The organism is Pseudonocardia sp. HH130630-07 (genome assembly GCF_001698125.1).
GTDB lineage: Bacteria > Actinomycetota > Actinomycetes > Mycobacteriales > Pseudonocardiaceae > Pseudonocardia.
The window spans coordinates 2,218,462-2,275,336 of the sequence record NZ_CP013854.1 but is presented as its reverse complement, the minus strand read 5'-3'; the positions used below and the strand labels follow the sequence as shown (position 1 = coordinate 2,275,336).

General features: G+C 73.8%; 52 protein-coding genes, 1 tRNA gene and 3 pseudogenes (2 of these 56 running past the window's edge). 30 read left to right on the top strand and 26 right to left on the bottom strand.

Features of this window, described 5'->3' with window-relative positions:
* Positions 1-656, bottom strand: a pseudogene (locus tag AFB00_RS11050) (cytochrome P450) (it extends 503 nt beyond the left edge of the window).
* A gap of 25 nt (positions 657-681) precedes the next feature.
* On the bottom strand, positions 682-1,641 hold the full coding sequence (locus AFB00_RS11045) for a ketopantoate reductase family protein (protein ID WP_068797156.1): 960 nt from the start codon (positions 1,639-1,641) through the stop codon (positions 682-684).
* 204 nt (positions 1,642-1,845) lie between these two features.
* On the opposite strand from AFB00_RS11045, the gene AFB00_RS11040 reads away from it, so the two are divergent.
* The 3 genes from AFB00_RS11040 to AFB00_RS11030 all read left to right on the top strand — a co-directional run bounded on the left by AFB00_RS11040 (position 1,846) and on the right by AFB00_RS11030 (position 4,125).
* Positions 1,846-2,463, top strand: coding sequence for a stage II sporulation protein M (locus AFB00_RS11040; RefSeq protein ID WP_068797155.1), 618 nt, complete (start codon positions 1,846-1,848; stop codon positions 2,461-2,463).
* Positions 2,464-2,571: 108 nt separating this feature from the next.
* Positions 2,572-2,979, top strand: a complete 408-nt coding sequence (locus AFB00_RS11035; protein WP_068797154.1) for a YciI family protein — start codon at positions 2,572-2,574, stop codon at positions 2,977-2,979.
* Positions 2,980-2,988: 9 nt separating this feature from the next.
* Positions 2,989-4,125, top strand: a complete 1,137-nt coding sequence (locus AFB00_RS11030; protein WP_068800207.1) for an RNA polymerase sigma factor — start codon at positions 2,989-2,991, stop codon at positions 4,123-4,125.
* Positions 4,126-4,230: 105 nt separating this feature from the next.
* Here AFB00_RS11030 and AFB00_RS11025 read toward each other — a convergent pair whose 3' ends face one another.
* Complete coding sequence (locus tag AFB00_RS11025; RefSeq protein WP_197519820.1) at positions 4,231-7,047, bottom strand: FAD-binding and (Fe-S)-binding domain-containing protein; 2,817 nt, start codon at positions 7,045-7,047, stop codon at positions 4,231-4,233.
* A gap of 98 nt (positions 7,048-7,145) precedes the next feature.
* On the opposite strand from AFB00_RS11025, the gene AFB00_RS11020 reads away from it, so the two are divergent.
* Positions 7,146-7,832: a GntR family transcriptional regulator gene (locus tag AFB00_RS11020; RefSeq protein ID WP_197519819.1), complete on the top strand. Its 687-nt coding sequence runs from the start codon at positions 7,146-7,148 to the stop codon at positions 7,830-7,832.
* A gap of 1 nt (position 7,833) precedes the next feature.
* On the opposite strand, the gene AFB00_RS11015 is transcribed toward AFB00_RS11020, so the two are convergent.
* Positions 7,834-8,313, bottom strand: coding sequence for an STAS domain-containing protein (locus AFB00_RS11015; protein ID WP_068797152.1), 480 nt, complete (start codon positions 8,311-8,313; stop codon positions 7,834-7,836).
* 129 nt (positions 8,314-8,442) lie between these two features.
* Between AFB00_RS11015 and deoC the strand changes: the two genes are divergently transcribed.
* The 3 genes from deoC to AFB00_RS11000 all read left to right on the top strand — a co-directional run bounded on the left by deoC (position 8,443) and on the right by AFB00_RS11000 (position 11,069).
* Complete coding sequence (deoC, locus tag AFB00_RS11010; RefSeq protein ID WP_068797151.1) at positions 8,443-9,153, top strand: deoxyribose-phosphate aldolase; 711 nt, start codon at positions 8,443-8,445, stop codon at positions 9,151-9,153.
* Between the two features lie 63 nt (positions 9,154-9,216).
* Complete coding sequence (locus tag AFB00_RS11005) at positions 9,217-10,461, top strand: hypothetical protein (RefSeq protein ID WP_068797150.1); 1,245 nt, start codon at positions 9,217-9,219, stop codon at positions 10,459-10,461.
* Positions 10,458-11,069 carry a mycothiol-dependent nitroreductase Rv2466c family protein gene (locus AFB00_RS11000; RefSeq protein WP_068797149.1) on the top strand — a complete coding sequence of 204 codons (612 nt, stop codon included), beginning with the start codon at positions 10,458-10,460 and terminating at the stop codon, positions 11,067-11,069. Before AFB00_RS11005 ends, AFB00_RS11000 begins: the two co-directional genes overlap by 4 nt.
* Before the next feature lie 10 nt (positions 11,070-11,079).
* Here AFB00_RS11000 and AFB00_RS10995 read toward each other — a convergent pair whose 3' ends face one another.
* Positions 11,080-11,703 (bottom strand): TetR/AcrR family transcriptional regulator, encoded by a 624-nt coding sequence (locus AFB00_RS10995; RefSeq protein ID WP_068797148.1) that lies wholly within the window; start codon positions 11,701-11,703, stop codon positions 11,080-11,082.
* Positions 11,704-11,797: 94 nt separating this feature from the next.
* Here AFB00_RS10995 and AFB00_RS10990 point away from each other — a divergent pair, with 94 nt between their 5' ends.
* The 6 genes from AFB00_RS10990 to AFB00_RS10965 all read left to right on the top strand — a co-directional run bounded on the left by AFB00_RS10990 (position 11,798) and on the right by AFB00_RS10965 (position 18,602).
* Complete coding sequence (locus AFB00_RS10990; RefSeq protein WP_083275433.1) at positions 11,798-12,328, top strand: SCP2 sterol-binding domain-containing protein; 531 nt, start codon at positions 11,798-11,800, stop codon at positions 12,326-12,328.
* A 16-nt stretch (positions 12,329-12,344) separates the two neighbouring features.
* Positions 12,345-13,553 (top strand): acyl-CoA dehydrogenase family protein, encoded by a 1,209-nt coding sequence (locus tag AFB00_RS10985; RefSeq protein ID WP_068797147.1) that lies wholly within the window; start codon positions 12,345-12,347, stop codon positions 13,551-13,553.
* Positions 13,554-13,675: 122 nt separating this feature from the next.
* Positions 13,676-16,201 (top strand): rifamycin-inactivating phosphotransferase, encoded by a 2,526-nt coding sequence (gene rph / locus AFB00_RS10980; protein ID WP_156819486.1) that lies wholly within the window; start codon positions 13,676-13,678, stop codon positions 16,199-16,201.
* A gap of 140 nt (positions 16,202-16,341) precedes the next feature.
* Positions 16,342-17,208, top strand: coding sequence for a dihydropteroate synthase (gene folP / locus AFB00_RS10975; RefSeq protein WP_068797145.1), 867 nt, complete (start codon positions 16,342-16,344; stop codon positions 17,206-17,208).
* On the top strand, positions 17,205-17,972 hold the full coding sequence (locus AFB00_RS10970) for a dihydrofolate reductase family protein (protein WP_083275432.1): 768 nt from the start codon (positions 17,205-17,207) through the stop codon (positions 17,970-17,972). The genes folP and AFB00_RS10970 overlap by 4 nt, the downstream gene beginning before the upstream one ends.
* Before the next feature lie 69 nt (positions 17,973-18,041).
* Complete coding sequence (locus tag AFB00_RS10965; protein WP_197519818.1) at positions 18,042-18,602, top strand: GNAT family N-acetyltransferase; 561 nt, start codon at positions 18,042-18,044, stop codon at positions 18,600-18,602.
* A 121-nt stretch (positions 18,603-18,723) separates the two neighbouring features.
* On the opposite strand, the gene AFB00_RS10960 is transcribed toward AFB00_RS10965, so the two are convergent.
* Positions 18,724-19,266: a hypothetical protein gene (locus AFB00_RS10960; RefSeq protein WP_068797143.1), complete on the bottom strand. Its 543-nt coding sequence runs from the start codon at positions 19,264-19,266 to the stop codon at positions 18,724-18,726.
* Between the two features lie 250 nt (positions 19,267-19,516).
* Here AFB00_RS10960 and AFB00_RS10955 point away from each other — a divergent pair, with 250 nt between their 5' ends.
* Positions 19,517-20,665: an alpha/beta hydrolase family protein gene (locus AFB00_RS10955; protein WP_231974320.1), complete on the top strand. Its 1,149-nt coding sequence runs from the start codon at positions 19,517-19,519 to the stop codon at positions 20,663-20,665.
* Positions 20,666-20,678: 13 nt separating this feature from the next.
* Here the strand turns inward: AFB00_RS10955 and AFB00_RS10950 are convergent, their stop codons facing one another.
* Positions 20,679-21,083 carry a hypothetical protein gene (locus tag AFB00_RS10950; protein WP_068797142.1) on the bottom strand — a complete coding sequence of 135 codons (405 nt, stop codon included), beginning with the start codon at positions 21,081-21,083 and terminating at the stop codon, positions 20,679-20,681.
* 43 nt (positions 21,084-21,126) lie between these two features.
* On the opposite strand from AFB00_RS10950, the gene AFB00_RS10945 reads away from it, so the two are divergent.
* Positions 21,127-21,672, top strand: coding sequence for a peptidylprolyl isomerase (locus AFB00_RS10945; protein WP_068797141.1), 546 nt, complete (start codon positions 21,127-21,129; stop codon positions 21,670-21,672).
* 328 nt (positions 21,673-22,000) lie between these two features.
* Entirely contained in the window at positions 22,001-22,720 is a 720-nt protein-coding gene (locus AFB00_RS10940; RefSeq protein WP_068800202.1) for a rhomboid family intramembrane serine protease, read from the top strand.
* A gap of 122 nt (positions 22,721-22,842) precedes the next feature.
* Here AFB00_RS10940 and AFB00_RS10935 read toward each other — a convergent pair whose 3' ends face one another.
* From AFB00_RS10935 to AFB00_RS10890, 10 genes are all read right to left on the bottom strand, one after another.
* A complete protein-coding gene (locus tag AFB00_RS10935) occupies positions 22,843-23,304 on the bottom strand; it encodes a PH domain-containing protein (RefSeq protein ID WP_197519817.1) in 462 nt (153 codons plus the stop codon).
* 59 nt (positions 23,305-23,363) lie between these two features.
* Positions 23,364-23,624: a cell division protein CrgA gene (gene crgA / locus AFB00_RS10930; RefSeq protein WP_068797140.1), complete on the bottom strand. Its 261-nt coding sequence runs from the start codon at positions 23,622-23,624 to the stop codon at positions 23,364-23,366.
* 172 nt (positions 23,625-23,796) lie between these two features.
* Positions 23,797-24,432 carry an aminodeoxychorismate/anthranilate synthase component II gene (locus AFB00_RS10925; RefSeq protein WP_068797139.1) on the bottom strand — a complete coding sequence of 212 codons (636 nt, stop codon included), beginning with the start codon at positions 24,430-24,432 and terminating at the stop codon, positions 23,797-23,799.
* 17 nt (positions 24,433-24,449) lie between these two features.
* Positions 24,450-26,441, bottom strand: a complete 1,992-nt coding sequence (gene pknB / locus AFB00_RS10920) for a Stk1 family PASTA domain-containing Ser/Thr kinase (protein WP_068797138.1) — start codon at positions 26,439-26,441, stop codon at positions 24,450-24,452.
* Positions 26,442-26,544: 103 nt separating this feature from the next.
* The gene (locus AFB00_RS35765) at positions 26,545-28,158 is read right to left on the bottom strand and encodes a serine/threonine-protein kinase (RefSeq protein WP_068797137.1); all 1,614 of its coding nucleotides are present in this window, start codon (positions 28,156-28,158) and stop codon (positions 26,545-26,547) included.
* Positions 28,159-28,243: 85 nt separating this feature from the next.
* A complete protein-coding gene (locus tag AFB00_RS10910) occupies positions 28,244-29,713 on the bottom strand; it encodes a peptidoglycan D,D-transpeptidase FtsI family protein (protein WP_068797136.1) in 1,470 nt (489 codons plus the stop codon).
* Complete coding sequence (locus AFB00_RS10905; protein ID WP_068800200.1) at positions 29,710-31,179, bottom strand: FtsW/RodA/SpoVE family cell cycle protein; 1,470 nt, start codon at positions 31,177-31,179, stop codon at positions 29,710-29,712. Before AFB00_RS10905 ends, AFB00_RS10910 begins: the two co-directional genes overlap by 4 nt.
* The gene (locus AFB00_RS10900; RefSeq protein ID WP_068797135.1) at positions 31,179-32,525 is read right to left on the bottom strand and encodes a PP2C family protein-serine/threonine phosphatase; all 1,347 of its coding nucleotides are present in this window, start codon (positions 32,523-32,525) and stop codon (positions 31,179-31,181) included. The genes AFB00_RS10905 and AFB00_RS10900 overlap by 1 nt, the downstream gene beginning before the upstream one ends.
* A 120-nt stretch (positions 32,526-32,645) precedes the next feature.
* A complete protein-coding gene (locus tag AFB00_RS10895) occupies positions 32,646-33,116 on the bottom strand; it encodes an FHA domain-containing protein FhaB/FipA (protein ID WP_068797134.1) in 471 nt (156 codons plus the stop codon).
* Between the two features lie 111 nt (positions 33,117-33,227).
* Positions 33,228-34,556: a DUF3662 and FHA domain-containing protein gene (locus tag AFB00_RS10890; protein ID WP_068797133.1), complete on the bottom strand. Its 1,329-nt coding sequence runs from the start codon at positions 34,554-34,556 to the stop codon at positions 33,228-33,230.
* Positions 34,557-34,794: 238 nt separating this feature from the next.
* On the opposite strand from AFB00_RS10890, the gene AFB00_RS10885 reads away from it, so the two are divergent.
* Positions 34,795-34,880, top strand: a tRNA-Leu gene (locus AFB00_RS10885).
* Positions 34,881-34,999: 119 nt separating this feature from the next.
* On the opposite strand, the gene AFB00_RS10880 is transcribed toward AFB00_RS10885, so the two are convergent.
* Positions 35,000-35,620 (bottom strand): uridine kinase, encoded by a 621-nt coding sequence (locus AFB00_RS10880; RefSeq protein ID WP_068797132.1) that lies wholly within the window; start codon positions 35,618-35,620, stop codon positions 35,000-35,002.
* A gap of 49 nt (positions 35,621-35,669) precedes the next feature.
* Between AFB00_RS10880 and AFB00_RS10875 the strand changes: the two genes are divergently transcribed.
* The 4 genes and pseudogenes from AFB00_RS10875 to AFB00_RS10865 all read left to right on the top strand — a co-directional run bounded on the left by AFB00_RS10875 (position 35,670) and on the right by AFB00_RS10865 (position 39,123).
* On the top strand, positions 35,670-36,455 hold the full coding sequence (locus AFB00_RS10875; protein WP_068797131.1) for an IclR family transcriptional regulator: 786 nt from the start codon (positions 35,670-35,672) through the stop codon (positions 36,453-36,455).
* A 17-nt stretch (positions 36,456-36,472) separates the two neighbouring features.
* Positions 36,473-37,012: pseudogene (locus AFB00_RS31675) on the top strand (enoyl-CoA hydratase/isomerase family protein); the annotation flags it as partial.
* Positions 37,013-37,276: 264 nt separating this feature from the next.
* The gene (locus tag AFB00_RS10870; protein ID WP_068800199.1) at positions 37,277-38,419 is read left to right on the top strand and encodes a 5-methyltetrahydropteroyltriglutamate--homocysteine S-methyltransferase; all 1,143 of its coding nucleotides are present in this window, start codon (positions 37,277-37,279) and stop codon (positions 38,417-38,419) included.
* Positions 38,419-39,123 (top strand): class I SAM-dependent methyltransferase, encoded by a 705-nt coding sequence (locus tag AFB00_RS10865; protein WP_068797130.1) that lies wholly within the window; start codon positions 38,419-38,421, stop codon positions 39,121-39,123. The genes AFB00_RS10870 and AFB00_RS10865 overlap by 1 nt, the downstream gene beginning before the upstream one ends.
* Before the next feature lie 92 nt (positions 39,124-39,215).
* Here AFB00_RS10865 and AFB00_RS10860 read toward each other — a convergent pair whose 3' ends face one another.
* The 3 genes from AFB00_RS10860 to AFB00_RS10850 are packed head-to-tail and all read right to left on the bottom strand — an operon-like array spanning position 39,216 to position 42,096.
* Positions 39,216-39,953, bottom strand: coding sequence for an iron-sulfur cluster assembly protein (locus AFB00_RS10860; protein WP_068797129.1), 738 nt, complete (start codon positions 39,951-39,953; stop codon positions 39,216-39,218).
* Positions 39,950-41,017 (bottom strand): amidohydrolase family protein, encoded by a 1,068-nt coding sequence (locus AFB00_RS10855; protein ID WP_068797128.1) that lies wholly within the window; start codon positions 41,015-41,017, stop codon positions 39,950-39,952. Before AFB00_RS10855 ends, AFB00_RS10860 begins: the two co-directional genes overlap by 4 nt.
* A gap of 50 nt (positions 41,018-41,067) precedes the next feature.
* Positions 41,068-42,096: an NAD(P)-dependent alcohol dehydrogenase gene (locus tag AFB00_RS10850; protein ID WP_068797127.1), complete on the bottom strand. Its 1,029-nt coding sequence runs from the start codon at positions 42,094-42,096 to the stop codon at positions 41,068-41,070.
* A 168-nt stretch (positions 42,097-42,264) separates the two neighbouring features.
* Between AFB00_RS10850 and AFB00_RS10845 the strand changes: the two genes are divergently transcribed.
* Positions 42,265-42,732 (top strand): DUF4442 domain-containing protein, encoded by a 468-nt coding sequence (locus AFB00_RS10845; protein WP_068797126.1) that lies wholly within the window; start codon positions 42,265-42,267, stop codon positions 42,730-42,732.
* Between the two features lie 42 nt (positions 42,733-42,774).
* Positions 42,775-43,434 (top strand): NAD(P)H-binding protein, encoded by a 660-nt coding sequence (locus AFB00_RS10840; RefSeq protein WP_068797125.1) that lies wholly within the window; start codon positions 42,775-42,777, stop codon positions 43,432-43,434.
* 7 nt (positions 43,435-43,441) lie between these two features.
* On the opposite strand, the gene AFB00_RS10835 is transcribed toward AFB00_RS10840, so the two are convergent.
* Positions 43,442-44,278 carry an SAM-dependent methyltransferase gene (locus AFB00_RS10835; RefSeq protein WP_068797124.1) on the bottom strand — a complete coding sequence of 279 codons (837 nt, stop codon included), beginning with the start codon at positions 44,276-44,278 and terminating at the stop codon, positions 43,442-43,444.
* A 782-nt stretch (positions 44,279-45,060) separates the two neighbouring features.
* On the opposite strand from AFB00_RS10835, the gene AFB00_RS10830 reads away from it, so the two are divergent.
* A complete protein-coding gene (locus tag AFB00_RS10830) occupies positions 45,061-46,467 on the top strand; it encodes a dihydrolipoyl dehydrogenase family protein (RefSeq protein ID WP_197519816.1) in 1,407 nt (468 codons plus the stop codon).
* A 44-nt stretch (positions 46,468-46,511) separates the two neighbouring features.
* Here the strand turns inward: AFB00_RS10830 and AFB00_RS34740 are convergent, their stop codons facing one another.
* Entirely contained in the window at positions 46,512-47,411 is a 900-nt protein-coding gene (locus AFB00_RS34740; protein ID WP_068797123.1) for a DUF6474 family protein, read from the bottom strand.
* A gap of 167 nt (positions 47,412-47,578) precedes the next feature.
* Here AFB00_RS34740 and AFB00_RS10820 point away from each other — a divergent pair, with 167 nt between their 5' ends.
* A complete protein-coding gene (locus AFB00_RS10820) occupies positions 47,579-49,360 on the top strand; it encodes a TM0106 family RecB-like putative nuclease (protein ID WP_083275429.1) in 1,782 nt (593 codons plus the stop codon).
* A 66-nt stretch (positions 49,361-49,426) separates the two neighbouring features.
* Here the strand turns inward: AFB00_RS10820 and AFB00_RS10815 are convergent, their stop codons facing one another.
* The 3 genes and pseudogenes from AFB00_RS10815 to AFB00_RS31665 all read right to left on the bottom strand — a co-directional run bounded on the left by AFB00_RS10815 (position 49,427) and on the right by AFB00_RS31665 (position 53,955).
* Positions 49,427-52,519, bottom strand: coding sequence for an MFS transporter (locus AFB00_RS10815; RefSeq protein WP_068797121.1), 3,093 nt, complete (start codon positions 52,517-52,519; stop codon positions 49,427-49,429).
* Positions 52,520-53,020, bottom strand: coding sequence for a MarR family winged helix-turn-helix transcriptional regulator (locus AFB00_RS10810; protein WP_068797120.1), 501 nt, complete (start codon positions 53,018-53,020; stop codon positions 52,520-52,522).
* Between the two features lie 37 nt (positions 53,021-53,057).
* Positions 53,058-53,955: pseudogene (locus AFB00_RS31665) on the bottom strand (IS5 family transposase).
* Positions 53,956-54,090: 135 nt separating this feature from the next.
* On the opposite strand from AFB00_RS31665, the gene AFB00_RS10795 reads away from it, so the two are divergent.
* The 5 genes from AFB00_RS10795 to AFB00_RS10775 all read left to right on the top strand — a co-directional run.
* A complete protein-coding gene (locus tag AFB00_RS10795) occupies positions 54,091-54,372 on the top strand; it encodes a DUF4326 domain-containing protein (RefSeq protein ID WP_068800197.1) in 282 nt (93 codons plus the stop codon).
* A gap of 88 nt (positions 54,373-54,460) precedes the next feature.
* The gene (locus tag AFB00_RS10790) at positions 54,461-55,000 is read left to right on the top strand and encodes a cupin domain-containing protein (RefSeq protein ID WP_068797119.1); all 540 of its coding nucleotides are present in this window, start codon (positions 54,461-54,463) and stop codon (positions 54,998-55,000) included.
* 87 nt (positions 55,001-55,087) lie between these two features.
* Positions 55,088-55,528 (top strand): hypothetical protein, encoded by a 441-nt coding sequence (locus AFB00_RS10785; RefSeq protein ID WP_068797118.1) that lies wholly within the window; start codon positions 55,088-55,090, stop codon positions 55,526-55,528.
* Positions 55,529-55,536: 8 nt separating this feature from the next.
* Positions 55,537-56,415 carry a DNA-formamidopyrimidine glycosylase family protein gene (locus tag AFB00_RS10780; RefSeq protein ID WP_068797117.1) on the top strand — a complete coding sequence of 293 codons (879 nt, stop codon included), beginning with the start codon at positions 55,537-55,539 and terminating at the stop codon, positions 56,413-56,415.
* Positions 56,416-56,875: the 5' portion of a histidine kinase gene (locus tag AFB00_RS10775; protein WP_231974318.1), read on the top strand. It continues 767 nt past the right edge of the window; the window shows 460 of its 1,227 coding nt (coding positions 1-460); its start codon is at positions 56,416-56,418; its stop codon lies off the right edge, out of view.

Sequence of the window (56,875 nt, the reverse complement as noted above, 5' to 3'; positions counted from 1 at the left end):
GTCGTGCGCAACGCGCCGATCTGGCGCCCGAGCAGATCGTCGGACGGGTCGGTCTCCTTCTCCGCGATCAGCTCGCCCAGGTAGCCACGCAGGGCGAGAACCGCGGCGAGACGTCCCTCAGGGGGTGTGTCCCGGGCGATCAGTGTGGACGACCGTTCCTGGAAGAACGCGTGCGCGGAGTAGGGCACACCGAGCAGTTCGCAGATCACCAGTGACGGGACCGGCAACGACAGCTCCGCGACCAGATCGGCCGGCCGGGGCCCCGCCAGCATCGCGCCGACCCGTTCGTCGACGATCTCCTGGATCCGCGGCCGCAGCGCCTCGGTCCGGCGCAGGGTGAACTCTCCCAGCACCGCCTTGCGGGCCGTCGCGTGCTCGGGCGAGTCCATGTGGAGGAGCGTGGGCTCGTCGTCGGCACGCTTGGCCGCGGCCCCGCCCTCCACCAGCTCCGGGAATCGCGGATGCCTGCGGTCGGAGCTGAACCGCCGGTCGTTGAGGACGGTACGCACGTCGGAGTGGCGGCTGACCACCCAGGCGTACCCGCCGTCCGGGAGCCGGACCCGGCAGACCGGGTCCTCCTCGCGGATCCGCGCGTACGCCGGCGGCGGAGCGAACGGGCAGGTACGGGCCTGGGGGAAGTCCTCGACAGCTGTCATGTCCGTTCCTCTCCTCGGGTGCGGTTCAACGGGTTCGCGTCGGTGCGAAATGCGGCTCGGCCGCGTCGAGCCGGGGTGTCGCGACACCGAGTCGACGGGCCTCGGCGAGCACGTCCCGGCAGACCGCCCGCGGCTCCTCGGCCGCGGGATCGTCGTGCGCCTCGACGTTGCGGCGCGCGAGCGGGACGACGGCCGTCACCAGCGCCAGCGCGGAACCGGTCAGCCACACCGGGGCCCGGAACCGCAGGAGCGTGCGACGGTGCCGGCCGAGGTCGACCCCGCGCCGCTCGACGAGGGGCAGCAGTTCCCGGGCGACCAGCATCGCCTCGCGCAGGGCTCCCGGTGCCCCGACCAGGTCGGCCATCGTGCCCCGGCGCAACGCCTGGGAGAACAGGCCCGCGTCCGAGATGACGTGGAGCCACAGCCACCCGCGGAAGTCGGGCTGCTCGCGGATCGTCAGCCCGGCCTCCCGGAAGGTCCGGCGGACGGCCAGTTCGCGGGCGGTGGCCGGCCCGTCGAGGGTGCCGAAGAGGACCGGGCGCATCAGGGCGGCCCGCAGCACGCCGTCGGAACCGATCCCGCCGCCCGCCTGCGGGAAGCCCCAGGCGACCCGGTCGGCCGGGAGATCGCCGATCGCGACCAGTGGCTCGGCCCAGACGTTGCCGAAGACCAGCACGGTCGCGTCCCCGATCCGCGGAGCCAGGAACGCGGCGGCCCCGGCGAGCTGGTGGTGCCCCACGCTCAGCACGATCAGCTCGAAGTCGTGGTCGGCGTCGAGCTCCTCGCGACAGTGCACCGGCCACCGGCCGACGACGCGCTGTCCCCACGGCCTGCTCCGCAGATCGGTCAGCTCGACGTCGATCGTGCTCCCGTACGCCGCGGCGCGCCCCGGCCGGACGTAGTACTCGACCTCGTGGCCGGCCCGTTCGAGCACGTGGCCGTACACGGAGGCGATCACGCCGCGGCCGAACATCAGGATCTTCACGCTGCACCCCACTCGCATCTGGAGACTGTCTCCACTTCACTTATATGGAGATTGTCTCCAATTGTCAACGAGAGAGACTCCGCCGCACGAGGTCCCGGCGTCCGACTTCGGTCGGGAAAGCCGGTTCGACCGGCCGATCACGACAGCCGGGCGGACTCCCTACCGTCCGGTAGGTACCGCTGATCCGACCACCGGGATGACCCCATGCGACTGCTCCGCCCGACCCTCCAGCTCGTCCGCGCGAACCTCGGCGCCTACCTCGTCATGAACGCGGTCATGTACGGCGTCGCCCTCGTCGGCATGGGGGTGGGCCTGGCGTTCCCGCACCTGACCGCCGCGAACGAGGCCACCCTGAACGCGGACGGCACGACGGACCTGGTGATGTCGCTGCTCAGCAACGTCTGGCTGTTCGCCGCGACGATCTTCGCGGTCAACGTCGGCACGGTCGCGCTGCCGATGATCCTGCTGCCGTCGCTGGTCGTGCCGTTCCTCGGGATCGCGCTCGCCGGCTACAAGGCGTACGGGCTGGGGATCGCACTCGCCCCGGTCAACGACGTGCTGATGACGACCCTGATCCCGCACTCGCTGACGATCCTGATCGAGTTCCAGGCCTACGTCCTGGTCATGTTCGCCGCGTACCTGCTCGGGAGGGCGTGGCTGCGGCCGCAGTCGGTCGGGGCCGACACCCGTCGCCGTGGGTACCTGCGCGGGCTCCGGCAGGTGGGCTGGATCAGCCTGCCCGCGCTGGCCCTGTTCGTGGTCGGCGCGGTCTACGAGGCCTTCGAGCTGATCTACATCGTGCCGCCGATGCTCGTGGGCTGAGAATCCGTCGGAAGAAATATCCGGCGGCCGTGTCGAGAAGCGGCGCGCGGCTCCGTCCCCGGTGTGCGAGCGACCAGAATGGGTCGCACCACAGGCGAGGAGACCACGATGGCCAAGTACCTGCTGCTCAAGCACTACCGCGGCGCCCCGGCAGCGGTGAACGACGTCCCGATGGCCCACTGGGCACCGGACGAGGTCACGGCCCACGTGCAGTACATGGAGGACTTCGCCGAGAAGCTGCGGGGGACCGGCGAGTTCGTCGACGGCCAGGCGCTCTCGCCCGACGGCACGTTCGTCCGCTACGACGGCGAGGGACGCCCGCCGGTCACCGACGGCCCGTTCGCCGAGACCAAGGACCTCATCGCCGGCTGGATGATCATCGACGTGGACGACTACGACCGCGCGGTCGAGCTGGCCGGGGAGCTGTCGGCGGCGCCCGGGGCCGGTGGGAAGCCGATCCACGAGTGGCTGGAGCTGCGGCCGTTCCTGACCGCGCCGCCCGCGGTGACGGACTGACCGTCCGTGATCGACGAGTCATTGCTCCGGGGGCTCGTCCCGGAGGTGCTCGGGATCCTCGGCCGTCGCGGAGCGGGCTTCGCGGCGGCCGAGGACGCGGTCCAGGACGCGGTCGTCGAGGCGGTCCGCACCTGGCCCGACGACCCGCCGCGGGACCCGAAGGGCTGGCTCGTCACGGTCGCCTGGCGCCGGTTCCTCGACGCGAACCGGTCCGAGACGTCCCGGCGCCGGCGCGAGGAGCTGGTCGACGCCGAACCGGAGCCGGGCCCGGCGGCGGGCGAGGACGACACGCTGGAGCTGTTCTTCCTGTGTGCGCACCCGTCGTTGACACCGTCGTCGGCGGTCGCGCTGACGCTCCGCGCGGTCGGCGGCCTGACCACCCGTCAGATCGCCGAGGCGTACCTGGTGCCGGAGCCGACGATGGCGCAGCGGATCAGCCGGGCCAAGCGCACCGTCGCCGACGTGCGGTTCGACCGGCCCGGCGACGTCGCCACCGTGCTGCGGGTGCTGTACCTGGTCTTCAACGAGGGCTACTCGGGTGACGTCGACCTGTCGGCGGAGGCCGTCCGGCTCACCCGCCGGCTCGCCGCCGTCGTCGACCATCCGGAGGTCGGCGGACTGCTCGCGCTGATGCTGCTGCACCACGCGCGCCGACCGGCCCGGCGCACGGCGGACGGCACGCTGGTACCGCTCGCCGAGCAGGACCGGACGCTGTGGGACACCGGTGCGATCGCCGAGGGCGTCACGATCCTGCAGGCGGCGCTGGCCCGGGACCGGCTGGGGGAGTTCCAGGCGCAGGCCGCCGTCGCCGCGCTGCACGCGGACGCCCGTACCGCCGCGGAGACCGACTGGGTGCAGATCGTCGAGTGGTACGACGAGCTGGTCGGCCTGACCGGGAGCCCGGTCGTCCGGCTCAACCGGGCGGTCGCCGTGGGGGAGGCCGACGGGCCGCGGGCCGGCCTGGCCGCGCTGGCCGAGCTGGCCGACACGCTGCCGCGCTACACCGCGGTGGCCGCCTACCTGCACGAACAGGACGGCGATCCGGCGACGGCGGCCCGGCTCTACGCCGAGGCCGCGGCCCGGGCGTCGAACGCCCCGGAGCGGGATCACCTGGTGCGGCAGGCGGCCCGGCTCAACGCCCGGTGACGCAGGACGCGCACCCCGCCCCCGCCCCACTCATGGAGCTTCAGCCTCGTGAGACGAGGCCGAAGCTCCATGAGTACGACAAGGAGGAGGGGAGAGCCGAAGGAGTCAGGTCGCGCTGACGAGGCGGGCCAGTAGCTCCAGGACGTGCTCGTAGGGCTCCCCGGTCGCGCGGGTCATCCCCAGCTCACAGGTCCGGTTGCAGGACACGTGCGCCGCGGACCCCCGTTCGCACACCTCGGCGGCCTCGTCCGCGGTCGCCGACGCGGTCAGTTCCGGGTGCAGCATCCCGCGGTCCCCGGCGAAGGCACAGCAGCCCCAGGCGTCGGGGACGTGCACGTCACCGCCGTCTCCGGTCACCTCGGCGGCCAGCGCGAGCAGGGCCGGGTCGAGCTGCAGCCGGGCCGACGAGCAGGTCGGGTGCACCGACACCGACGGCACCGTCGGATGCTCGCCGAGCCGGGGCAGCACCTCGTCGACGACAAACCGCATCGCGTCCACCACCCGCACGCCCCGCTCGCCGAGCATCGTGTGGAAACCCTCGGTGCACGACGACGCGTCGCTCAGGACCGGCAGCTCGCCGTCCCGGGTGGCGGCCAGCACCGCCGGGACGACCCGGTCCCGCATCGCGTCGTAGCCGCCGGGCACCCCCTTGGACGACCACGGCGTTCCGCAGCACAGCGCATCGATCCCGGACGGGACGAGCAGCGTGATCCCGGCCGCGGCGCACAGCGACTCCACGCTCGCCTGCACCCCCGGGCCGTCGCCGGCCGGGCCGAACAGGGTGTTGACGCAGGCCGGGAGGTACACCGCGGCGGGCGCGGCGTCCGGGCGCGGGCGTTGCCGGCGCGGGCCGCCGCCGGGCAGCTCACCGGACCAGAGCGGGACCCGGTCGGACCCGGCCACCCGCCGGGCCGCGCGGTTGGCCGCCGTCACCCCGGAGCGGGCCGGACCGGGGGCCTTCGCCAGCGCGCTGAGCGCGGCGGAACCGCCCCGGGTGGCGGTGGACCAGTGCCGGGCCGCGGACGTCCAGGCCGTGGCGTCGGCCCGGGACCGGTCCGCGCGGCGCAGCGTCCTCACCAGGTCACCGGTGTTGATCAGGACCGGGCAGGCGGTCTGGCACATGCCGTCGACGGCGCAGGTCTGCACCGACTCGTAGTCCTGCTCGGCGGTCAGCCGCTCGGCGAGGCCGGTGTCCCCGGCCAGCTCGGCCGAGCGGATCGCGCGCCGGGCCGAGATCCGCTGCCGTGGCGTCAGGGTGAGGTCCCGGCTCGGGCAGACCGGCTCGCAGAACCCGCAGGACGTGCACCGGTCGACCTCCGGCTCGACGACCGGGGACAGCTTGATGTGCTCCAGGTGCAGGTTCGGGTCGTCGCTGAGCACGACCCCCGGGTTGAGCACCCCGAGCGGGTCGAACAGCCGCTTGACCTCGCGCATGACGTCGTACAGCTCGTCGCCGTACTGGCGGCGGACGTACGGCGCCATCACCCGGCCGGTCCCGTGCTCCGCCTTCAGCGACCCGCCGTGGCCCAGGACGAGATCGACCATGTCCTCGGTGAAGTCCCGGTACCGGCCGAGCTGCTCGTCGGTCTCGAACCGGTCGGTCAGCATGAAGTGGATGTTGCCGTCCTTCGCGTGCCCGAACACGACGCTGTCGCGGTAGGCGTAGCGGTCGAACAGCACCGCCAGCTCGCGACAGGTCCCGGCCAGCGCCGGGACCGGGACGACGACGTCCTCCAGCAACGCCGTGCTGCCCTGCGGCCGCGCCCCGGCGACCGAGGAGTACAGCCCCTTGCGCAGCTTCCACAGCGGCGCGCGCACCGCGGGATCGGTGCTCAGCCGGGCCGGTTCGGCGGTGGCGAGACCGGCGAGGGTCCGCTCGGCCGCCGCGACCTGCTCGTTCAGCTCGTCGTCGGCCAGCGCCTGGTACTCCACCAGCAGCGCCGCCTGCTCCCGGACCGCGATCCGGGCGACCTCGGGCGGGCAGTCGGCGAAGGACTGGCCGACCCGCAACGACGTCGCGTCCATCAGCTCGAGCGTCGCCGCGCCGGTGGCCACCAGCTCCGGCAGCGCCGCGCTGGCGGCGAACAGGTCGTCGAACACGAGCAGCGCCGAGGAGATCCGGGTGCGCAGCGGGACCGTGCGGAAGGTCGCCGACGCGACGAACGCCAGCGTCCCCTCGCTGCCGACCAGCAGGTGGGTGAGGATCGCGGCCGGGGTGTCGTGGTCGAGGAGGGCGTTGAGCCCGTAGCCCATGGTGTTCTTCATGGCGAACTGCCGCTCGATCGTCGCGACCGACGCCGGATCGGCGAGGACCCGCTCGCGCAGGCCGAGCAGCCCCGCGTACAGCTCAGGTTCGAGCAGGCGCAGCCGCTCGTCGGCGTCGGTGTCGGCGGTGTCGAGCACCGTGCCGGACGGCAGCACCGCGACGACCGACTCCAGCGTCCGGTAGCTGTTCTCGACCGTCCCGCAGGCCATGCCGCTCGCGTTGTTCGCCAGGACTCCGCCGACGGTGCAGGCCGCCTCGCTCGCCGGGTCCGGGCCGAACCGCCGCCCGTACCGGGCCAGCCGGGCGTTGAGACCGCGGACGGTGACGCCCGGCTGCACCCGTACCCGCAGGCCGTCGTCGAGGATCTCGATCTCGCGGAAGTGCCGTCGGGTGTCGACGAGCAGCTGGTCGGTGACCCCCTGGCCGGACAGGCTGGTCCCGCCGGACCGGAACGTGAGCGGCACGCCGCTGCGCCGGGCGAGCGCCAGCAGCCGGCCGACCTCCGACGCACCACCCGGTGCGACGACGGCCTGCGGGACCAGGTGGAAGTGCGACGCGTCCGGGGCCACGGCGTGCCGGGCGAGATCCCCGGCCCGGACCTGGCCGGGGTCGGACACGCAGTCGTGCAGGGCGCCGAGCAGTGCGTGGTGGGGCACCGGTGCCTCCTCGTCGAGCGGTGCCGGACATTGTTCAGCAAGTCGTCTGGGTCGACAAGTGGGCCGGTACGGGTAGGGTCCGTCCCGTGGTGGTGGGGGTGACGGTGCAGTCGGTCGTCGACGCGATCGCCGAGGATCTGCGGCGCAGCGTGCTGACCGGAGAGCTCGGCCCCGGCGCCGCGCTGACCGAGGCCGAGGTCGCCGGGCGGTACGAGGTCGCGCGCGCCACGGCGAAGGCGGCGATCGAGCGCCTGGTCGCCGAGTCGCTGCTGGAGCGCACCACGCACAAGACGGCCCGGGTGGTCCGGCTCGGCCCGGACGACGTCCGCGACATCTACCTGTCCCGCGCGTTCCTGGAGGCCGAGGTCCTGCGCCGGCTGGCGCGCTCCGGCACCCCGGTCCCCGAGGCGGCCCGCGCCGCGAATGCCGAGATCCGCCGCCGCTGGGACGGCTCCAGCTTCGACATCGTCGACCCGGACATGCGGTTCCACACCGCGCTGGTCGACGCCGCCGGCACCGTCCGCACCAGCCGGATGTACCGGTCGCTGGCGTCGGAGGTGACGCTCTGCATGGCCCAGGTGCAGGGGAGGCAGCTGCTCAGCCCGGAACTCGTCGTCGCCGAGCACGAGCGGATCGTGGAACTCGTCGAGGCCGGTGACGGCGACGGCGCCGCGCAGCTGCTGGACGAGCACCTGGCCAGGGCCCGCGAACTCCTCGCCGGGGCGCTGGGCGGGGTGGCCGGCCCGGAGGCGACCCGGCCGAGCTCGGTACCGGTGGGCGGCTGAGTCAGTCCTCGTCGGTGCGGCGGGACCCGTCCAGCCGGACGCCCGGTGCGGGCACCCCGAACAGCACGTCCCGCGACGAGGACGGTTCCCCGGGGACCCGGTCCACGACCTCGACGAGCTCCATCGCGCCGGTGACCTGCAGCGCCCGGCGGGCCGGTCGGCTGTCGCCGCACGCGACGCGCAGTCGCTTGCCCTCGGCCCCGATCACGTCCCGGGCCTCCATCAACGACGTCAGACCCGCCGTCCCGAGGAAACCGACGCGAGAGAGGTCGAGGATCAGGTCGGAACTCTCCTCGGACCAGATCCCCAGCTCGATCCACAGGTCAGCGGAGGTCTCGTCGTCGATCGCGCCGATCGCGTGCAGCACGATGGCCCCCGACGGGTGCCGGGTCCGCTCGAAACGCAGGGCGGGCCCACCCGGATCGCTGCGGAGGGTCTCCGCGGGTTCGGGTACCGGCTGGGACCTCTCGTCGTCCGCCATCGCCGTCCCTCCGGGTCATTCCTGCTCGATCGGACGATCAGCATTGCAGTGTCCGGCGGTCACCGCATTCGGTGACGGCTCACGCCGCGTAGCCTCGGCGTCCCCGTACCCGCCGCAGAGGAGCCCGTCGTGACCACCGCCGCCGAGATCGCCGCGATGATCGACCACGCGATCCTGCGCCCGGAACTGACCAGGGCCGAGGTGGACGAGCAGCTGGACGTCGCCGCCCGGTACCGCGTCTTCAGCGTCTGCGTGCGCCCGAGCGATGTCGCGCACGCGGTCGCCCGGCTGCGGGGGACCGGCGTCGCGGTCGGGACCGTGATCGGGTTCCCGCACGGCACGACCAGCACGCAGGCCAAGGTCGCCGAGTCCGGGCAGGCGCTCGCCGACGGCGCGGCCGAGCTGGACATGGTGCTCAACATCGGGCGGCTGCGCAGCGGTCTGACCGACGACGTCGAGGCCGACGTCCGGGCCGTCGTCGAGGCGGCCGGGGGGAAGGTCGTCAAGGTCATCCTGGAGACGGCGCTGCTGTCCGACGACGAGATCGTCGCCGGGTGCCTGGCCGCCGAGCGGGCCGGCGCGGCGTTCGTGAAGACCTCGACCGGGTTCGCCGGAGGCGGGGCGACGCCCGGGCACATCGCACTGATGCGGGGCACCGTGCACCCGCCGGTGCAGGTCAAGGCCTCCGGCGGGGTCCGGGACCTCGACACCGTGCTCGCCCACCACGCCGCGGGCGTGACCCGGTTCGGCACCAGCGGCAGCGCGACGATCCTGGACGATGCGATGGCCCGCGACGCCGGCGGCCCGGTCGCCGCGCGCACCGACGAGACCTCCTACTGAGCGGCCCGGGCGGATCCGATCTGCGAAGCTGACCGTCCCGCCCGACCTGCCCCGGAGGAACCGATGGCCCAGCCGCCCGTCCCGTCCCCCTGGTCGCCGGCGGGGGTGACCGGGACGCTGATCGGTGCCGCCGTCGGGACGGTCGGCGCGGCCGTGCAGATCGGGCGCCGGCTGCCGGGATGGATCGCCGACGCGCCGCGCGCGGTGGAGTCGGCACCGGGCGTCGCGGCCGAGCTGGCCGCGCTGCCGGGCCGGATCGCCGGGGTCGACGCGACCCTGCGCGGACTCGCCCCGGTGCTCGACGACGTGCTCGGCCGGGTCGTCGCGCTGTGGGACGACCCCGGGACCGTCGAACGGATCGACCGGCTCACCGCCGCGGTGGTGGAGCTGGCCGGGGCCGCCGGGTCGCTGGCGGAGCTCGCCGCGGCCCGCCGGGACCTCGGGACGCTGGCCGGTGCGGTCGAACCGCTGCGCGAGCTGGCCGGGGCCCGGGCCGACCTGCACGAGCTGGCCGCGGTCCGGGGCGACCTGCACGAGCTGGCCCAGGTCCGCGAGGACCTGCACGTACTGGCGGGTGTGAGCGAGGATCTGCACCATCTGGCCGGGGTCCGCGGGGATCTGCACGAGCTGGCCCAGGTGCGCGGGGATCTGCACGAGCTGGCCCGGGTCCGCGAGGATCTGCACGAGCTGGCCGCCGTCCGGGGTGACCTGCACGAGCTCGCACTGGTGCGGGAGGACCTGCACGCACTGGCCGGCGCGGTCGGCGCCCTGCGGGATCTCGCCACGGCCGGCGAGCACCTCGGTGAGCTGGCCGGGGCCGTACCCGTCGTGCGGGAGCTCGCGTCGGCCCGGACGGAGCTGACCCGGCTGGCCGAGGCCGTCGGCCCGCTGACCGAACTGGCCGGCAGCCGCACGGACCTCACGACGCTCGCCGGCGCCGTCGAACCGCTGCGGCAGCTCGCCGACCTGCGCGAGGACCTGTCCGTGCTGGTCGCCGCGGTCCGCACGGACGGCGCGGTGCACCGGCTCGCGGCCGCCGTCACCGACCCCGCGACCGAGGACGGCAGCACCGCGCCCCGGCTCGCGGCGCTGGACGCGAACCTCGCCCAGGCCGCGGACCAGCTCACCAACGTCGCCCCCGACCTGCGGGCGGTCGCCGCCCGGATCGACGCCCTCGACCGGCAGATCGGGGTCCTCGCCGACGCGCTCGCCCCGCTGCAGGGGACGACCGAGCGGATCGGGCGGATCGTCGACCGCCTGCCCGACCGCTCCCGGCGGCTGGTGGCCCGGCCCGCCACCGAGGGATGACGACCGTGCCGCAGGTGGACCTGTTCGTGGACCCGGTCTGCCCGTTCGCCTGGATCGCGTTCCGCTGGCTGACCGAGCAGGTGCAGCCGGCCCGGGACCTGGACCTGCGGGTCCGGCTGATGAGCCTGGCCGTGCTGAACGAGGGCCGTGCGGACCACCGGCCGGAGGGTGAGCGCGGCGAGGAGAGCGCCTGGCGTCCGGTCCGGGTGGGCACCGCGCTGCGCCGGTCCCGGGGCGAGCCCGGGGTGCGGGAGTTCGTGCGGGCCTTCGGCGACCGCTACCACCAGGAACGGGTCCGGCCGCGGGATCCGGCACTGCGCGCCGCGCTGGACGACGTCGGTGCCCCCGAACTGCACGCGTTCGCCGACGACCCGGCCCACGACGACGAGGTCCGGGCCGAGCACGCGGCAGGTCAGGACCCGGTCGGCGACGATGTCGGCACCCCCGTCCTGCACGTCGACGGCACCGCGTTCTTCGGGCCGGTGCTCGGCGCCGTCCCGCGCGGGCAGGAGGCGCTCGACGCGTTCGACGGCGCCGTCCTGCTCGCCCGCAACCCGCGGTTCTTCGAGCTCAAGCGCACCCGGACCGGCGGCATCGACCTCGGCTGAGCGCTCCTGCTCAGCCGGCCGACCGCAGCCGGTCGAGGCCCGGCCAGAGCAGGGCGAGTGCCATCGCGGCGAGCTCGTCGGGGTCCTGCGTCCCGCCGGATGCCGACCAGTCGGCGAGTCCCTCGGCCGCGCCGACCAGCGCAGCGGCCACCGGCGCGGTGACCGAGCGGGCACCGGGGGCACCGGGGGCACCGAACTCGGCGGTCAGCAGCTCGGCGACCCGGTCGACGATGCGGGCGCGCGCGTCCTGCACCTCGTCGGCGACCGTGCCGGTGCGGGCCTGCCGGTAGAGCACCGACCAGCCGTCGCGATGGGTGGTCAGGGTCGCGAAGAACGCGCGCAGGCCGCGTCGCAACCGGTCCTCGGCACCGTCGGTACCGGCCGGGACGTCCGCCGCGGCCCCGGACACCGAGCGCAGCAACCGGTCGGCCTCGCGCCGGATGCAGCGGCGGAGCAGCTCGTCCTTGGAGCCGCCGCCGTGCGTGTAGACCATCGGCTTCGACACCCCGGCCGCCTCGGCCACGGCGTCCATCGACGCGTCGTGGAACCCGGCGCGGGAGAAGACCCGGACCGCGGCGTCGAGCACCTGCTCGGCACGTTGCTCCGGGGGCAGCCGGCGGCGGACGGGGCTCATCTCGACAGCTTACCTACTGCTGCGTAAAGTAACGCCCGACCGATCCGGTACTGCGAGTACCGGGAAAACGAGCAGGACCACAGCGAGGTGGCTCATGGCCGAGATCGTCGACATCAACGAGCTGGGCCGCAGCGTCGACCCGAAGTCCCTGTCCGACGAGCAGCTGATCGGCACCCTCGGCGCCGCGCTGCGCGACGGTGACCCGGCAGGCGTCGATCCGTCGTTGTTCGCCCGCCTGGTGAAGGGGGCGTCGAAGCAGCAGCTGGCGACCGTGATGGCGTCCGACGTCCGCCGGCCGATCCTGGACGCGATCTTCGGCCGGATGAGCGAGTTCTACTCGTCCAAGGGTGCGAGCGGGAACCGGCAGGTCGTGCACTGGCACATCGTCGACGGCGCGGGCACGGACAGCTTCCAGACGGTCCTGCAGGACGGCGTCTGCACCGTCACCACGGGCACCGACGAGGACCCGCGGACCGCGCTGACCATGCCGGGTACGGAGTTCCTCAAGATCGTCACCAACAACGCGAACCCGGTGACCCTGTTCATGACGCGCAAGCTCAAGGTCTCCGGCGACGTCGGGTTCGCGACCGCCCTGCAGAAGATGTTCCAGATCCCGTCGGCCTGACGAGAAGGAGACCGGCATGACGTCCTTCGAACTGTCCGACGAGCACCGTGAGCTGCAGGAATGGGTGCACGGGTTCGCGGCCGACGTGGTGCGCCCGGCCGCCGCCGAGTGGGACGAGCGCGAGGAGACCCCGTGGCCGATCCTGCAGGAGGCCGCGAAGATCGAGCTGTACAACTTCGAGACGCTCGCCTCGTTCTGGGGTGACGAGACCGGCCTGTCGATGCCGCTGGTCAACGAGGAGCTCTTCTGGGGCGACGGCGGCATCGGCATGGCGATCTTCGGGACCACGCTCGCCGTCGCCGGCATCTTCTCCTCCGGCACCCCGGAGCAGATGATCGAGTTCATCCCCCAGTGCTACGGCGACGCGACGGACCCGAAGGTCGGCGCGTTCTGCTCGTCGGAGCCCGAGGCGGGGTCCGACGTCTCGGCGATGCGCACCCGCGCCGTGTACGACGCCGCGCGCGACGAGTGGACGCTGACCGGGCAGAAGGCCTGGGCCACCAACGGCGGCATCGCGAACATCCACGTGGTGCAGGCCGTCGTGGACCCGGAGCTGGGCGGCAAGGGCCAGGCCGCGTTCGTCGTCCCGCCGGGGACGCCCGGGCTGGAGTCCACCCGCAAGATCAAGAAGATGGGCCTGCGGGCGTCGCACACCGCCGACGTCTTCCTCGACGACGTGAAGCTGCCCGGATCCTGCCTGCTCGGCGGCAAGGAGAAGCTCGACGAGCGACTGGCCCGGGCCCGTTCCGGTACGGGCTCGAAGGGCTCGGCGGCGATGCAGACCTTCGAGATGTCCCGACCGACCGTCGGCGCCCAGGCGATCGGCATCGCCCGCGCGGCGTACGAGTACGCGCTGGAGTACGCGAAGGACCGGGTCGCGTTCGGCCGCCCGATCATCGACAACCAGTCGATCTCGTTCACCCTCGCGGACATGAGGACCGAGATCGACGCGGCCCGGCTGCTCGTGCACCGGGCGGCCTGGATGGGGCGCAACGGCGTCCCGTTCACCGCGGGCGAGGGCTCGATGTCCAAGCTCAAGGCGGGCCGGGTCGCGGTGTGGGCGACCGAGCGGGCGATCCAGGTGCTCGGCGGCGCCGGGTACTCCCGCGAGCACCCGGTGGAGCGGATGCACCGGGACGCGAAGATCTACGACATCTTCGAGGGCACCGAGCAGATCCAGCAGCTCGTGATCGCCCGGGCGATCAGCGGGCGGCACCTGGCCTGACACGCCCCTCCCACTCTCAAGCTATAGCCGGTGGTGGGGCTTGCGGCAAGCCCCACCCCGTCCCGCACCATTCCCTGCCGGACGCCGTGACCTGCGGCGATCCAGGGGGAGTGGAGGGCGAGTTGCCCGTACTGAATCTGCAGGACGTCGACCGGAGCCGGTTCGCCGAGGTGGGTGGGAAGGCCGTCAACCTCGGCGAGCTGTCCCGGATCCCGGGCGTCGACGTGCCGCCCGGGGTGTGCGTACCGACCGGGGTGTTCCGCCGGGCCGTGGCGGGTGCTCCGGAGCTGGCGGACCGGATCGCGCGGCTGGGGACGGACGGGGGGAGCGCCGCCGTCCGGGAGCTGGTCGCCGGGCTCGCCGTCCCGGACGACGTCGTGGACGCGCTGGCCCGGGCCCTGGACCGTGACGCCACGTACGCCGTCCGGTCCAGCGCCACCGCCGAGGACCTCCCGGAGGCGTCGTTCGCCGGGCAGCAGGACACCTACCTGCACGTCCGGGCGTCCGAGGTGGTGGCGCACGTCCGGGCATGCTGGGCGTCGCTGTTCACCGACCGTGCCGTCGCCTACCGGTCGAGCCACGGCGTCGACCACCGGTCGGTGCAGATGGCGGTGGTCGTGCAGCGGATGGTGGCGGCGGACGCGTCCGGCGTCCTGTTCACGGCCGACCCGCTGACGTCGGACCGGCGGGTGTGCGTGGTCGAGGCGGTCCCGGGGCTGGGCGAGGCGCTGGTCTCCGGCCGGGCGGCCGCGGACCGGTTCACCGTGCGCGACGGCGTGGTCGTCGACCGGGCGGTCGCCGTCAAGACCTCGGCGGTCCGTCCGGCGGCCGGTGGCGGGACCCGGGTCCGGCCCGTCGCACCGGAGGAGCAGCGGCGGCCGGTGCTCACGACCGCGCAGGTCGTCCGGCTCGCCGAGCTGGGACGGTCGATCGAGGCACGTGCCGGGTGCCCGCAGGACGTCGAGTGGTGCCTGTCCGGCGACGCGTTCCGGATCGTCCAGAGCCGGCCGGTCACCACGCTGTTCCCCGTCCCGCGGAGTCCGGACGGCCGCACCCGTGTCCACCTCTCGGTCGGGCACCAGCAGATGATGACCGACGCGATGACGCCGCTCGGGCTGTCCGTGTGGCAGCTGACCACACCACGGCCGATGACCGAGATCGGCGGGCGGCTCTATGTCGATGTGACGCGAATCCTGGCCTCGCCTGCGGCGCGGGACCCGTTCCTGCAGGGCTGGGACCGGACGGATCCGCTGGTGGGGGACGCACTGCGCACGGTCGGAGACCGGGTCGGACCCGGCCCGGCGGAGGAGGGGACCGGCCCGCCCGCGGTCGCGCCGCGGGAGCCCATCGACGCCGATCCGGGTCTCGTCGCCGAGCTGGTCGCGGACAACCGGGCCTCGGTCGCGGCCGCCGCACGGGACCTGGAGGGCCGCCGGGGGACGGACGTGTTCGACGCCGTGACCGCCGACGTCGCCGAGCTGCGCCGGCTGCTGCTCGACCCGCGCAGCCACCAGGTGTTCACCACGGCGATGGACGCCGCGCACTGGCTCGACGAGCACCTGCACGCCTGGCTGGGCGTGCCGGACGCGGCCGGCACGCTCACCCTGTCCGCGCCGGGCAACGTCACCTCCGAGATGGGGCTCGCGCTGCTGGACGTGGCCGACGCGATCCGCCCGCACGCCGACGCCGTCGCCGTCCTGCGGGCGGGCGGGGACGACGTCCTGGACCGGCTGCCCGCCGTCCCCGCCGCGGTGCTCCGGTCCTTCCTCGAGGTCTACGGCATGCGCTGCGTCGGGGAGATCGACCTCGGCCGGCCGCGCTGGGGCGAGGATCCCGCGGCACTGCTGCCGGTGCTGCTCGGCCACATCGACCACGCCGAGCCGGGCGCGGGGCGGCGGCGCTTCGCCCACGGTGCGCAGCAGGCGTCGGCCACCGCGAAGGACCTGCTGGAACGGTTGCGCGCGCTGCCCGGCGGTGAGCGGAAGGCCCGGGAGACCGCGACGATGATCGACCGGCTGCGCACCTTCATCGGGTACCGCGAGTACCCGAAGTACGGCCTGGTCAGCCGGTATCTCCTGTACCGGCGGGCGATCATGGCCGAGGCCGGCCGCCTGGTCGCCGACGGGGTGCTCGCCGACCGGGGCGACGCCGTCCTGCTCCGGTTCGACGAGCTGCGCGAGGTCGTCCGGACCGGCCGCGCCGACGCCCGGCTCCTGCGCGAACGCCGGGCGGAGCTGGACCGCAACCGGACGCTGACCCCGCCGCGGGTCGTGACCTCCGACGGGGAGACGGCGAACGGCACCTACCGGCGGACGGACCTGCCGGACGGGGCGCTGGCCGGGCTGGCGGTCTCCGGCGGTGTCGTCGAGGGGCGGGCCCGCGTCCTGCGGGACCTGTCCGGTGCCGATCTGGGGCCGGGTGACGTCCTGGTCACGGCGTTCACCGATCCCAGCTGGTCACCGGCGTTCGTCGCGGTCGCCGGCCTGGTGACCGAGGTGGGCGGGCTCATGACCCACGGCGCGGTGGTGGCGCGGGAGTACGGGCTGCCCGCCGTCGTCGGGGTGCCGGGGGCGACCCGGCTGATCGCCGACGGGCAGCGGATCCGGGTCGACGGGACCGGTGGGTACGTGGAGCTGCTCGACGGGTGACCGTCGGCGACCCGCACGGTAACGCCCCCGCACCGGCGTCATCGTGCACGTCGATCGTGGGGTGCCCGGGCCCGGCGGCCGGCGAGCGGTGAGGATGGGGGTGAGCCGGGCGAGCCGGTGTCGTGCCACGAGGAGGACGAGTGCCGAGCCTGACGTTCCGCGGACGCACCTGGAACCGTGACCGGGCGATGGTCATGGCGATCGTCAACCGGACCCCCGACTCGTTCTACGACCACGGGGTCACGTTCGCCGAGCAGGCCGCGCGGGACCGGATCGCGGCCGTCGTCCGGGAGGGTGCCGACGTCATCGACATCGGCGGGGTCCCCGCCAGCCCGGGCACCGAGGTGACCGAGCAGGACGAGATCGACCGGATCGTCCCGACGGTGGAGTGGGCGCGCCGGGAGTTCCCGGACGTCGTCATCTCCGTCGACACGTTCCGGGCGGGCCCGGCCGAGGCCGTGTGCGCGGCCGGTGCCGATCTGGTCAACGACAACTGGGCGGCCGCGGACCCGGCGATCCTCGACGTCGCGGCCCGGTACGGCGCCGGGTACGTCAGCGCCCACACCGACCACGTCACCCCGCGCACCGAACCGCACCGGCCGCGGTACGCCGACGTCCTCGCCACCGTGATCACCCAGACCGTGGCGCTGGCCGAGAAGGCGGTGGCCGCCGGGGTCCCGGCCGCGGGGATCCTGATCGACCCGGCGATCGACTTCTCGAAGAACACCCTGCACAGCCTCCAGGTATTGCGGGGGATCGACGAGATGGTCGCGACCGGCTGGCCGGTGCTGCTGGCGATGTCGAACAAGACCGTGGTCGGGGAGTCGCTCGGCGTCCCGCTGGAGGAACGCCTGACCGGCACGCTCGCCGCGACCGCGCTCGCCGCGGACCGGGGCGTGGCGATGGTGCGGGCGCACCAGGCACGGGCCACCCGGGAGACCTGCGAGATGGTCGCGACCGTGCGCGGCGAGCGGATGCCGTCGCGGGCGGTGAGACTGCTGGCGTGACCGGAATCCAGCAGATCTTCCCGGCGGGCGACGCCGGCCCGCTCACGACCGAGGACCTGGAGCGGCTCTACGCCTACCCGGACGGCACCGGTGTCCGGGTCGCGGTCAACTTCGTGTCCAGCGCGGACGGGGCGGTCGAGGTCGAGGGCGGCTCGGCCGGCCTGTCCACCCCGCCGGACCGGGTGGTGCTGGACCTGGGGACCGATCTCGCCGACGTCGTGCTGGTCGCGGCCGGGACCGCCACCTCCGAGGGCTTCACCGGCGTCAAGCACAACGACCGGATGGACGACCGCCGCCGCCGGTTCGGGCTCGCCGGGGTCCCGGTGACCGCGGTCGTGACCTCGTCGGGGAGGTCCCTGGACCCGTCGGCGCCGGTGCTGACCGACACCCTCGTCCCGACGATCGTGTTCACCTGCGAGTCCGTCTCCGCCGGGCTGCGCGACCGGTGGTCCGACGCGGGTGCCGACGTCGTCCTGACCGGCGACGGTGCGGTGGACCTCGGTGCCGCGGTCGCGGAGCTGCAGCGGCGGGGACTGCGCCGGGTCAACTGTATGGGTGGCCCGGCGCTGTTCGGCAGCCTCGCCGAGGCCGGGCTGGTCGACGAGCTGCGCCTGACCGTGGCGCCGTTCCTGGTGTCCGGCGGAGCCGGCCGGATCGCCCGTGGCGCGGGCATGGACCCGGCCCGGCTCGAGCTGCTCAGCGTGGTCACCGGCGACGACACCCTGCTGATCCGGTACCGCGTCGGGGACTCCGCCGCGGGCTGATCCCGCAGCCGAATCATCCTGGGGCAGGGCCCGGTCACGTACGGCGACGGGTGCGGCAGGATGGACGTCGTGCCCAGGCCCTCCCACACGCTGGTGGACGGCGTGGTCGTTCTCAGCCCGCTCGGGTGGGACGACGTGGAACCGCACCTCGCCGGGGAGGACGCCGAGCTGGTGCGCTGGCTGAACGGTGGACCGGGCACGCTCGCCACCGTCCGCGCGCACGTGCGCCGGGCGATCGAGCGCTGGGCCGACGGCGGCCCGAAGCTCAGCTTCGGCATCCGCGTCGAGGACGGGGCGGTGCTCGCCGGCACCATCGACGTCGATCTCGACCACGCCGGCCGCCGGGCCGCCCTGGCCTACGGGATCTACCCGGCGTTCCGGCGACGCGGTCTCGCGACCCGCGCCGTCCGGCTGGCGTCGCGCTACCTGGGGGAACGGGGCGACGTGCAGCTGATCTCGATCGACGTGGACCCGGCCAACACGGCGTCGATCGGGGTGGCGCGGCGGGCCGGCTTCCGGTTCACCCACCGGGTCCAGGACGACGGCGGCGGCTTCGCCCGGTACGAGCTGATCGTGCGCGCGCCGGTGGCCCCGGCACCGCCGCCCACCTGGCGCCACGGCCGGTACTGACCCCGGGACGGGGACGGCCGCCCGCCCCGGACCGCGCCCGGTGCGGACGGGCGGATCGGGACGGGCGGCCGTTGGGGTGCCGGTCGGGGAGCCCGGCGACCGACGTTCGAGACGCCGACGGTCAGAGGCTGACGCCGGGTGCCTCGAGGTACATGACCTCCGGGATGTCCAGGACGGGCAGGGCCTCGGTGGCCGAGTCCAGCGGCAGCGCGTCCGCGGAGAGCGAGTCGGTGGACAGCTCGTCGGTGGGGAGCCCGTCGAGCGTGGAGGAGCCCTCGTCGGAGGAGGAGCCGGAGCGGTCCTCGTCGGAGTCGTCCGAGTCGTCCGAGTCGCCGGAGTCGTCGGCCGCCTGGTGGTCGCCGCCGGGCAGCACGTCGTCCGTGGCCGCGTCGTCGGTCGGCAGCAGGTCGGCGAGCGAGTCGGAGGAGAACTCCGGCAGCTCGGAGGAGGCGACCTCGGGGGCCTCGATCTGGCTGAACGAGCCGATCTGGAGGTCGTCGGTGTCCACGGCGTCCTGCGTGTCGGTGACCGACGAGGTGTCGAGGGTGTCGTCGAGCTCCGGCAGTTCGGCGGCCGACGCCTGGCCGACGGCACCGGCACCCAGCACGGCGATTCCCGCGCCGGCCAGGGAGAGCCGGAGCGCGTTGCGGGCGAGCGAGTTCATTCGCGCGTCCTTTCCAACTGATGGGGGGTATTCGGGGAGCGTGAGGGACGGCGTGCGATCCACGTCGTCCCTCGGACGGCACAACGAAACCGCGCACGGACGGTTGCGCTACGAAGTGATCTTGATAAGGGTTTCACCCGAACGAGTGGCAACCTTCGCTCGACGTGCATGACCGGCGATGCTGCGGTGACGGACCGTTCATGATCGTGTCGTTCGCGTCGGGCGTCGGCCGGGGGAGCAGGATGGGCCCGTGCCCGTCGCGATGTCCCCGTCCGCCCGGCTCGTCGCCGGCTACGCGACCGCCGGTGTCCTGGCCGGTGCGGCCGGGAGCGCCGGCGGAGCCGTGATGGTCTGCTGGCACTACTCGACCGTGCTGCTGCACCCGGTGCCGGCCGGGAACCTCCCCGAGCGCGTGCTCGCCGTCGGGGACGGGACCGTCGAGCTGGCGGCGACCCGTGCCGCCGTCCAGCCGGGCGTCTGGGGGGTGCGGACCGCGGCCGGGCTGAGCGTCGTCGGACCGGTCCTGGAACGGCGCCGCCGCCGGGTGGTCCGCGAACTGCGGCCCGGACCCGTCCCGGCCCTCGGCCCCGCCGTGCTCGACGCCGGGCCGTTCGATCCCGATCCGGCGGCCCGGGGCCTGCGTTTCCGGACGGTCGGGATCCCCACCGAGCTGGGGCCGGCCCCGGCCTGGCTGGTCGATCCCCCGGCCGGGGCGGACGGGTCGACCTGGGCGCTGTGCGTCCACGGCCGGGGTGGTGCCCGGCGGGAGGCGCTGCGGATGCTGCCCGCGCTGCACGCCGCCGGTCTGACGTCGGTCGTGCTGAGCTACCGGGGCGACGGAGACGCGCCGGACCCGCCGGACGGCCGTTCCCATCTGGGGGACCACGAGTGGCGGGACGTGGCCGCCGCAGCGGCCTGGGCGATCGACCGCGGCGCCCGGCGATTGGTGCTGGTCGGCTGGTCGATGGGCGCGGCGCTCGGCGGGGCCTTCCTCGACCGCGCCGCGACGGCGGACCGGGTCGCGGCCGTCGTCTGGGACGCGCCGCTGCTCGACTGGCGCCGCACCCTGCGCCGGCAGGCCCGCAACCGGGCGCTGCCGCCGTCCCTGGCGGGGGTGGCGGCCCGGTTCACCGAGCACCGGATCGGGATCGACCTGGACCGCTTCGACCTGGTCCGGAACCCGCCCGCGGTGCGGCCGCCGACCCTCGTCCTGCACAGCGACGCCGACTCCGCGGTCCCGGTCTCGCTGAGCCGGGACCTGGCGGTGGCCGCGCCGGCCCTGGACTGGCCGGTGACCTACCGGGAGACGGCCGGTACCGAGCACACCGCCAGCTGGAACGCCGATCCGGACGGCTACGAGGCCGCCGTGACCGGGTTCCTGCGCGGTGTGCTCGGCTGAGCCCTCGGTTGCGTCAGCCCGCGGTGGCCTGCCCGGGGCCCTGCCCGATCGGCTTGCCGTGGAGCTGCTGGTTCGACGGCGGCGTGACCGGGACCGGGGTGCCCGGGTCGATCTCGCCCTCCCGGCGCAGGAGCTTGGCCCAGGCGTAGGCGGCCAGCCCGGTCAGCACGACGACGGCGATGATCCACGGCGCCCGCCGGGTCCGCACCGGGACCGGGTCGATGGCCGCGGCGAGGGCCTTCCTGGCGTCCTCCACCTGGTGCGAGACGGTGCCGGACAGGTCGGACACCGCTCCGGACACCGCCTCGGAGACCGACGAGACGGCGGCGCCGCTCGCGATCCGGCCGGCGTCGGCGAGCGTGTGCACGGCCTCGGCGGCGTCCTTGCGGGCCTTCGCCCGCTTGCGGTCGGTGCTCATGTTCCGGACCTGCTTCCCACGGATACGGCTGCGTACTGGCACGATGGTAGCCGTGACGGAACCAGGAAACGCCAAGACGACGGCCGTCCTGCACACGAACGAGGGCGACATCCGGGTCGAGCTGTTCGGCGACCACGCCCCGAAGACGGTGGCGAACTTCGTGGGCCTCGCCGAGGGCTCGAAGGACTACACGGGGCCGAACGCGAGCGGTGGCGACACCGGTCCGTTCTACGACGGCTCGATCTTCCATCGTGTGATCAGCGGCTTCATGATCCAGGGCGGCGACCCGACCGGAACCGGTCGTGGTGGCCCCGGCTACCAGTTCGGCGACGAGTTCCACCCGGACCTCAAGTTCGACCGGCCCTACCTGCTCGCGATGGCGAACGCCGGCCCCGGCACCAACGGGTCGCAGTTCTTCATCACCGTGGGCCCGACCCCGCACCTCAACCGGCGCCACACCATCTTCGGTGAGGTGGCGGACGCCGAGTCGCGGGCCGTCGTCGACGGCATCGGGAGCACGACCACCGGTCAGGCGGACCGTCCGCTGAACGACGTGGTCATCGAGAAGGTCGAGATCGAGCGGAGCTGAACCCGCCCTGACCGAACGACCAGAACACCCATCGGCCGGAGCGTCCCCGGGACCCTCCGGCACGCCGGGAGCCGACGGCACCGGCGGGTCGCCGTACCCGCCGCCGTCCGGTCCCGGTCATCCGTACGGCGCGCCCGCGTCGTACCCGCCGTCGTGGCAGGGTGCGCCGGGATCGCCGCCGCCGTCCGCGGGCGGGCCGCCCGCCGGGGGTGGTGGCGGACGCGTCTGCGTCCGGCACCCGGACCGGCCGACCGGACTCGCCTGCACCCGCTGCGACCGTCCGGCCTGCCCGGAGTGCCTGCGGCCCGCCTCGGTGGGTCAGCACTGCGTGGACTGCCTCGCGGAGTCCGCACGGGCGCAACCGCGCTGGCGCAACGTGGCCGGCGCGAGCCGGGCCGGGCGTCCGGTGGTCGTGCCCGCGCTGATCGTCGTCAACGTGGCGATCTTCGTGCTCACCGTGTTCACGGCGGGCAGCCTCAACCGCAACTTCCTGTCCCCGCTGTTCGACCTGGGTGCACTGGTGCCGCTCGCCGTCGCCGACGGCGAGTACTGGCGGATCGTGACGTCCGGCTTCCTGCACATCGGCCCGCTGCACCTGGCGTTCAACATGTTCGCCCTGTGGGTGATCGGCCGCGAGGTCGAGACGGTGCTGGGCCGGGGCCGGTTCGTCGCCGTCTACGGCGTCTCGCTGCTCGGCGGCTCGGCCGCGGTGATGCTCCTCAGCAGCCCGGTGTCCCCGACCGCCGGGGCGTCCGGGGCCGTGTTCGGCATGATGGGCGCGCTGTTCGTGCTGCTGCGCCGGCTACGGCTGCCGGTCGGCCAGGTGGTCGGCGTGATCGCGGTGAACGTGGTCATCAGCTTCACCCTGTCCGGTATCTCCTGGCAGGGGCACCTGGGCGGACTCGTGTTCGGGGCCGCCGTCACCGCCGCGCTCGTCTACCTCGGCGCGGGGTCGCGGAACCGGCAGCAGGTGCAGGTCGCCGTGATCGCCGGGGGTGCGCTGGTCGCACTGGCGCTGATCGGTGCCGGGGTGGCCGCCCTGCTCTGAGGTCCGGCGCCCGGCCCGCCGTGCGGCGCCGGCGCCGGACCCTCGCCCGCCGACTGGCGGCGGCTCCGTGCCCGCCACGGCGCGCGGGCTCCGGTCCCGCTGCGGGGCCTTCTCCTGCACGGTCAGCGCGGTGCCGGGCGGAGCCCGGCCAGGACCTCGGCGACCTCGTCCGGGTCCGCGCCCAGCTCCGGGCGCCCCAGGATCACCAGTCGCTCGCCGCCGTCGACGTCGCGCAGGTCCAGCTCCAGCAGCGTGGAGCTGCGCCCGAGGCGACGGGTGTGCAGCACCCGGACCTCGTCGACCCGGGACCAGGGCGCGTGCCGGGTCCAGGTGAGCCGGCGGACGGTCAGCCCGTCCGGCCCGGCCTCCAGCCGCGGCCGGGCCCTGGTGCCCGACGCCGCGGCCAGTCCCAGCCCCAGCGCGGCCGCACCGGCGATCAGCCGACCGGCCGGATCGGCGCCGGTCAGGACCAGTGCCACCAGCCACCCGACCGCGACGACGGCGAGCACCCACAGCGCGACGACGGCACCGGCCGGTGTGGACCAGGAGTGCCGTCCATTGTGATCACCCAGCGTGCTCGGCACCGGTTGTCCACAGCTTCCATCCACAGTGAGGATAACTCACTCTCATGTGTTTCAGCTGGTCAGCGCCATCTCATCGTCATGAGCAGGCCGATCACGATGAGTGAGAATCCGACGATGAAGTTCCCGTTCTGGAGCGCGGCCATGAACGGGATCGACGGCCCGGCGAGATAGTTCACGACGAGCCAGCCCAGCCCCAGGACCCACATGGCGACCATCACCGCGATGTAGGCGGGATGCGTCGGCCCGGCGATCTTCTGCGGGGTGCGGCTCACCGGTGGTGGGGTGTAGGCCGCCTTCTTGCGGACCTTCGACTTGGGCATCTGTCGGACCTCATCGGCTGTCGCTGCGGACACGGGGTCCGGCCGGTGCGCCGGCCGGGGGCGGGACCTGCGACGGGGCGCGCATCGCGGGAGCGGGCGACCCGGACGGATCCACCCACCACGGTAGCGCGGATGCGCGCCCTGTTGCGTCACACGGCGGAAACGACCGGCGTCACACGCCGGCGACGAGGGCCCGCATCTGGTCGGACAGCTCCTCGACGAGCGGCTCGGGCACCGCCGCACCGGCCGCGCGGAGCCAGTTCGCCAGCATCCGGTGCCCGCCCTCGGTGAGCACCGACTCGGGGTGGAACTGCACCCCGGCGATCGGCAGCTCCCGGTGCTGCACCGCCATGATCAGGCCGGTCTCGGTGCGCCCGGTGACCTCCAGCTCGGCGGGCAGACCGTCCGGGGCGATCGTCAGCGAGTGGTACCGGGTCGCGGTGAACGGCGACGGCAGCCCGGCGAGCACGCCGGACTCGTCGTGGAACACCTGGGAGGTCTTCCCGTGCAGCAGCTCGGGGGCCCGCTCCACGACCCCGCCCCAGGCGGTCGCGAGGGCCTGGTGGCCGAGACAGACGCCCAGGAGGGGCTTCTCGGTCGCGGCGGCCCGCCGGATCACCTCGACGCTGCGCCCCGCCCGCTCCGGGGTCCCGGGGCCGGGACTGACGAGCACGGCGGCGACGTCGTCGAGCTCGTCGAGCTCGACCTCGTCGTTGCGGCGGACGACCGGCTCGGCGCCGAGCTGGGCGAGGTACTGGACCAGGTTGTAGACGAAGCTGTCGTAGTTGTCGACGACGAGTACGCGCACGCCCTCATCCTCCCTGATCAGTTGAACGGGAACCCGCTGTTTCCGGGCTCGTCGGTGGAGTCGCTGCCGCCCGGGCCGCCGCTGCTGCCGCCGTCGTCACCGGAGCCGGAGGCCCGGCCGACGGTCAGCGAGACGCTCTGGCCGTCCGACAGCTCCGAGCCGCCGGAGGGGCTCTGGTTCAGCACGACGCCGTTCTGCGAGGAGTCCGAGACCTCGACCGACCGGGTCGTGTACGAGATCCCGGCCTCGCGCAGCGTGCTGATCGCGTCGTTGATCCGCTGGCCGACGACGCTCGGGACCTGGGATCCGGTACCCCGGCTGACCTGGATCGTGATCGTCTGGTCCCGGGCCACCCGGGTGCCGGCCGCCGGGTCGGTCCCGACCACCTGGCCGGCCGATCCACCGCCGTCGACCTCGCTCGTGCTGAGCGAGTTGAAACCGGCGCTGCGCAGCGTCGCCGCCGCCTGCTCGGCGCTCTGGCCGCTGACGTCCGGCACCTGGACCGTCGTCTGCTCCTTGCCGACGATCAGCGCGACCGGGGAGTTGCCGGGCACCCGCTGGCCGGGGCCCGGGTCGGTCCGGATGACCTTGCCGACCTGGCCCGCGTCCGCCGTCTCCTGCTCGGTGCGGTTCCCGACGGCCAGCCCCGCGTCGCGGAGCTGGCGCTCGGCGTCGTCGGGGGTGCTGCCGACCACCGACGGCACCGTGACCTCGGCGGGCCCGGTACCGACGAAGACCGTCACCCGGCTGTTCTCGGCGACCTGGTTGCCGCCACCGGGATCGGTCCGGACGATCTGACCGACCTGCCCGACCTCCGACGGCTGGTCCTGCCGGTCGAACAGCAGCCCGGCGGTGGTGATCGTCTGACGGGCCTGCTCCGGGGTCTGGCCGAGCACGTCCGGCACCGACACCTGGGCCGGTGAGGAGTTCGAGAAGACCTGGAACCCGACGAAGGCGAGCAGGCCGAGGACGGCGACGCCGATCAGCCACAGCGCGATCTTCTTGCCGTTGCCGCGCCGCGGTTCGTCGTACCCGTCGTGCTCGGGCGGCATGACGTGCCGGCCGGTCGCCGGACCGGCCATCCGGCGGGTCGGCATCGCGGCGGTGGCGTCGTCGTGCGCCATCATCTGGGTGCGCTCGTAGTCGCTCATCACCAGCGGGGCGTGCACCGGCTCGCCGTTGCGCACCCGGACCAGGTCCGCCCGCATCTCGGCGGAGGACTGGTAGCGGTTGACCGGGTTCTTGCTCAGCGCCTTGAGGACGACGGCGTCGAGCGCGGGCGGCACCGAGGGGTTCAGCTCCGACGGGGCCCGGGGGTCCTCCCGGACGTGCTGGTAGGCGACCGCGACCGGGGTGTCGCCGGTGAACGGCGGTTCCCCGGTGAGCAGCTCGAACAGGACGCAGCCTGCGGCGTAGACGTCCGACCGGGCGTCCACGGCCTCGCCGCGGGCCTGCTCCGGGGACAGGTACTGCGCGGTACCGATCACCGCGGCGGTCTGGGTGACGTTCTGGCCCTCACCCAGTGCGCGGGCGATACCGAAGTCCATCACCTTGACCGCGCCGACGCCGTTGATCATGACGTTGGCCGGCTTGACGTCGCGGTGGATGATCCCGTGCCGGTGCGAGAAGTCGAGTGCGGCGCAGACGTCGGCCATCACCTCGACGACCCGCTGCTGGGTCATCGGGCCGGTCGTCTTGACGATCTCGCGCAGCGTCTGGCCGTCGACGAACTCCATGACGATGTACGGCAGCGGCCCGAACTCGGACTCGACCTCGCCGGTGTCGTACACGGCGACGATCGCGGGATGGTTCAGCGACGCCGAGTTCTGCGCCTCCCGCCGGAACCGCAGCTGGAACTGCGGGTCCCTGGCCAGGTCGGCACGCAGCACCTTCACCGCCACGTCCCGGCCCAGCCGGGTGTCGAGGCCGCGGTGGACCTCGGACATGCCGCCGTAGCCGAGCGGGTCGCCCAGCTCGTAGCGCTCGGAGAGCAGACGCGGTGTCGTCATCGGTTCAGGTTCCCGGGGTCGGAGGCGTACTCATCATGCCGGTCGGCGTTCGTGATCACTCCCGGACGGCGGGCGCGTGCGCCGGGCCGCCGGTTCTGTGGGATCACCGGAAGGTCTCCGGTGATCCGCGGGGCGGTACGAGGGCGGGGCGCGGCGGATCGACCGTCGACCGCCCGGCGGCGACCACAACGGTACCGGTGTCGCCGGTGCCCAGTGATCCGATCCGGGAACCACCCGGCGACACCTCGCGGATGATCATCACCGCGAGCAGCACGGCCGCGATGCTCAGCAGCACGAACAGCACCGCCAGCCAGGCCTTCGCCCGGCCGGAGCGCTTCGGGGTGAGGTCCAGCGGACCGGACGGGTGCGGCTGGTCGGTGCCGGCCCGGTTGCGCAGCGGCGGCCGCGACGGACGCCGCCCGACCGCTCCGTGCCGGGGCGGCGGACCGGGCGGGGGCTGGCCGGGGCGGCCGTCGGGGCGCCGTCCGTCGGGTCCGGGGGGCCGGCCGAGCACGCCGGGCGGCGGGACCGGGAGCGGACCGGACAGGGGGCGTGCGGGCGGCATGCCGGGTCCCGGTGGGCCCGGCCGGACGCCGTGCTCGCCGGTGGCCGGCCGCGAACCGGGTCCGGTGGCCGGACGGGTGCCGGGGCCGGTCACCGGCCGGGCGCCGGGGCCCTCGCCGGTGTGCACGCCGTGCCGCGGGGAGCGGACGGGCGGATCGGCCGGCCCGGGGACGTCTGGGAGCCCACTGCCGTCGCCGCCGGTACGGCCGTCGCCGGTGCGGTGCCGGTGCGGGCCGTCGGACGGGTCGTCCTCCGGGCGGAAGCCGGGGGCGTCGCCCACCGGGGCCGGGATGCCGGGCGGCGGTGGCCGGTGCCCGCGCCGCACGGCCGCGACCGCCTCGGCGAACTCGCCGCCGTCGGTGTAGCGCTGGTCCGGCTCCTTGACGAGCACGGCGGAGATCAGCTCGCGGACCCGCTCCGGCAGCTCCGACGGCAGCGGGGGCGGCTCGTCGCGGACCTGCATCATCGCCACCGCGACCGCGCTCTCGGCGCGGAACGGGCGGACCCCGGCGAGGCACTCGTAGCCGACGATGCCGAGCGAGTACACGTCGCCGGACGGCCCGGCCTCCTCGCCGGACGCCTGCTCGGGTGCGATGTAGTGCGCGGTGCCCATCACCATCCCGGACCGGGTCACCGGGACGGCGTCGGCCGCCTTCGCGATGCCGAAGTCGGTCAGCTTCACGACACCGTCGGTGCGCAGCAGGATGTTTCCCGGCTTCACGTCGCGGTGCACGAACCCGCGCTCGTGCGCGGCCTGCAGCGCCCGGGCGGCCTGCTCGATGATGTCCAGCGCCTCGTCCGACGGGATCGGGCCGCGCCCGATCCGGGACGACAGCGGCTCGCCACGGACCAGCTCCATCACCAGGTAGGCGGTCCGGCCGGTGCCGGTGCCGGCGACGCCGTCGTCCTCGCCGTAGTCGTGCACCGAGGCGATGCCGGAGTGGTCCAGCGAGGCGACCGTGCGGGCCTCGATCCGGAACCGGTGCAGGAACTCGGGATCGTCGGAGAGGTCGGCCTTGAGGACCTTCACCGCGACGCTGCGGCCGAGCCGGGTGTCCGAGGCCTCCCAGACCTCGCCCATCCCGCCGACCGCGATCCGCCGGTCCAGCTGGTACCGATCGGAGATCAGCTGTCCGGCCGCCAGCGCGCTCACGGTGCCGCCGGGGGCCTGCGCCGGGCCGGGTGCACCGGATGTACCGGGTGCGCCGTGGCGCCGGGGACCGCCGTGTCGCCGGGGATCACGGGGCGTCCCGCAGGGTCTCGGCGATGACGGCCCGGCCGATGGGTGCGGCGACGGAGCCACCGGTGGCCTCGGCCCCGCGGTCACCGCCGTTCTCCACCAGCACCGCGACCGCGACCCTCGGGTTCTCCACCGGTGCGAACGCCACGTACCAGGCGTGCGGCGGGGTGTTCTTCGGGTCGGTGCCGTGCTCGGCGGTGCCGGTCTTGGACGCGATCTGCACGCCGGTGATCTTGCCGCCGCCCTGGGTCCGGTCCTCGGACCCGATCATCAGGTCGGTGAGCGTCCCGGCGACGTCGGTCGGCATCGAGCGGGCCAGCCGGTCCGGCTCGGTGACGTCGACGACGTCGAGCGTCGCGTCCTGGATCTCCTTGATCATGTGCGGGGCCATCGTCTGGCCGCCGTTCGCGATCGAGCCACCGATCATCGCCAGCTGCATCGGGGTCAGCCGGACGTCGCGCTGGCCGATCGCCGACTGCTGCGCGGACGGCGTGTCCGACATCGGGCCGACCTGCGAGGCCGTCACCGTCATCGGGATCTCCAGGTCCGACCGGCCGATCCCGAACGCCTCGGCCTGGGCGCGCAGCTTGTCCGCGCCGAGCTCCTGGCCGAGCTGGGCGAACGCGGTGTTGCAGGAGCGGGCGAGCGCGTCGCGCAGGGACGCGGTGGCGCCGCCGCCGCACGCGGAGCCGTTGTAGTTCTCCAGGGTCGTCGTGGAGTCGGCGAGCTGGATGTTGCGGGCCGCGGTGAGCTGGCTGTCCGGGGTGTAGCCGTTCTGCAGCGCCGCGGCGGTGGTGACCAGCTTGAAGGTGGACCCGGGCGGCTCGATCTCGCTGATCGCGCGGTTCGTGAGCGGGCTCGGCGACGCGTCGTCGTACTCGTTCCAGGCCGCCTGCTGCTCCTCGGCGTCCGGTGCGGCGAGCCGGTTCGGGTCGTAGGACGGCGTCGACGCCATCGCCAGGATGGCCCCGGTCTGCGGCTCCAGGGCGACGACCGCACCGGTGTAGCCGCGGGACTGCAGGCCGTCGTAGGCGACCCGCTGGACGTCCGGGTCGATCGTGGTGACGACGTTGCCGCCGGCCGGGTCCCGGCCGGTGATCAGGTCCGACAGGCGGCGGACGAACAGCTGGTCGTCGGTGCCGTTGAGCACCTCGTCGGAGGCGCGCTCCAGCGCACCCTTGCCGTAGACGGTGGAGAGGAACCCGGTGATCGGTGCGAAGGCGGGGCCCTCCGGGTACTGGCGGGCGTACCGCAGCCGGCCGTCGGTGTCGACGCTCTGCGCCAGTACCTGCCCGCCCGCGGTGATCTGGCCGCGCTGGCGGGAGTACTCGTCGATCTGCGACCGCTGGTTGCGGGAGTCGTCGCGGTACTGCCCGGCCATGACGACCTGCACGTAGGTGATGTTGGCCAGCAGCGCGACGATCATGACCATCACGGCGAGGGCGACACGGCGGACGGGGCGGTTCACTGGTCACTCCTCTCCGGGGTGGCGGGCGTCGGGGTGGTCCCCCCGCGCGGGCGCTGGACGAGCTCGGTGCTGGCCTCGGCGATCGGCGCGCGTTGCTGCGGCGGCCGCTTGGGCAACGGCGCCCTGGCCACGTGCGAGATCCGCAGCAGGATGGCGACCAGCGCGTAGTTCGCCAGCAGCGAGGACCCACCGTAGGACAGGAACGGCAGGGTCAGACCGGTCAGCGGGATCAGCTTGGTCACCCCGCCGATGACCACGAAGATCTGCAGCGCCACCGAGAACGCCAGACCGGTCGCGAGCAGCTTGCCGTAGGAGTCCCGCACGGCGAGCGCCGAGCGCAGGCCGCGGGTGATCAGGACCAGGTAGACGACCAGGATCGCGGCCAGGCCGATCAGGCCGAGCTCCTCGCCGAGCGAGGAGAAGATGAAGTCGGACTCGGCGAACGGGACGAGATCGGGCCGCCCGGCCCCGAGCCCGGTGCCGCCGACGCCGCCGGTGCCGAGCCCGAACAGGGCCTGGGCGAGCTGGAAGCCGCCGCCCTCGTAGTCCTCGAACGGGTCCAGCCAGATCTGCACCCGCACCCGGACGTGGGCGAACAGCTGGTAGGCCACCGAGGCCCCGGCGGCGAACGCCGTGAGCCCGATGACCATCCAGGAGATCCGCTCGGTCGCGGTGTAGAGCAGCACCAGCACCAGGCCGAAGATCAGCAGCGAGCTGCCGAGGTCGCGGGAGAAGACCATGATGCCGATCGACAGGCCCCACGCGGCGAGCAGCGGCGCCAGGTCCCGGGCCCGCGGGAGCTCCATGCCGAGGAACCGGCGGCCCGCGGTGGACAGCAGGTCGCGCTTCTGGACCAGGTAGGCGGCGAAGAAGATGATCAGCAGGATCTTCGCGAACTCGCCGGGCTGGATGCCCGGGCCACCGGGGATCCGGATCCACAGCTTCGCGCCGTTGACCTCGGAGATCGACGACGGCAGCGCCGCGGGCAGCGCCAGCAGCACGAGGCCGACGAAACCGGCCGTGTAGCCGTAGCGGGCCAGCGTCCGGTGGTCGCGCAGGAAGAACAGCACCAGGGCGAACAACGCCAGCCCGGCCACGGTCCAGGTGATCTGCGCCGAGATCAGCCCGCTCGGGATCTCCCGGCCGAGCAGCTCGGCGCGCGCGGCCCTGGCCAGGTCGAGCCGGTGGATCATCACCAGGCCGATGCCGTTGAGCAGCGCCACCGACGGGAGGATCAGCGGGTCGGCGTAGGGCGCCAGCCACCGCACCGCGACGTGCGCGGCGGCGAACAACACCAGGTAGGCCAGTCCGACGAACAGCAGGTCCGTGGTGAGCGACTGCTCCTGGTTGGCCTCGACCAGCACCAGCGCGCCGGTCGTGAGGACGGCGGCCAGGCCGAGCATGAGCAGCTCGATGCCCCGGCCGGAGTGCGTCGTCGGCGTGTCGGGGCCGTTGACCGCGGCCATCAGCCGTCGAGCCGGCAGTTCCGGCCCGGCTCCGGGGTCACGGTCGGCAGCGGGGTGGTCGTCACCGGCGGGCCACCGGGAACGGCGGGCGGTGCGACGACCGGCGGGGCCGGCGGGTTCAGCGTCGAGCACAGCGGCAGCATCTGCTCGCGGAGCCGGTCCAGGGTGCCGCGGGCGCCGGCCTCGCCGTCGTCGGACACGATCCCGCCGGTGAGCTGCGTCCGCACCGTCTGCGGCAGGTCGTCGAGGCCGATGTCGGAGCGCTCGGTGACCCGTTGCAGCGGGATGCCGAGCACGTTGCCGCGCACCCCCTGGTAGATCGCGACCTGCTCCTGGGCCACGCCCACGTAGTACTGCTGCAGGACGAGTGCGCGCGCCACGAGCACGCCGGCCGCCAGCACCACCAGCACGCCGAGCAGGGCGAGCACCGAGCGCAGCCCGCGCCGCCGGCCGGCGGGCTCGGGCCGGGCCGGTTCCAGCCGGACGGGCTCGGTGCGGGGCAGGGTGGTGGCCGCGGCCCGCTGGGCGGAGGTGTGCGGGACCCGCTCGTCGCGGTGGTAGTCGCCGTCCCCGGCGCGCGGGCTGCGGCCCGCCGAGCCGCCGATGATCGGCGCGTCGTCGGCGTAGGCGACGTCCACGACGTCGGCGACGATGCAGGTGATGTTGTCCGGCCCGCCGCCGCGCAGCGCCAGCTCGATCATGCGGTCGGCGCACTCGCGGGGATCGAGGTAGTCCTCCAGCGTCTGGTGCAGCGTCTCGTCGCTGACCGGACCGGACAGGCCGTCCGAGCACAGCAGGAAGCGGTCGCCGGCGCGGGCCTCGCGGATGGACAGCGAGGGGTCGACGTCCTGACCGGTGATGGCCCGCAGCAGCAGCGAACGCTGGGGGTGGGTGTGCGACTCCTCCTCGGTGATCCGCCCCTCGTCGATCAGCGACTGGACGAACGTGTCGTCCTTCGTGATCTGGGCGAACTCGCCGCCCCGGAGCAGGTAGCAGCGGGAGTCGCCGACGTGCACCATGCCCAGCCGGGAACCGGCGAACAGGATCGCCGTCAGCGTCGTCCCCATGCCTTCGAGGTCGGGGGCGTCGGCGACGTGCCGGGAGATCGCGTCGTTGCCCTCGTGGGTCGCGTCGCGGAGCTCGGCGAGCAGGTCGTCGCCGGGCACGTCGTCGTCGAGCGGGGCCAGCGCGGAGATGACCAGGGACGAGGCGACCTCGCCCGCGGCGTGACCGCCCATCCCGTCGGCCAGCGCCAGCAGACGGGGGCCCGCGTAGACGGCGTCCTGGTTGTTCTGCCGGACGAGGCCGCGGTCACTACGGGCCGAGTAGCGCAGCACCAGTGTCACGGGGCGGCTCCGGCTTCGGTCGGGGCACGTCGGGGCGATCCCGTGCCGCGGGACCCGCCGAGCGGCCGCGGCACCGGGTGAGCGGTCGGTCGCGGCGTGTTCGTCATCCTGTCGAACCCGTCACGATCGCAGCTCGATCACCGTCTTGCCGATACGGACCGGTGTCCCCAGGGGGACCCGGGTGGGCCCGGTGACCTTATTACGTTCCAGATAGGTGCCGTTCGTCGACCCGAGATCCTCGACGTACCAGTCGTCTCCCTGCTGGGAGATGCGGGCGTGGCGGGTCGAGGCGTAGTCGTCGTCGAGCTTGAGCGTGGAGTCGTCGGCCCGGCCGATCAGGATCGGCCGGGAGTCCAACGTGATCCGGCTCCCGGCCAGCGGGCCCTGGGTCACCAGCAGCTGGCGGGCGGTCTTGCCGCGGCCGCCACCGCGTGCTCGGGGGGCCCGGCTGCCGCCGCGACCGGGCACGGCGGCCTTCAGCCCGGACGCCGTGTACAGGTCGGAGCGCACCACCTGCAGCGCGAGCAGGACGAACAGCCAGAGCAGGGCGAGGAACCCACCCCTGGTCAGCTGCAGCACCAGTTCCGGCACGTGGCCCGCTCGCCCTTCTCGTGTACTCGCACGGACCACCCACCCGATGTCGTCGCGGGCAGGCGGTCCGTCATCTGACCGACCCAGTCTGACGGGTCCCGGTGGACCCGGTCAGCCCTGGGTCCGGAAGACCAGGCTGGAGTGACCCACGCGGATCACGTCGCCGTCGGTCAGCTGGCAGGACTGGACCGGCGAGTTGTTCACCGTGCTGCCGTTGGTCGACCCCAGGTCGTTCAGGGTCGCGACCTGGCCGTCCCAGGTGACCTCCAGGTGCCGGCGGGAGACCCCGGTGTCCGGCAGCCGGAAGTTGGAGTCCTGGCCGCGCCCGATCACGTGGGTGCCCTCGGCGAGCTGGTAGTTGCGGTTCGACCCGTCGTCCAGGATCAGCATCGCGGTCAGCTGCGCCGGTGCGCCCCAGCCACCCTGGCCGCCGTAACCCTGGCCGTCGTAGCCCTGGTCGTAGCCGCCCTGGTCGTAGCCCTGCTGCGGCTGGCCGTAGCCCTGCGGCTGGCCGTACTGGTCGTAGCCGCCCTGGGGCTGGCCGTAACCCTGCTGCGGCTGCCCGTAGCCCTGCTGGTAGCCCTGGGGCTGGCCGTAGCCCTGCTGCTGGCCGTAGCCCTGCTGCTGGCCGTAGCCCTGCTGCTGGCCGTAGCCCTGCTGCTGGCCGTAGCCGTCGTAGCCGCCCTGGTCGTAGCCCTGCTGCTGGTAACCCTGCTGCTGCTGGCCGTAGCCGCCGTAACCCTGGTTCGGGTCGGCGTAGCCCTGCTGCTGCTGGTAGCCCTGCTGCTGGCCGTACTGGTCGTAGCCGCCCTGCTGCTGGTCGTACCCGCCCTGGGGCTGGCCGTAGCCCTGGGGCTGGCCGTACTGGTCGTACCCGCCCTGCTGCTGGCCGTAGCCCTGCTGGCCCTGCTCGTGGTCGTACCCCGGGGGCGCGTAGGTCTGCTGGCCGTACCCGCCGGGGGCGCCCCGGTCGTATCCGTACTGCCCGTTCTCCTCGGGGTGGCCCGGTTGCTGGCTCATGGGTGCTTCTCCTGCGGTGCGTGCTCTGGTGGCGGCCCGACGGGAAGCATCGGGGTCGACAGCGGAGCGGGTGCGGAACTGTCCCGTGTGCAGCGCCTCGGAGCGCTCTAGGAAGACTACGACCTCACCATAGGTGTCCCAGCCCTGGTCGGTGAGTTCCTTGGCCACGTGCGACGACAGGGATCTGACGACCCCGTCCTCGTCGCCCGCCATCCGGTCGAGATCACTGGGACTGAGCAACACGGTGTACCGGTTGGGCGCCAGCAGGCGACCTCCGGCGAGCTGCTCGATGTTGTCCTCGGCTTCCCTCAGCAGTGCCTGTGCGACTTCCTGTGGGACGACACTGCCTCCGAAGACCCGCGCGAAGGCGTCGCCCACGAACCCCTGAAGTCGGCGCTCGAAGCGATCCACGCGGCCCAAATGATCTCCTCCGTCCGTATCGGCGTGTCGATGATGTCCCGCCGATGGTATCTGTGCTAACCCGCGGTGTCGGCGGCGCCCGACCGAACGGCCGGAGCAGCCTCGATCCGGTGCTCACGGCGCCCCCTTCCGATGTACCCGTGCGCCCGCGCTGCGCGCACCCCACGTCGTCTCCCGATCACCGGGGGCCCCCTGTGAACGGGTTCTGCGGCGGGTGCTAACTTCTTCCACGTCGCTCGGGCGAGTGGCGGAATGGCAGACGCGCACGGTTCAGGTCCGTGTGTCCGAAAGGACGTGAGGGTTCAACTCCCTCCTCGCCCACCACAACTCCTCACCTCCCGGTGATCATTCTTCCGTCCCGGGGTCACCATCGCCATCGCGCGATCGGTAGTGCATGTCACTCGATCCGGTGTGGACCGCTCTTGTCGTCACGCTCGGTCGATCTACTGGTCACGCAGCGCGGGCCGATCCGGGTGGTCACTCATGACCAGCACCTCGGCGTAGGCACCCGGATCGCCCTCCGTCTCGTAGCGGGCCCAGGCCGGTGCCGTCCAGGCCAGGTCCGGGTCGAGCCGCCGTCCCAGTGCCCCGCGGGTCATCCGCAGGTGCACCGTCAGCTCGGCCGGCAGGCCGCGCCCCAGCAGCCGTCCCCCGGTCAGCACGACCACGCCGGTTGCGCCCAGCGGTACCGGTTCGTCGCGGAACGCACGGTCGCGCCGGGTGTCGCGCAGCCGGGGCAGGACCGCCCCCGACCCGTCCGGGCCCATCGGGTCGAGCACCTCGCGGCGCAGCGCGGGTTCGTCCAGCCACCCGTCCAGGAACATGTCCGGGTCGGTGCGGCCGAGCTCCAGCCGGACGGACGCCGGCCGGAGGAAGTCGTCGACGGCGATGGCGTCGCGGCCCCCGGCGCGCAACCGGGCGGCGACCGCCCGGCCCAGTTCCACCGGCGCGGCGGGCGGCGGACCGTCGACGATCAGCCGCAGCCGGCCGGTGGTCGTCGCGGCCCGGTCCGCCAGGTGCGCGGCGAGCGCGTCGCGGTCGACCGGTCGGAACGCACCCGTCACTCGTCCTCCTCGCTGGTGCCCGCCGTGTCCGCGGGCGACACTAGGCGTCGTGACGGGCACCGGGGGTGGCGGCGCCGGGCTGCGCCGGGCGCTGCGGGTGCTGGAGGCGGTCGCCGAGGCCGGGGACGGGGTGACGGCCAAGGCGCTCGCCCGCCGGCTCGACCTGCCGCTGCCGACGGCGTACCGGCTGCTCGGGATCCTGATCGAGGAGGGCTACCTGGTCCGGCTGCACGCGGAGCGGGGCTACGGGCTCGGCTACCGGGTGGTCGGCCTCTACCGGGGCATGACCGAGCGGATCGTCCCCGCGGCCCCGGCCCGCCAGATCCTGGCCGACCTGCACGAGCGGGTCGGCGCCGCGACCGTGCTGGTGGTGCTGCGGGCGTCGGACGTGGTGGTGGCGCACAGCGAGACCTGCGCGGCGCACCCCGGGCCGGGGGCCGTGCCGGGGGAGCCGCTGCCCGCGCACGCCACGGCACCGGGGAAGGCCCTGCTGGCCGGGCTGGACGCCGGCCGGCTGGCCGAGGTGCTGGGCCCGGGGCCGGGCACGCTCGCCGCGCTGACCCCGCACACGCTGACCGACCGGCGGATGCTCGACCGCGATCTCATGCGGGTGCGGTCGGCGCGGATCGCCGTCGAGGTCGAGGAGCACGCCCGCGGCCGGGCCGGGCTGGCGGTCGCGGTACCGGCCGCGTCCGGGCCCGCGGCGCTCGCCGTCGTCGTCAGCCGGGCCGACTTCGCCGACCGGCGGTGGGAGCTGGAACGGGCGGTGCGCGACGCCGCCGAGCCACTGGCCCGGCACCTCGCCGCCTCCGCACCGGTGACCGCACCCGGGTGAGACGGGAGGATGGGGCGATGGGCGAAGGGGTCCGCTACGAGCGGGACGGGCACGTCGTGACGATCACCTACGACCGTCCGGAGCGGCGCAACGCGATCGACGGCGACCAGCGACGGGCGATCAACGCCGCCTGGGACCGGTTCCGGGCCGACGACGAGGCGTGGGTGGCGATCGTGACCGGCGCCGGGACGGCGTTCTGCGCCGGGGCGGACCTGGGGTCGACCACCGGCAACCCGGCGGGCGAGTTCCCCGGGAGCTTCTGGGAACGGCCGACGGTCAACTCGCTGGAGAGCGGCTGGGAGATCTTCAAACCGATCGTCGCGGCGGTGAACGGCCCGGCCGTCGGCTACGGGGTCACGCTGCTGACCTGGTGCGACTTCGTCGTCGCGTCCGAGCGTGCGACGTTCTCCTTCCCCGAGGTGCGGCTCGGGGTGGCGACCGTCGTCGGGGCCCTGCGGCTGCCCCGGATGATCGACCGGCAGGCCGCGCTGGAGCTGCTCCTGACCGGGGAGACGATCGACGCCGAGCGGGCCCGTGAGATCGGGCTGGCCGGGCGGGTGGTGCCGCACGACGCGCTGATGGACACCGCCCGCGATCTCGCGGTCCGGCTCACCGCCGGTGCCCGCTGGCCCAGCGGGCGATCAAGGAGATGGCCGTGCGGGGCCCGGAGATGGGCACCACCGAGGCGATCCGGTTCGGCGAGACCATGCGCCGGGTCGTCGCCGCGACGTCCGACGCGGCGGAGGGCGCGGCCGCGGCCCGGGAACGGCGGGCGCCGCGCTGGCAGGGCCGCTGAGTCTCACCGGCGCTACCGTCGACGCATGTCCGAGACAGCGTCGTCCGCCGGAGTCCGCACCGTCCCGCCGTTCCGGGCCGACCACGTCGGCAGTCTGCTGCGCCCGCCCGCGCTGCGCGCCGCCCGGGAGCGGCACGCCGCCGGGGAGCTGGACGAGGCCGGTCTGCGGGCCGCCGAGGACGCCGCGATCACCGACGTCGTCGCGCTGCAGGAGGCGGCCGGGCTCCGGTCGGCGACCGACGGGGAGTTCCGGCGGACGTCGTGGCACATGGACTTCATCTACCGGCTCGGCGGTGTCTCGCAGACCTCCGGCCGGGTCCGGGTCGCCATGCGCAACGCGTCCGGGCGGACCGACTTCACCTCCGCCGGGATGGTGGTGGACGACCGCGTCCGGCTCGCCGAGCCGATCTTCACCTCGGCCTTCGACTACCTGTCCACGCAGGTCACGACGGCCACGCCGAAGCTCACGATCCCCTCGCCCAGCATGGTCTACGCGCGCGGCGGCCGGTCCGCGATCTCGGCGGAGGTCTACCCCGACGTCGAGGGGTTCTGGACGGACCTGTCCGCGGCCTACGCCGACGAGCTGCGCGCCGTGTACGACCGCGGCTGCCGCTACCTGCAGCTCGACGACACCGCGCTCGCGTACCTCAACGACCCGGCGCACCGGGCCCGGCTCGCGGAGTCCGGCGACGACCCGGCCAGCCAGCACCTGCGCTACATCCGCCAGATCAACGCGGCGATCGCGGACCGGCCGTCGGACCTGGCCGTGACCACTCACATGTGCCGGGGGAACTACCGGTCGTCGTGGGCGGCGGAGGGCGGCTACGACCACGTGGCCGAGGCGTTGTTCGGCGAGCTGGCCGTGGACGGCTTCTTCTGCGAGTTCGACGACGAGCGCTCCGGCGGGTTCGAGCCGCTGCGCTTCGTCCCGGCCGGCAAGCAGGTCGTGCTCGGGCTGGTGACGACGAAGACCGGCACGCTGGAGGACCCGGACGTGCTGAAGCGGCGGATCGACGACGCCGCCCGTTACGTGCCGCTGGAGCAGCTGTGCCTGTCCCCGCAGTGCGGGTTCTCCTCCACGGTGGAGGGCAACGAGCTGACCGCCGACGACCAGCGCCGCAAGCTGGAGCTGATCGTCTCGGTGGCGGAGGACGTCTGGGGGCGCTGATGCAGGAACGGGTCCTGGCCGGAGCGCGTCCCGGCGCCCGGCTGCTGGACGTCGGGTGCGGCGCCGGCGGGCTGCTCGCCGGGGCGACGGCCGCCGGGCTCGTCGTGTCCGGTGTGGACGTCGATCGGCGCGCTCTCGGCGCGGCCCGGCGCCGGGTCCCGGGCGCGGCACTGGCGGTCGCCGACGCGCACGACCTGCCGTTCGACGCCGCCGGGTTCGATCTCGTCACGCTGGTCCAGGTGCTGGAACACCTGGCGGATCCGGGTGCTGCGCTGCGCGAGGCGGGCCGGGTGTGCGCACCGGGCGGCGCGGTGCGGGCGACCGTCTGGGGTGCGCCGCAGGAGTGCGACGCGGCCGTGATCGGTGCGGCGCTGGCCCCGCTCAGCGGCGCCGCCCCGGACCCGCGGCGGCGGGCGCCGTCGCTGACCGATCCCGACCGGCTGACGGCACTGGCGGGCCGGGCCGGGCTGGCGGTGCGGGAGGTCGCCGTCGTCCGGGTGCCGACGGACCATCCGGATCCCGACGACCTGGTCGCCGGGGTGCTCGGCTCGGCACCGGGCCGGCACGCCGCCCGTGCGGTGGGCCCCGGCGCGGTGCGCGAGGCGCTCCTGGATGCCCTGGCCCCCTTCCGGACGGGCGACGGCTACCGCCTGACGGACACCGTCCGCATCCTGGACGCCACGCCCGTCCCACCCGTCGCCTGAATCTCCTGGGCCCCGAACCGGACAGCACTCATGGAGCTTCAGCCCGGCCTGGCGAGGCTGAAGCTCCATGAGTGGAGAAAGGGGGTGGGGGTTTAGGGGGTGGCTGCTGCTGGGGCGGGGTCGTAGCGGAGTTTCAGGAGGGACTTGCAGTACTCGCCGTTCGTCTCGATGCCCACGCGTTGCAGGCGGGCCCGGCGCAGGTGCAGCGGGACCTGTGCCACCTGCACCGGTGAGCCGTCCGCGTGGATCAGCAGGGGGGCGTCGTCACCTGCGGGCAGGCCGATGGTCTCCCGGCGACGGCGCATCCGGGTCAGCTCGTCGGTGTCGGCGACGGTCCCGGTCAGGTCCCCGAGGGTCAGTGCGGCGAGCTCCTCGGGCGTGCGGCCGGCGTCGACCAGCGGTCTCGCCACCCGGTCCTGGCCGGCCAGCGCGGACTTGGCCAGGAACGTGTGGCGCAGTTCGTCCAGCTCCGCCGCGGCCTCGCCGTTCAGCGAGCCCTCGAACGACTTCACGAAGCCGGCGTGCGCCGCGACCCCTCCGTTGATCTCGTCGGACGCGTGGTGGTCGGCCAGCGTCACCTGGGCCCGGGTCACCCCGGGGACGGCCGTCACCGCGTCGTAGGCGTCGGCGACCATCAGGAACGAGAAGTTCGGCGCGCAGAAGAACGTCGGCAGCCGCAGGCCCACCGTGACCTCGCCGCGGCCGGAGACGGTGCACGACTCGACGAAGTCGAGGTCCGTGATCGGCTCGTCCAGCTCCGGATCGAGCACCGTCCCCAGTGCGGCCCACACGGCCTGCGCGACGGTGCCGTCGACAGGCCCGGGGGTCACGCCTTGGCCCCCGCCGTGTTGTCGACCAGCTCCTCGCCCGGAGCCATCGCCTCGTCGGCGGTGGTGTCCGGCAGCTGCATGTCGGCCGGGACCTCGATGTCGTAGAGCTTCGCGGCGTTCAGGCCGAGGATCTTCTTCTTGCTGGCCGTGGTGAGCCGCGGGTAGTCGGAGAACTGGTCGTCGTCCGGCATCTGCCAGTCGACCAGGCCCTCGACCTGCCACTTCGGCGTCCAGATGTTGTAGTCGCCGCCGTAGAGCATCTTGTCCTCGCCGACCCAGAACAGCAGCTCGCCCATGACCTTGGCGAAGAACTTGGGACGGGCGTGCATCAGGCCGCCGATGACGACCGACAGCCCGGCGTAGACGTTCGGCTCCTGCACCGCCATGAAGCAGAAGTCCTCGATCCGCGGCAGGCCCACGTGCTCGACGACGAAGTTGAGCCCCTGGAAGTCGGTGGCCGCGTGGTCGACGTCGGCGACGTCGAACGCGTCCTTGTCCAGCGGCCAGATCGTCGGGCCCTTGTGGATGTGGACGTTCTTGACGCCCATGTCCTGCGCCGCCTGCAGGAAGCGGTACGCCTCCGGGTCGGTCAGCTTGAAGCCGCGGGAGTCGCCGTTCCACTCCGCGGTGTAGAGCTTCACGCCGGTGAAGCCGTACTTCGCGTGGTCCGCCTCGAGCTGGCGGAGCCCCTCGTCGCCGTCGCGCGGGTCGAACCGGCCGTTGACGATGAGCTTGTTGCCGAAGCGCTCCAGCAGTTCGGCGTTCTGCTCGATCGTGTTGAAGCCGTTCTTGTACCACTCCTTGAGGTACGTCGACTGGAAGATCGCGTGGTCGACGTGGCCCTCGACGAACATGTCGCGCTCGAAGTCGTCCGCGGAGACCTTGAGGTAGTGCTCCCAGTCCCAGTGCGTCTCGGGCGGGCCGAGCTGGTGGTAGCCGTAGAAGCAGTCGATCCAGCCCTTGGCGTACTGCTCGCGGCCCTCCACCCAGTTCTCCCGGGAGGCGTCCCAGAAGTGGCAGTGCGAGTCGACGATGAAGTACTTCTCGCCATCCTTCTCGTACATCGTTCCTCCTGCGTCAGCGACGGTGGTGGTCAGGAAAGGAGAGATCGGGGTCAGGGAACGAGGATCGCCCGGCCGCGGACCGAGCCCGCGTCGAGGTCGTGCAGCGCGTCGAGCGCCCGGTCCAGCGGGTACTGCACGGTGTGCAGGGTGACCTTCCCGGCCTGGGCGAGCACCATGAGCTCGGCGAGGTCGTTGTAGGTGCCGACGATGTTGCCGATGACGTTCTTCTCCCCGGCGACGAAGTCGAGCGTCGGGGCGGTGAACTGCCCGCCGTAGCCGAGCATGAACTGGTAGCCGGCCGGCCCGGTCATCGCCCAGGCGTCGAGCTCGGCGCCCTGTTCGGCGACGAAGTCGAAGGTCACGGTCGCCCCGCCGCCGGTCAGCTCCTGGACGGCCTCGACGTGGTTGCCGTCGGCGACGACCGTCTCGTCGGCCCCGATCTGCTTGGCCAGCTCCAGCGCCGCCGGGTTCTTGTCGACCACGATGATCTTCGTGGCGGTCAGCGCGGCGAGCGCCTGGATGCCGATGTGGCCGAGGCCCCCGGCGCCCTGCACGACGGCGGTCGTGCCCGGGTACAGGTAGGGCACCGACTTGCGGACGGCGTGGTAGGCGGTGATGCCGGCGTCGGCGAGCGCGGCGACGTCGGCCGGGTTGGTCTGTGGATCGAGCTTCACGCAGGCCCGGGCGGTGGTGCGCAGGTACTCGGCCATGCCGCCGTCGTTGTTCGACAGCCCGGGGAAGAACGCGTCCCCGGTGCACTGCATGTCCCGGCCGTAGCGGCACATCGTGCACAGCCCGCAGGACGGCTGCGGGTGCAGGATGACCGTGTCGCCGACCTCGACGTTCGTGACGCCGTCGCCGACGGCGTGCACCCACCCGGCGTTCTCGTGCCCGATCACGTACGGCAGCTCGGGGTTCTGGATGTCGGCCCAGTCCCCGTCGATGATGTGCAGGTCGGTCCGGCAGACCCCGGCCCCGCCGACCTTGACGATGACGTCGAGCGGCCCCTGGACGGTCGGCTCGGCGATGTCGTCGAGCTGTGGATCCTGCTTGTACGCGTGCACCCGCACGGCCTTCACTGGCGGTACCTCCCGGTATCGGACGCGCGGAGCCCGGCGCGTGTGCTCGGTGTCACAGCGATCAGAACCCCGTCGTGCACGACGGACAAGGGGTCCCTTTACCGCTGTACGAGAAAACGGACGAAAAACCAGCTTCCGTCGTGTGTTACCGACGAGTAGCCTCGCCTCATGGCTGACGACGCGAGCTGGGTGGCCGAGGCGATGGCGCAGGCGGTGCCGTGGGTGGGCACGGCCGGGATCACCTTCGGCACGATCACCACCGAGCGGGTGGAGGCGTTCCTGCCCGACCGTTCCGACCAGCACAACCACGTCGGTGGGCCGCACGCCGCGGTGATGTTCGGGCTGGGGGAGACGGCGTCCGGTGCGGTCGGGCTGGCGGCCTTCGCCGCGGCCGGGGACCGGGCGGTGCCGCTCGTCGTGCGCTCGGAGATCCGGTACCTGAAGCTCGCGAAGGGCGACCTGCGGGCCGAGGCGGTCCTGACCCGTCCGGCGGGTGAGGTGCTGGCCGAGCTGGACGCCGGGACCCGTCCGGAGTTCGGGGTCGACATCACGATCACCGACGCGAACGGCGTGCAGACCGGGGCGATGACGGTCGTGTGGACCCTGAAGCCGCACCGCGTACCGGAGGTCGCCTGACGGCGCCGCGCGCCGGAGGGTGCCCCGGCCTAGGGTCGGACCATGGACGTGGTGATCGCCGGAGGACACGGACAGATCGCGTTGCGGCTGTCGACCCTGCTCGCAGGTCAGGGGCACACCGTGCGCTCGATCGTGCGCAACCCCGACCACTGCGACGACGTCGCGGCGACCGGGGCCACACCGGTCGTCACCGATCTGGAGTCGACCACCGCCGACGCGCTCGCGGGACACCTGCGCGGCGCCGACGCCGTCGTCTTCGCGGCGGGGGCCGGTCCCGGGAGCACGGCCGAGCGCAAGGAGACCGTCGACCGCGACGGTGCCACGCTGCTGGCCGACGCGGCGGCGGCCGCGGGTGTCCGGCGCTACGTGCTGATCTCCTCGACCGGGGTGGACGCCGAACCGGACCCGGAGGCGGGCGAGGTGTGGGCGGCCTACATCCGGGCGAAGAAGGCCGCCGAGGAGGCGATCCGCGCCGACGACCGGTTGACCGCCACGATCCTGCGGCCCGGCCGGCTCACCAACGACCCGGGCGTCGGGAAGGTGCTGCTGGCGCCGCCGCCGGTGGACCGCGACGACGTCACCCGGGACGACACCGCCGCCGTCGTCGCGGCGTTGCTGGCCGCGGACCACACGGCCGGGTCGACCCTGGAGCTGCGGGGCGGGGACGTCGAGATCGCCGCGGCGGTCGCTGCGCTGCGCTGACCGCCGGTCACGGGGTCTCCCCGCCGAGGATCCCGATCGCGCCGTAGTTCCCGGTGCGTTCGATCTCCGGTTGCCGGATCGGCCAGTCGACGACCTCGACGAGCCCGGGTGCGACGAGCTCGGTGCCGGTGAGCACCTCACGCAGCTCGGCCCGGGACCGCAGCACCATCGTCGGCGGGTTGCCCATACCGCGGTAGAGCTCGGCGGCGGCGCGCATGTTCGCGGCGAGGTCGGGGTCGTCCTGATCGTCGCTGTTGTGGCTGATCGCGATCGCGCTGCCAGGTGCGAGCCGACGGCGGTAGTCGGCGAGCAGCGCGGTCTCCTCGCCGGGGACGTAGTGCAGCGCGGCCACGCAGAGCAGGGCGATCGGCCGGTCGAAGTCGAGATGTCCGGCGACCTCGGGTGCGGCGAGCACGGCATCGGCGTTGCGCAGGTCGGCGTGGGTGACGGTGACGCGGTCGTCGCCGTTGAGCAGGTTCCGGGCGTGGGTGACCGCGACCGGCTCGATGTCGACGTAGGCGACCCGGGCGTGCGGGACGTGGGCGTGCGCGATCTCGTGGACGTTCCCCACCGTGGGCACCCCGGAGCCGAGGTCGAGGAACTGGTCGTAGCCGGCGCGGACGCACCACTCGACGACCCGGCGCAGGTAGGCGCGGTTGGACCGGGCCAGTGCCCGCACCCCGGGATGCCGGGCGATGAGCCGCTCCGCACCCTCCCGGTCGACGGCGAAGTTCTGCGACCCACCGAGGATGTAGTCGTAGATGCGGGCCGGGTTGGCCCGGTCGAGATCGACCTCGACGACCGGTTCGCCCTCGCTCGTCCCGGTGCCGTCGCCGTCGGTCATGTGCCGTCCTCCCCGGTGCCGTCGCTCGTGTCGATCATGCCTCAGACGGCCGGTCGGGTCAGCGCCTCGGGCGGGCCCCGGTTCCGGCATCCGGGGCACGTCCCCGGGTGCGGCGCCCGCCGCCGGCGTTCCGCGGAACGCGCCGACGGTGTGCGGTGCCGCCGCGGAGGAGGCGACACGGACGCCGCCCGTCCGGCGCCGCCCGGCGGCGGGCGTGGAGCCGCACGAAAGACGGCGACCGAGCCCTCTGCGGTGGTGCCCACCCGGTGCCCCCGGGTTCGCTCACGAGTTCCCGGGCCGCTCGCGCGATCGGGTGAGCGGCCTCGGCTCCGGTGAGCGTTCCGCAACCAGGCGCGGGGACACCGCGTCGTCCTGCTGCACCGGGTCGTCCTGCTGCGCCGGGTCCCGGTTCCCGCACGGGGTGCCGGTTCGCACACGGGGCCGGGCTCGGTGCGGGGCCCGGAAACCCGTGCGAGATCCGGCGCGGGTGCGCCGGGTGCGGCGTGCGATGCAGGTGCGCCGTGGGCGCGGCGGCGTGTGGCGCGGGCGTGCCGGGCAGGACACGGGTGTGCCGGGCAGGACGCGGATGTGCCGGGCGCGGCATGTGGTGCGGGTGCCGGGACGGTGTGCGATGCGGGTGGCACGGTGCACGGTTCCGGTCGAGCAGGGCGCCGGTGCCGGCTCCTGCGGGCACGGCCGGGATCCGGCGGCCGCGCCGGTCGCGTTGACCGATCGACGGAGGAGAGGTGCGCTCGGCCCCGGTTCCGGGTAGCTCTGTCGGCATGACGGAGCACGAGTACGACGTGATCGTGATCGGTGCCGGCCCGGTCGGGGAGAACGCCGCGGGCTACGCGGTGGACGCCGGTCTCACGGCGGCGCTGGTCGAGGCCGAACTGATCGGCGGGGAGTGCTCGTACTGGGCGTGCATCCCGTCCAAGGCGCTCCTGCGCACCCCGCAGGCGGTCGCCGACGCCCGGCGCCTGCCCGGCGTGACCGCGGACTTCGACCCGGCCGCGGTGCTGGAGCGGCGGACGTCGTTCACCTCGAACTGGGACGACGCCGGCCAGGTCGAGTGGGCCGAGGGCGCCGGGGCCGCGGTGTTCCGCGGGCGCGGTCGCCTCGCCGGGGAACGGGTCGTCGAGGTCGTCGGCGGGGACGGGGCGACGACCCGGCTCACCGCGCGGCAGGCCGTGGTGCTGGCGACCGGCAGCGTCCCGGTGACACCTGCGGTGCCCGGCCTGGACACCGTCGGGACCTGGGGGTCGCGCGAGGCCACCTCGGCGAAGGAGGTGCCGGCCCGGCTCGGAGTGCTGGGCGGCGGGGTCGTCGGCTGCGAGCTGGCGCTGGCCTTCGCCCGGCTCGGCTCCCGGGTGACGCTGGTCAACCACGGTCCGCGGGTGCTGCCGAGCGCCGAGCCGGTCGCGTCCGAGCGGGTCGCCGACGGCCTGCGCGAGGCGGGCGTCGACCTGCGTCTGGACACCGGCCTGGACCGGGTGCAGGGCTCCGGCGGGGCGACGGTCCTGCACCTGGGCGACGAGACCGTCGAGGTCGACCGGCTGCTGGTGGCCACCGGGCGGCGCCCGCGGACCGACGATCTGGGCCTGGACTCCGTGGGCGTCACGACGACCGGGCGGGGTGCGGTCGAGGTCGACGACTCCGGGCTCGCGCACGGCGACTGGCTCTACGCCGTCGGCGACGTCAACGGGCGGGCACCGCTCACCCACCAGGGCAAGTACCAGGCCCGGATCGCGGCGCACGCCATCGCGTCCCGGGCGGCCGGCCGCGCCGTCGACGCGGCTCCGTGGGGCGAGGACGCGGCGACCGCCGACCACCACGCCGTCCCGCAGGTCGTGTTCACCGACCCGGAGGTCGCCTGGGTCGGACGTACCGCCGCGGCCGCCCGCGACGAGGGGCTCGACGTGCGGGTCGTCGAGCTGGACATCGCCGTCGCCGGATCCGCCCTGACCGCGGACGGGTGGTCCGGACGGGTGGTCGCGGTCGTCGACACCGGGCGGGAGGTGCTGCTCGGCGTCACCTTCGTCGGCCCGGGGGTGGCCGAGCTGCTGCACGCCGCGACCGTCGCCGTCGTCGGTGAGGTGCCGCTCGGACGGCTGTGGCACGCCGTCCCGGCGTTCCCGACGATCAGCGAGGTTTGGCTGCGGCTGCTGGAGGCCTACCGCGCCGGCTGACGAGGATCCCGGGGAGCGGCGACCCGCTCCCCGGGAGTCCCGGTTCAGCCCCGGACGCCCAGGTGGTCGAGCAGCTCGACCTCGATCCGGTCGAGATCGCGCGAGATCGTCCGGAACGCGGCCTTGCGCCGGGCGGCCGGCATGTTCTCCGCCGCCCGGACGGCCGCGGCCAGGTCGTGCAGCCGCGGCTCGGTCTCGTCGGCGAACCGCTTGGCGGCCGCGTCCCGGTCGACGGTGCCGTCCTCGCGCAGCTCGGTGATCGAGCGCGAGATCCGGGACAGCCGGGCGTGCAGCCGGCCACCGGGGCCCGAGTAGCCGCCCAGCTCGTCGGGGGAGACCCCGAGCCTGCGGGACCGCTGGTTGTCGATGCGGTGGCGCAGCGAGCCGGCCGCGGCCATCGCGTACGGCGCGAGCAGCGGCGCGACGATCTTGGCGATGCCCAGGTAGCGCTGCACCCGCTTGGCGTTCCACTCCCGCGCGGCGCGCTCGCGCTCGGCCTGCTTCGCGGCGAGGGCCTCGCTCTTGAGCCGCCCCTTCTCCTGCATCCGGGCCGCCTTCGCCTCGGCCTTGCGGGCGGTGGCGTCCGCCTTCACCCCGGCCTTGGCGATCTTGCGGTTCGCGGAGCGGGCCTTGAGGTCGGCCTCGCTGAGCAGCCCGCTCGACGCCGTCGCGATCGAGTTCGCGCCCGAGCCCACCGCCCGGCGGGTGCTGCGGGCGGCCCGCCGCCCGGCCTTCTCGGCCCGGCGGCCCGCGGACTCGGCCCGCTTCCGGGCCCGTACCGCCCGCTTGTGCAGGCGTTCCGACGTCAGCTCGGCGGTGTCCCGCGTGAACTCGGCCGTCTGCACGGCGGCGGACTGCACCCGTTCGGACGCATCGACCGCCGCCTCCCTGGTCGCCGCGGCGGCACGCTCGCCGACGCTCGGCTTCCTGCGCAGCAGTCCCATCTGGTGCCCTCCCGGGGTTGCTCCGACCGCAGTTGATCGCCCTTATCGTCGCCGCAGCCTAAGGCCGATGCCACCGGTGGCGCTGTTCCGACACCGGGGAGTGACGAACCGGTGGGCCGATCGGTACCCGTCGGAAGTGTCGGGGGCGGTCTCTACCCTCGACGACCGTGAGCACCTCGACCGGATCCCGCGCAGCGCCGCGCGTGCTGCTCGACGCGGCGGCGCTGTCCGGCTGCCGCCGCCGGGTGCACCTGGACCACGACCCGTCGGCGGCCGGTGCACCGCGCGCCCTGCCGGATCCCGCGATCGAGCAGCGCCGGGCCGACGCCGCGGCGCACCGGGAGCGGATCGGCGAGCTCCTCGCGGCCACCTGGACCGCCGACTGGGCGAGCACCTGGCCGGGCGGGGCGTTCGGGCCGGGCGGCGCGAGCGCGGGGCAGGGCCGGGCGGCGGAGCCCGGTGCGGTGGCCGCGGAGCCGGGCGGCTGGTCCCGTGGTGCGCGGGCGGCGCGGACCGCGGAGCTCGTGGCCGCCGGGGCCCCGCTGATCTGGGGCGCCGTCCTCCCGGCCGATGCCGACCGCCGGGGCACCGCCGAGCTGCTGGTCCGCGTACCGGGCGGGGGGTACGTGCCGCTGCTGGTCGTCCGGCGCCGGATCACCGACCCCGGCGAGGGTGCGCGCACCAGTGCGGTCACCGACCCGTGGCCGCAGCACGCCCGGCCGGACCCGGACCGCAAGGTCCGTTCCCAGCCCCGTGACCTGCTCGCACTCGCCCAGCTGACCCGGCTGCTGGAGGCGGCCGGGTGGGCGCCCGAGGAGTCGGCACCCCGGCTGGGCGGGGTGATCGGGCTGGATGCCGACGTCGTGGTCTGGCACGACCTGCGGGCCGCGCACTGGTCCGGGGAGCGGACCACCCTGCAGGAGTACGACGCGCGGTTCGCCGACCGCGCCGCCGTCGCCCACTCCGCGGCGAGCGGCGGCCCGGCGCTGGCCGAGCCGTCCCGGATCACCGAGTGCCGGCGCTGCCCGTGGTGGCCGACCTGCGAGAGCGTCCTGGAAGAGGTCGACGACGTCAGCCTCGTCGCCCACGGCGAGACTGCCCGGCTGCTGCGGGTCGCCGGCGTCGGCACGGTCGCGGCGCTGGCCGGGCTGGACGCGACGGCCCCGCCCACGGAGCTGCCCACCCCGCTGCCCGGCCCGCCGTTCGCCGATCTCGTCGCGCTGGCCAGGGCCCGTCGCCGGGGGCTGGCGGTCGCCCGCCGGGTGCCCCGGGTCGAGGTGCCGCGGGCCGACATCGAGGTCGACGTCGACATGGAGAGCTTCGGCGAGTCCGGTGCCTACCTGTGGGGCGCGCTGCTGTCGTTCCCCGGCGGGGCCCGCACCGGGGACCAGGATCCCGGGTACCGGGCGTTCGCGACCTGGGACCCGCTGCCCACCACGGACGAGGGCCGCTCGTTCGGCGAGTTCTGGACGTGGCTGTCCGCGGTCCGGGAGACGGCCCGGTCGTCGGGCCGGTCGTTCGCCGCCTACTGCTACAACGAGCAGGCCGAGAACCGCTGGATGCTGTCCTCGGTGCACCGGTTCGCCGGGATGCCGGGCGTCCCGACCGAGGCCGAGGTCCGCGAGTTCATCTCCGACCCGTCCTGGGTCGACCTGTACGGCGTGGTCTCGGCCTGGTTCCTGTGCTCCCAGGGCAAGGGGCTGAAGAAGATCGCGCCCGCCGCCGGGTTCGCGTGGCGGGACCCGGAGGCGGGCGGCGAGAACTCGATGCGCTGGTACCGCGACGCGGTCGCCCTGGAGGGCGGCGAGCCGGACCCGGTGCAGCGCGAGCGGCTGCTCGGCTACAACACCGACGACGTGCTGGCGACCCGGGCGCTGCGGGAGTGGATGTCCTCGGACCGGGTGCTCGACGTGCCGCTGGTGAGCGAGCTGGCCGACCTGCCCGGATAGCGCGGACCGGGGCGTGACCGGCCCGCCGCCCGATGGTCACGGGCGACGGACCGGTCGGGGCGCCCGTCAGTGCTGCTCGGCCTCGCGGACGTGCCGGCCGTTCCCGTCGGGCGACGGCACCGGCTGGGATTCGTCGAGCAGGCGCGGGAACTCCACGTCGGAGTGCGTCACCCGGCCCGGCTCCAGCGCGACGACCGCGGCCACCGGCGGGTAGCCGCTGGTCGCGAGCGTGTAGCTGCCCGCGGCGAGCCCGTCGAAGGTGAACGTGCCGTCCGGCCCGGACAGCCGCGACCCGACGACGGCCCCCTCGGAGTCGATCAGCGTGGCCAGCGCCTGCTGGACCGGCGATCCGTCGGGTGCCGCGGTGACCCGGCCGGTGAGCCGGGAGCGCTGCGGCAGGCGGACGTCCTGCCGGACCGGCCCGGAGCCCGGGATCTCCACCCCGAGCGCCACCGGGTCCACGCCCTCGCCCGCGGCGGCGAGCGTGTACCGGCCGGCCGGGACCCCGCTGAGGGCGTAGCGACCGTCCTCACCGGTGCGACCGGCCGCGGTGACGTCGCCACCGGCGTCGATCAGCGAGACGGAGATGCCGGGGGCGCCGAGCCCGGCGGCGTCGAGCACCGTTCCGTGCACGCCGCTGCCACCGGCGAGCCGGACGTCGTGGCGGACCGGCTCGGTGCCGACCGACACCGTGGCCGCGTTCGGCGGCAGCGCGCCGGAGGCGGCGACGACCAGGAACCGGCCCGGGCCGTCGAGCGGGACGCGGTACCGGCCGTCCTCATCGGTGCTGGTGCGGCCGACCTGGTCACCGGTCAACCGCGCGACGGTGACGGTGGCGCCGTCGAGCGGGGCACCCGCGCCGTTCTCGACCCGGCCGACGACGGCCGGTCCGCCGGAGCGGTGGTCCGCGACCATCGCGGCGGGGCCGGGCGCCGCCTCTGCGGGAGCGGCCCGGTCCGGTGCCACCGGTGTGCCGTTTCCGCTGCTCCGGGCCGGCGCGCCGGGGTCGTGGCCCGTGGACGAACCGTTGTCGTCGGCTGGACCACGGCCGGTGGACGACACGTCGGCCGATCCCCGGCCGTCGCTCACGGCTGTCCGGAGAGAGCCGTCCGCGCCCGGCGTCGACCCGACGGGCGCGCCGGTGCCGGCCGGTCGGCCCGGGCCGGACGCCCAGCCGTTCCCCGACCCCGCCCGGGGACGGTGGGCGGCCGCCGCGCTCGCGCCGGCCGCCGAGTTCGCGCGGACCGCCGCGCCCGTGCCTGCGGCCCGGGCCGTGGCGAAGTCCGGTCCGGAGGTCGTCGCCGAGACGTACGCCCCGACCGTCGCCGGGACCTGGTGGTCGCCGTCGCGGCCGTGCGCCGGGGTGGACCGGGCGATCACCGGGATCGGTGTGGTCGGCGGGGCCGGGTCGTCCCGGTGGTCGTCCAGGGCCGGGGCGGGAGCCGGGGCCGCCGCGCTGACCTCCCCGGTGGGGAGCGCCGCGGCCTGCCGCTCGGCCTCGGCCCTGGCGGCCTGGGCCCCGGACATCGTCCGCAGCGGCAGCTCCTTGATGAACAGCACCAGCACGAACGCCACCACGATGACGACGGCCGCGATCAGGAACGCCAGCGTCATCGAGCTGGTGAAGCCCTCCTGGAACGGTGCCGCCAGGCGCGGGTCGACCCGCTGCAGGAACGAGGAGTCGCTGAGCACCGTCGAACCGATGGTGCCGGCCTGCAGTCCCTCGGCGACCTGCTGGTTGGCCGGTTCGGCGAGCACCGCGGGATCGGTCAGCGCGCTCTGGAAACCGGCGCTGCCCATCGCCGAGCGCAGGGCGTCGCCGATCCGGTCGCCCGCGGTGGAGAAGACCACCGAGAGGAAGACGGCCGTGCCCAGCGTGCCGCCCATCTGGCGGAAGAAGGTGACCGCCGAGGTGGTGACACCCATGTCCCGGGCCGGCATCGCGTTCTGCACCGCGAGCACCAGCGTCTGCATGCACAGACCGAGGCCGAGGCCGAGCACCGCCATCGTCGCGAACAGCTGCACCAGCGGGATCGCCGGCGTGACGGTCAGCCACAGCAGGGTCATCGCGATCGTGATCAGCGCGGTGCCGACCACCGGGAAGATCTTGTAGCGCCCGGTCCGGGAGGTCAGCTGGCCGGACAGCACCGAGGCGACCATGATCCCGCCGACCAGCGGCAGCATCATGAAGCCGGCCTCGATCGGCGTCGCGCCGTGCACGATCTGCAGGAACTGCGGCAGCAGCGCGATCCCGCCGAACATCGCCATGCCGATCAGCAGGTTGATGATGCTCGACAGCGAGAAGATGCCGGTGCGGAACAGCCGCAGCGGGAGCAGGGCGTCGTCCCCGTAGGCCCGCTCGGCCAGCAGGAACAGCAGCAGACCGACACCGCCGACGACGTAACAGACGATCGACTGCGTCGAGTCCCAGCCCCAGAGGCGGCCCTGCTCGGCGACGATCAGCAGCGGGACCAGGCACAGCGTCAGCGCGATCGCGCCGGGCCAGTCGATCCGGGCCTTGCGCGGGACGTGCGGGACGTTCAGCACCCGCTGCACGACGATCAGCGCGGCCAGCCCGATCGGGACGTTGACCAGGAAGATCCAGCGCCATCCCTCGAGCCCCGCGATGAAGTCGACGCCGGAGAGCAGACCCCCGACGACCGGCCCGATGACGCTCGACGTCCCGAAGACGGCCAGGAAGAAGCCCTGGTAGCGGGCCCGCTCCCGGGGCGGGACGATGTCACCCAGGATGGTGAGCGCGAGCGACATGAGGCCACCGGCGCCGAGTCCCTGCAGCGCCCGGAACGCGGCGAGCGAGTACATCGACCACGCCGCGGTGCACGCCACGGACCCGATCAGGAAGATCGTGATCGCGGTCATGAACAGCGGCTTGCGGCCGTAGATGTCGGACAGCTTGCCGTAGAGCGGCGTGGTGATCGTCGAGGTGATGAGGAACGCCGTCGTCGCCCAGGCCTGCAGGGACAGCCCGGACAGGTCGTCGGCGATCGTGCGGATGGCGGTCGAGACGACCGTCTGGTCGAGGGCGGCCAGGAACATGCCCAGCATCAGTCCACCCAGGACGGTGAGGATCTGCCGGTGCGTCAGCTCCCCGTCCGCCTGGGGGGCGGTGGGCGCCGCACTGGTGGCAGCGGTGGACATTCAGGACTCCCGTGCTTCGTAGGTCTGGTAGTCGTCGAGGAAGCGGTCGAGCAGCGTGGTCAGCGCGACGCGGTCGGCCGGGTCCCAGCCGCCGAGCACCTCGGCGATGACGTGGGCGCGGCGGCGACGCTCGGTCTCGATCACGCGGACGCCGTCCTCGGTGGCGGCGAGCAGGGAGGCGCGGCCGTCGCCGGGGTCCGCCCTCCGTTCGACGAGGCCCGCCTTGACCAGCGCGGACACCTGACGGCTGATCGTCGACGGGTCCGAGTGGAACGTGGCGGCGATCCCGGTGGCCCGCTGCGGTCCGCCGAAGTGCAGGTGCGTGAGCACGTGGTACGCCGCGATGTCGACGAGCATCTCGGGGCTGTGCCGCTCGGCGGAGCGCTTGACCTGGCGGACCAGCATGAACAGCTCGCGGACCACGGTGTCGGCGAGCTCCAGGTCGGCCTCGTCCGGCTCGCTCCCGGGCGGCCCGGCGGTGACGGGCTCGGTGGCGCTCATCGTCGGCCCCCTCTCTGGCAGTGCATGTATCACGCAACTAGGGTGTGTCTCCCAATGCGCGGAGCCAGGTGACGATCGCCTTCAGGACGGCGCCGCCGCGGAAGGTCAGGGCGAGCTTGTCGTAACGGGTGGCCAGCCCGCGCCACTGCTTGACGTGGCAGAACCCGCACTCGACGACGTTGCGGTTTCGGTAGTCGACCGGATCGAATGCGGGCGGTCGGCCACCGCGTGAGCCCCGTCGTTTGCGGTGTCCCTGCTGGTCAGAGGGCTCCGGAATGACAGCGATGATCCGGCGCTCGCGCAGGTGCCGGCGGATCGCGCGTGAGGAGTAGGCCTTGTCCGCGCGCACGCGTTCAGGCCGGGTCCGGGGTCGTCCCGGGCCCGGTCGGGCGATGCTCAGGCGCGCCATCAGGTGCGGAAACATTGGCGAGTCGCCGCCCTGGCCGGGGCCGAGGAGGACCACCAGCGGGCGGCCGTGCCCGTCAACGAGCTGGTGGATCTTCGTCGACAGCCCTCCGCGGGACCGTCCCAGCGCGTGATCTGCTGGTTCGGCGAGCAGATTCGTGTAGTTCGATCCGGCCCCCTGTGTCGCGCTTGAGGGTCGCGGCGTGCTGGTGGGCACGGATGATCGTGGAGTCCACGCTGACCGCCCACCCGAGCACCTCGGCGGCGTCGGCCTCGACCAGAAGAGCAGCCAGGATGTGGTCCCAGGTGCCGTCGCCGCTGTAGCGGCGGTGCCGCTTCCACAACGTCTGCCACGGCCCGAACTCGGCTGGGACGTCGCGCCAGGGAAGCCCGCACCGATACCGGTAGATGATCCCCTCGATCACCCGGCGGTCATCGCGGAACGGGCGCCCGCGACGACCCTCGGAGGAGGGCAACAGCGGCGCCAGACGGGCCCACTGGGCATCAGTCAGGACAGCGGTACGCGGCACCGATCAAGCATCGCGCACCCCGCTCCGCCTATCTGGGAGACACGCCCTAGTTGACGGCCGCAAGCATGCTCTCGTTGCAGTGCGCAATGCAAAGCGACGAGCGGTGAGTTGCGCCACCCGTTTACGGTGCCGGACATGGCAACTCCGCGCCGTGTCCGGCTCCGTCGCACGAAGGGGTGGCGCAAACCGGACGACGCGATCGTCGTGACCCGGCCGGGGCCCTGGGGCAACTCGTTCGACGTCCGCGAGCTGGGCCGGGAACCGGCGATCGAGGCCCACCGGCGCTGGCTGCTGGAGGAGCGGCCCGATCTCGTCGAACGGGCCCGCACCGAACTGGCGGGCCGCGACCTGTGCTGCTGGTGCCCGGAGGACGTCCCCTGCCACGCCGACACACTCCTGGCCCTGGCCAACCCCTGACCCCCGCCGGAGCGGGGCCGTCCGGCGGGGGTGGGGTGGCGGCACTAACCTCGCGGACGCATCGTCACGCGGTACCGGAGGGTCATTCGTGCGCAGTCGTCCGTCCACCGGCGTCGTCCTGCTCGTTCTCGCCGGTGGCTTGCTCGCCGGGTGCGCCCAGCCCGGTCAGCTCGGGCACGAGCCCGGTGCCGGGCCGGCCGGTGCCGGTGCCCAGGCCCCGCCCGAGCCGGGTGCCGGACCCGCCGGCCCGGCGCAGCCGGGCGTCCCGGCGGTGCCGCTCGCCCAGGCCGGTTCGGATGCCCGTGGCGAGCTGCAGCGGCCGGTCGACATCAGCACCCCCGGCCCGGCCGAGCTGCTGATCCGTACCGAGGTGCTGGCGCCGGGGCAGGCGACCGGCTGGGTGCGGCACCCGGGCACGGTGGTCTCCGCGGTCCGCTCCGGGACGCTCACGGTGCAGCGCGCCGGGCGGTGCGAACCGCAGGACTTCGGGTCCGGTGAGGCCTTCTTCCTGGGCGACGGCGAACCCAACGAGCTGCGCAACGACGGCCGGGAACCGGTCGTCCTCACCCGCTCGGAGCTGCTGGCCCCCGGCGAGCCCGAGCGCGAGCCGACCGACTCCCGCTGCTGAGCCCCGCGCGGACGCTCGGTTCTGCCCGTCGGCTGTGGGAACATCGACGCCGGTACGGGCACGGGGCCGGGTAGGGGAGCTGGGACCTTGGCGACGAAGACGGTCATCGCGGCGGACTACCGCGAGTGGCAGGTCCAGCGGCGGATCGAATGGACGACGCCCGCCGTGGGCGACGAGTTCGAGCACGACGTCGACGCCGGGAGCGGCGCCGTCGTGCTGATCCTCGCCGCGCTGGTGTTCTTCTGGCTGATCCTGCTGATCTGGGTGCCCGACGAGGTCGTCTTCCCCTGGTTCTACTGGCTCGTCGTGATCGTCGGGCTCGGGTTCTTCCCGGTCCGCTGGCTGCTGCGGCGGCCGTTCACGATCACCGCGAAGACCCAGGGCGGCTACGACCTGCCGCCGGAGAAGTGGACCGGGATGGTCCGCGGGCTCGCGACGGCCAGGGAAGAGACCAAGGTGGTCGTGCGCAGCCTGAAGAACCGGTCGACCCCGGGCCACGCCGACAGCCCGCTGCAGCCGATCAACTAGGAGGCGCGGTGCCCGAACTGCCCGAGGTGGAGGCGCTCGCCCACCACCTGCGCGAGCACGCCGTGTACCGCCCGGTGGCCCGGGTCGACCTGGCCTCGATGAGCGCGCTGAAGACGTTCGACCCCGCCGTGTCCGCGCTGACCGGGCGGGTGGTGACCGGTGCGTCCCGGTTCGGGAAGTTCCTCTCGGTCGACTTCCTCGACCGTCCGGACGACGGTCCGCTGCACCTGATCACCCACCTGTCCCGGGCCGGCTGGCTGCGCTGGCACGGCACGGCGTCGGTCACCCCGCCGAAGCCCGGTCGCGGGCCGCTGCAGCTGCGGGTGCACCTCGACGCCGTCGGCGGGCCGGGTTTCGACCTGACCGAGGCCGGGACCCAGAAGCGGCTGGCGGTCTACCTGGTCGGCGACCCGGTGCAGGTCCCCGGCATCGCGCGGCTCGGCCCGGACGCCCTCGCGCTGACCCGCACCGGCCTCGACGACGTGCTCGACGGCGACACCCGCCGGCTCAAGACGCTGGTCACCGACCAGCGGACGGTGGCCGGGATCGGCAACGCCTACTCCGACGAGATCCTGCACACCGCCCGGCTCTCGCCCTACGCCACCGCCGCCCGGCTGACCGCGGAGCAGCGGGACGCGTTGTTCGAGGCGCTGCACGGGGTGCTGGCCGACGCCGTCACGCGGTCGGTCGGCCAGGGCGCCGCGGAACTCAAGGGGGAGAAGCGGTCCGGGCTGCGGGTGCACGCCAGGACCGGGCTGCCCTGCCCGGTCTGCGGGGACACGGTGCGTGAGGTGGCGTTCGCCGACCGTTCCTTCCAGTACTGTCCGACCTGCCAGACCAATGGGAAACCGCTCGCAGACCGCAGGCTGTCCCGGCTGGTGAGGTAGGTGCAGGGGGCTGTGGTGGACGGCACCGGAGGGATCGCACCGTCGCTGGTGCTGCTGACGGCCATCGTCGTCGTCGTGCTCGCGGTCGGTGTCTTCGTGTTCCTGTGGCAGCGCAACCGGCGCAACAACACGGTGTCACCGCTGGCCAGGGCCACGTTCTCGGCGTTGCACACGGTCGCACTGGCCGCGCCGGTGCTGCGTGAGGGGCTCTCCGACCGTTCGGCGTCGCAGGCGCTGCCCTACCTGCGCCAGCTGCTCGAGACGACGGCGATGGCGATGACCGACGCCCGCGGCACCGTCCTCGGCTGGGACGGCACCGCCGACCAGCACCAGCAGGACGTGCAGACGCTCGCCGACCGGGTGGTCTCCACCGGCCGGATGGAGCTGATGAGCCACACCTCGATCAAGTGCAACCAGCCGGGCTGCGAGGTGCGCGGGATCGTCGTCGTGCCGCTGGAGA

Coding starts and splice junctions, on each gene's coding strand:
- AFB00_RS10945 (WP_068797141.1), top strand. CDS start 21,127: ATGGTAGCCGTGACGGAACCAGGAAACGCCAAGACGACGGCCGTCCTG.
- AFB00_RS10835 (WP_068797124.1), bottom strand. CDS start 44,278: ATGACCGACGGCGACGGCACCGGGACGAGCGAGGGCGAACCGGTCGTC.
- AFB00_RS34740 (WP_068797123.1), bottom strand. CDS start 47,411: ATGGGACTGCTGCGCAGGAAGCCGAGCGTCGGCGAGCGTGCCGCCGCG.
- AFB00_RS10840 (WP_068797125.1), top strand. CDS start 42,775: ATGGACGTGGTGATCGCCGGAGGACACGGACAGATCGCGTTGCGGCTG.
- AFB00_RS10810 (WP_068797120.1), bottom strand. CDS start 53,020: ATGAGCGCCACCGAGCCCGTCACCGCCGGGCCGCCCGGGAGCGAGCCG.
- AFB00_RS10905 (WP_068800200.1), bottom strand. CDS start 31,179: ATGGCCGCGGTCAACGGCCCCGACACGCCGACGACGCACTCCGGCCGG.
- AFB00_RS11005 (WP_068797150.1), top strand. CDS start 9,217: ATGGCCCAGCCGCCCGTCCCGTCCCCCTGGTCGCCGGCGGGGGTGACC.
- AFB00_RS11015 (WP_068797152.1), bottom strand. CDS start 8,313: ATGGCGGACGACGAGAGGTCCCAGCCGGTACCCGAACCCGCGGAGACC.
- AFB00_RS11040 (WP_068797155.1), top strand. CDS start 1,846: ATGCGACTGCTCCGCCCGACCCTCCAGCTCGTCCGCGCGAACCTCGGC.
- AFB00_RS10845 (WP_068797126.1), top strand. CDS start 42,265: ATGGCTGACGACGCGAGCTGGGTGGCCGAGGCGATGGCGCAGGCGGTG.
- AFB00_RS10950 (WP_068797142.1), bottom strand. CDS start 21,083: ATGAGCACCGACCGCAAGCGGGCGAAGGCCCGCAAGGACGCCGCCGAG.
- AFB00_RS10960 (WP_068797143.1), bottom strand. CDS start 19,266: ATGAACTCGCTCGCCCGCAACGCGCTCCGGCTCTCCCTGGCCGGCGCG.
- AFB00_RS10815 (WP_068797121.1), bottom strand. CDS start 52,519: ATGTCCACCGCTGCCACCAGTGCGGCGCCCACCGCCCCCCAGGCGGAC.
- AFB00_RS10990 (WP_083275433.1), top strand. CDS start 11,798: ATGGCCGAGATCGTCGACATCAACGAGCTGGGCCGCAGCGTCGACCCG.
- AFB00_RS11000 (WP_068797149.1), top strand. CDS start 10,458: ATGACGACCGTGCCGCAGGTGGACCTGTTCGTGGACCCGGTCTGCCCG.
- AFB00_RS10865 (WP_068797130.1), top strand. CDS start 38,419: ATGCAGGAACGGGTCCTGGCCGGAGCGCGTCCCGGCGCCCGGCTGCTG.
- pknB (WP_068797138.1), bottom strand. CDS start 26,441: ATGACGACACCGCGTCTGCTCTCCGAGCGCTACGAGCTGGGCGACCCG.
- AFB00_RS10795 (WP_068800197.1), top strand. CDS start 54,091: ATGGCAACTCCGCGCCGTGTCCGGCTCCGTCGCACGAAGGGGTGGCGC.
- AFB00_RS11035 (WP_068797154.1), top strand. CDS start 2,572: ATGGCCAAGTACCTGCTGCTCAAGCACTACCGCGGCGCCCCGGCAGCG.
- AFB00_RS10830 (WP_197519816.1), top strand. CDS start 45,061: ATGACGGAGCACGAGTACGACGTGATCGTGATCGGTGCCGGCCCGGTC.
- AFB00_RS10985 (WP_068797147.1), top strand. CDS start 12,345: ATGACGTCCTTCGAACTGTCCGACGAGCACCGTGAGCTGCAGGAATGG.
- AFB00_RS10870 (WP_068800199.1), top strand. CDS start 37,277: ATGTCCGAGACAGCGTCGTCCGCCGGAGTCCGCACCGTCCCGCCGTTC.
- AFB00_RS10995 (WP_068797148.1), bottom strand. CDS start 11,703: ATGAGCCCCGTCCGCCGCCGGCTGCCCCCGGAGCAACGTGCCGAGCAG.
- AFB00_RS10855 (WP_068797128.1), bottom strand. CDS start 41,017: ATGTACGAGAAGGATGGCGAGAAGTACTTCATCGTCGACTCGCACTGC.
- crgA (WP_068797140.1), bottom strand. CDS start 23,624: ATGCCCAAGTCGAAGGTCCGCAAGAAGGCGGCCTACACCCCACCACCG.